Genomic DNA, 57671 nt, shown 5'->3' with positions numbered 1-57671 from the left:
TTCGTTTTTTTGTATCAAAGCAGACAAAGTATAAATATAAAGTTATAATGACTCTCGTATTTAAAAATAATTTCAAAAGTTAAAAGTTTTTGAGGATAAGTATGAAAAAAACTACTCTTTTAGTAATCTTAGATGGTTGGGGCTATAGCGAAAGTGATTACTTTAATGCTATCAAAAATGCAAACACTCCTACTTGGGATAGCATCTGGCAAGACTTTCCTAGAACATTAATTAGCGCATCTAGCTTAGAAGTTGGTTTACCTAGAGGTCAAATGGGAAACTCTGAGGTCGGACATGTAAATATCGGTTGTGGTAGAGTAGTCTATCAAGAGCTTACACAAATTGATAAAGCGATCGAAGAAAAAACTTTTGGTAATAATAAAGCCATCTGTGATGCTATTGATAATGTTATTCAAAAAGACTCAAATCTTCTCTTAATGGGCCTACTCTCTCCTGGAGGAGTTCACTCTCACGAAGAACATATTTTTGAAATGATAAAAATTGCTAAACAAAAAGGTGTCAAAAGAGTATATCTACATGCTTTCTTAGATGGTAGAGATACTCCTCCACGCTCAGCTGAAAGCTCAATCAAAAAAACAGATAATCTACTCCAAAAACTGAATCTTGGCTATATTGCTAGTGTTAGTGGTAGATATTATGCGATGGATAGAGATAATCGTTGGGATAGAGTTGAAAAAGCATACAATGCTATAGTAAATGCTGATGCTGAGTTTGTTTGTAATTCTGCGCTTGAAGCTCTAGAAGAGTCTTATGCTCGTGATCAATCTGATGAATTTGTCATTCCAACCTGTATCCAAAAAGATGGAAAGCTAATAAAAGTTGGAGATAATGATAGTGTTATTTTTATGAATTTTAGAGCTGATAGAGCTAGAGAAATATCTCATGCTTTCACGGATGAAAACTTTGATCATTTCCCGAAAGATAGACATTTAAACATAAACTTCACGACTCTCACAGAGTATGATTCAAAACTTAAATGTAATGTAGCATTCCCACCAGAACAACCAGTTAACACTCTTGGTGAAGTGCTAATGAAAAATCATAAGACTCAACTAAGAATAGCTGAAACTGAAAAGTATCCTCATGTAACTTTCTTTTTTAATGGTGGTAAGGAGGATCAATTTGAAGGTGAAGATAGAATATTAATTCCTTCTCCAAAAGTTGCCACTTATGATCTACAGCCAGAGATGTCAGCTCAGGAAGTTACTGACAAACTAGTTGATGCTATCAATAATGGTAAATATGATTGTATAGTTTGCAACTATGCAAACTCAGATATGGTTGGTCATACTGGCAACTATGAAGCAGCAATGCAAGCGATTGAATATCTTGATAAATGTTTAGCAAGATTGAAAGACGCAGTACTTGAACATGATGGTAATATGTTTATTACCGCAGATCATGGTAATGCTGATATGATGGTTAATCCTAAAACACAAAAGCCTCATACTGCTCACACTACCAATCTGGTACCATTTGTATATGTTGGGCATAAAAAAGCTCAAGTAGCTTTAGAGCATGGCAAGTTATCTGATATTTCTCCAACTATACTTAATGTAATGAATATTGCTCAGCCTCAAGAAATGACAGGCAAAACTATATTTAAATTTGAAAAATAAGGATTTCAGACAAAATGCTTGATGCTAAATATATTAAAGATAATTTAGAAGAAGTGGCTGAGAAACTCGCAACTAGAGGTTATCAGTTTGATATAGCAGAATTCAAAGCTCAAGAAGCAAAAAGAAAAGACCTTCAAGAGAGAACCCAAGAGCTTCAATCTCAACGTAATACTATCTCCAAAGAAATAGGTAAAAGAAAGTCTAAAGGTGAAGATGCTAGTGACATTTTTGCCAAAGTTAATGATATCAACGATGAGCTAAAAGTAATCGAAAAAGAGCTTAAAGATCTTCAAGACTATATAAATAGTACTCTTCTATCAATGCCAAATCTTCCAGCTGATGATGTACCCGTTGGTAAGGATGAGAGTGAAAATGTCAAGATAAAAAAATGGGGAACTCCTCGTGAATTTCACTCTGAAGCTCAAGCTAAAGATCATGCAGATATTGGTGAAATACTTAATATGATTGACTTCAAAGCTGCAGCAAAAATTACAGGTAGTCGCTTTGTGGTTCTAAAAAATAAATTTGCTAAGCTTCATCGTGCATTGACACAATTTATGTTAGATATGCATACGGAGAAGCATGGTTATGAAGAACTATATGTACCATATATGGTAAATAATGATAGTTTGTATGGGACAGGCCAGTTACCTAAATTCTCTGAAAATTTATTTAAATTAGAAGGTGACTTTGAATATAGCCTGATACCAACAGCAGAAGTACCTATCACAAATCTAGTAAGAGATGAAATCTTAGATACAGAATCTCTGCCTAGATACTACACAGCACACACACCATGCTTTAGAAGTGAAGCTGGTTCTTATGGACGTGATACTAAAGGATTAATTCGTCAACATCAGTTTGAGAAAGTTGAATTAGTACATATCACTATAGCTGATAAAGGTGAAGAATCTTTAGAGCTATTAACGTCTCATGCAGAAAAAGTACTACAAAAACTAAACCTACCATACAGAGTAGTCAAATTATGTACGGGAGATATGGGTTTTAGTGCGAAAAAAACCTATGATCTAGAAGTATGGATACCTTCTCAAAATACTTATAGAGAAATATCATCATGTAGTTGGTGTGGAGACTTCCAAGCACGTCGCATGAAAGCTAGACACAAAAACCCAAGTATGAAAAAACCTGAATTGGTACATACTTTAAATGGTTCTGGTTTAGCAGTTGGTAGAACATTACTAGCTATTATTGAGAATTACCAACAAGAAGATGGATCTATAATGATTCCTGAAGCACTTATTAACTATATGGGTGGAATTTCTGTTATTAAATAATGAAATAATAAGTATACTTGTGACACTTATAGTTACAATAATACCTCTGATTATTGCAATTATTTTGAGATTGACTTATTTTAAAGAAAAATTTGATAAACATAGCTTTGATAAATATAAATATGATGAGCTTGAAGCTATATTTGAATATTGTCTAAATAAAAATAATCCAAGTTCAGTCAAAAAAAATAAAAGCTTATAAATATAAACTTTTATTTGATATTGCCGATATTCAAAAAATCTTTGTACGTATTTATCTTATTAATTTTCTTACTATAATGAAATTAATTCATTATTATTTATTAGATCTTATAAAATTTGGTAAGGAAAAGTGGATTATATTGCCTATTATAAGAAAGTCAGGTGTAATTAAACTGATAAAAATAACAGTTATTTTAGCTGGAATAACTATTTATATAATATTGATGGCTTATTTGCAATATATGTTTATTAACTCTCTTAATATTAACTATTATATTTTTATAGTGGCTTTAGCCGTTTATTTTTTAACTACATTAACTTTAATATCATCATTAATATTTTTATATTTTGAGATTATAAAGTATGTTTTAATATCCTTATATATTGTTTATAAAGTTAAAAGAAAATCATTAGTTTTCAAAAGAAGATTTTATGAGAAAAATGATTATAAAGAACTTCAAAAATATTTTTAATAGGTGTTCTTAATGTCAAAGATTTTTAAAATTATAAAGCGTCAGATTTATGTATTGAAAAGTAAACTTTGGTTTAAACCCACAGCTTATTGTGTTGTAGCAACTTTAGCAATATATTTTTATTATCTATTTCAGAAAATAGGTATAAATTTCCATTCTACAACTATTAATAAAGATACTGTTACTACTTCTATTATCTATAATTACAAATAGTATGATTGCAGCAATGTTTTTTGCTGTAGGTGCTATAGTTACAGCTTATACATCAGCTAGTCTATCCGGAACACCTAGAGTACTATCCATACTTCTAAAAGACAGCACCTCTCATAAAGCCACATCAACCTTTATCGGTGCTTTTATATATGGGGTTGTTGCTACTATTGGTCTTAAATCTAGAATTTTTAATCAAACAGGAATCTTTTTAATATTTATTATTACCATACTCGTATTTATATGGATTATTCTTACGTTTATTGTATGGATTGACAATATTGCAAAACTTGGTCAAATAAAAACTATCTTGCAAAAAACAGAGAAACAAGCTTTTTATACAGTTAAACAATATACAAAAAATCCGTACATGTACTGTAATAAGCTTGATAAAGATAGAATACCAGAAGAGACACTACCAATTTACTCTGATGAGTATGGATTTCTTAATGAAATTCCTCTAAAATTTCTAAATAGCTATTGTGAAAAACTAAATGCAAAACTATACATTGTAAAATACAAAGGAGAACACTTAGCTAGCTCTGAGATTATAGCTTATATCAAATCTCCCAAATATTTATCTAAAGAGATGCTTCGCAAAATTACTGATAATTTTATGATCTTTAATGAAAAAAACTTTATTGAAGATCCAATATTTGGTGTAGAAACTCTCAGTGAAATCGCAGCTAAAGCTTTAAGTCCTGGAACAAATGATCCTGGAACTGCTATTAGTGTTATTGATTCTCTTAATCGTTGTTTGAAGTATCTAATTGATCATACAGACTCTACTACCAAAGTTATTTATAAGAATATTTATGTGGAGGGTATTAAGATAGATCCTTTATAAAAAGTGGATTTGAATATATAAGAATTTATGGAAGCAATAATCTTTAGGTAGCAAAACGCATCCAAAAAAGTCTTCTTCATATTTCTAGACAACTTGAGAATGATAATAGCATTAATTTTATAAAAGGATATCTATCAAACTATCTAGCTCAAGCTAATAATGAATTAAAATATGACTTTGAAAAAAAGATCTGAAAATATTTACTGATAAATTAGAAAACCAAAAATAAATTTCTCAAAAACTTAGTAAACATTCAATCAAATAATTCTAAACTAAGCTTATCAGTGATAATATTTAAAATATTATATACATTATAATTAAGTCAATAGATATGCATTTACTAGGTATAGAAGCTGGTGGAACCAAGTTTTTTACAACTATTGGTGATTTTGATGGAAATATAATAGAACGTCACCGTACTGATACTACTACTCCAGAAGAAACAATGTCTGAGGTTCTTGGGATAATAAGAAATTATCAGAACAATTATGAGATCAAAGCTCTAGGTTTGGCATGTTTTGGGCCTATCGATATTAATACTAAATCTAAAACTTACGGATACATTACAAACACTCCTAAGATAGCATGGCAAAACTTTGATATCGTTGGAGCTATAAAATCAGTATATAAAGGACCGATTGATTTTAATACTGATGTAAATGCTGCGGCAGTTTGCGAACAACTTTGGGGTTGTGCCCAAGATCTAGAAAATCTTTTATATCTAACAGTTGGTACTGGTGTTGGTGGCGGTGTCATATGTAATAATAGATTAGTTCAAGGAGCTATGCATCCTGAAATTGGCCATCTTTTTATCCCAAAGAATCCTGAAGATAAGTTCGAGGGCTGTTGTCCTTTTCATAGCACATGCATAGAGGGTTTAGCTTCTGGTACAGCTATAAATAAAAGATGGCAAATTGCTCATGCTGGAGCGCTTAACGATGATCATATCGCATGGGTATTTGAAGCGGAGTATCTAGCAAAAGCATTAGTAAACTATATATGCGCATTTTCTCCAGAAAAGATTATTCTTGGAGGTGGTGTAATGCACAAAACAATCTTGTTTGATATGATTCGTAAAAATGTGAAACAATACTTAAATAACTACTTTGACTATCCTGCATTAAAAAACATGGATAACTTTATAGTACCCGCTTCTTTTGGTGATAACACAGGCGTCAAAGGCTCTCTTGCTCTTGCGCTAGAAACTTTCCATACACAAACTAAGTAATCTAGTCAAAATTATCCTTATATTATTTGCTCTTTACTGTTAAAATCTCCTTAAATTTAATTGATAAATAAACTATTAGCTAACTTGATAAAAAAAATACTTTCTAACCATATACTATCTAAATCTTTACAAACAATGGTAGTCCAAGCTTTAGGACAAGCATGCGCATTTATTACAGCTATCCTTTTAGCTCGTCACTTAAATATGAAAGATTATGGTTTTTATATCTTTGATGTTACTGTTGCTACTATCATAGCAGTAGTTGCAACTATGGGAGCTGGAGGTATATTAGCTAGGACTTGGGGAAAATCTGACCTAAAAAGCAATTTTGAGCGCCATAAAGAAACATTTAGAGTTCATAATTGGTACTTCAAACGAGGTTTCGCCATAGTAGTTATCGTAATTGCTCTTATAATTTTTTATAACCGTTCTGAACATAGTGATAATTCAATAGAGAATTTTGCACTGTTGTTTGCTGTACCATTTTTTATGGCAAATATATTTCAATCATTCTTTGTTGCAAGAAGAGTAGTTATTTTTGCTAATTTAATACAACTAGGTTTAAGACTTATTATGCTATTTTTAACTCTAGCTTTTATAGTCTTATATATCAATGACACTGCAATGCTTATTGGTACAATGATGATTTTTATGACTATATATGTCACATCTATATGGCTTATCCAAACATCAAAATATAGCTTTGAAAGTGCTAAACCTGTTGGTAGCAACTTATCTTTTGCTTTAATGCAGTGGGGATTATTACTTTTATCACAGATTGATATTATCATTTTAAAAGGACTATCAGATCCTAGTAATGTAGCACTATTCGGTGTTGCACTACAACTCAGTGCTCTAGTAAGCTTTGTTTTAAATGCGGTAAACTCTAATGTTTTGTCACAGATAGCTGATGACTACAAAAATAACTCTAGAGAGATATTTCAACAGAAGATAACAGCATATACGAGAATAATATTTGTTCTATCTATTATCGCTATTTTAGGACTTATTATTTGTGGTTATCCAATAACTTTGATGTATGGAGAACAATACACAACATCATACTTTATTTTCTGTATTCTAATGATTGGGCAAATTGTTAATGTACTTTCTGGTTGTGTAGCGACAATTCTTAATATGGCAGGTTTTGAGAAAAATACTTGTATTGCATTCTATATTGCTTTAGTTCTAAATATCGTATTAGGAAGTATTTTTACATTGTATTGGGGTGTATACGGACTAGCAGTTGCTTCAAGCATTTCAATGATATACTGGAACATTCACTTACTATATAAAGTAGTTACGAAAATAAAAATTAATCCTACTATATTTATCTTCAGATAATCTTATGAATCTATTGGGCTACTATTAGTCTTAGCTGCACTGTTAAGTGATTTAGAAACGTTATCAACGGCGTTATTTACTTTTTCTTTGACTTCCTTTACAGGTTCACTTTTTATATTTGCAACAAGCAATAAGCCACATACAAGAGCCAAGAAAACTATTAACGGTATATTTATTTTTCCAAGAATTTTTTTAAAATTTTCATACTGTATCTACTTAATTATTTAAAAAACCATTGTTGCTCCGCTACTTGCTTCATCTGTACCATCATCATCAAATCCTTTTTTAAAATTTTGAACTTTTGTTTGGGCACTATTAGCCATATCATTCAAAGCATCTGAGGCATCACTTGCCTTTGCTTTTATAACTTCTTGGCTCTTATTTGCTTGATCTACTATTTGATTAGCTGTTTCAGAAAATTTATTCTTAACATTATTATATGTTTGATTCATAGATTGTGAAGCATTATTAGTCTTCTCGATAATATCCTGTTTTGCTTGAGTAACAGATTCTCCAAATTCCTTACCTGCTTGATAAGAATCTCCTTGCGAATAATCAAAATCATCAGCATATACTGATAAAGAAGATAATCCCAAAGCTGTCGCTATAATTGCTATTTTAATTTTTTTCATAAGAGAATCTCCTAGTAATTATCCATATCCAATTTTATAAAATTAGCTAACTAGTCAAACCATTAGCCGCATCATCAATATTGCTAATTTCTTCTTTCATAGTTTGAGTTTTACTAGAGTTATCAATAGTTGCTTGATTATTTTCAGATTCAACATCTGCTAAAGTCTTAACTGATTGTGGTTGCTGCTGAGTTGTACTACTATCGCTAGTTATATTTTGAGCTGGAGTATCCATAGAAGTAGCTTCAGGAATAGCTTCACAGAACATTGGTAATATCATCAAATTTAATACCGACAAACTTAGATATCTTTTTTTCATCGTATTAACCTTCACTATAAAGCGAATAAACTACTATAGAAATTACCACAAAACTCCTTTTTTTACTATATTTCAGCACTACTTTGATATCATAAACAAGTTTGTAATTCTATTGTGCTATAATTTAAAACAAAATAAAAACTAATGAATTTCTAATGCTTTCAGATGCATCTAAAGAAGATAAAAAACTAGCAAGGAATTGGCTCAAAGATATTTCATCTCCTGCTAAAAAATGGATTAAATTAACTGTATTAATAGCTTTCATAAGTGGCCTACTACTAATAGGTCAACTATATTTACTTGCTCATATCTCTTATGAAGCATATCTACAAAATTCAACCTTAGGTCAGCTAAGCACTTATTTTGTTTTGATTATTGTGATTGTATTAATTAGAGCTGCTCTAAGTTGGATCCGAGAAATAGTAAGCTACAAAGCCGCAATATTAGTGAAAAAACAAATTCGTGAAGATATTTTAGCTCATGTTAATAGTCTAGGTCCTATTGAGCTTAATAAAATCTCTAATGCCAACATAATAACTAGTGCGATGGAGCAGGTCGAAGGATTGACAGGTTTCTTGACTAAGTTTTTACCTCAAATAACTTTATCTGGACTAATGCCACTGGCTATTCTAGTGTTCATATTTCCGCAAAGTATAGTATGTGGGATTCTACTACTAATATGTGCCCCTCTTATACCATTATTTATGATCTTGGTAGGTTTAGGTGCGGAATCTGAGAGTCAAAAACATTTTAAAACACTTGCAAGAATGAGTATGACTTTTTTAGATACTCTAAAAGGACTTACGACTCTAAAACTTTTTAATAAAAGCAAATCTCATAGCGAAACTATTTATGAAGCATCTGATAATTATAGAATCCGCACAATGAAAGTTCTTAAAATTGCCTTTTTATCTTCGGCTGTGTTAGAGCTTTTTGCTGCTACTTCTATCGCTCTTGTTGCGATATATCTTGGTATAGGCTTTATCAATGCTGGTGCAGGTAATGATATTTGGTGGTCATTAAACAATATCACTTTGCAAGGTGGATTATTTATCCTGCTTTTGGCTCCTGAGTTTTTTATGCCTCTTAGAGAGCTTAGCACTCATTATCATGCCAAAGCTGAAGCAGTTGGTGCAGCTCTAGAAATTTCCAAAATATTTGAGATGCAACCGTCTCATCAAGAAAGAAATGAAATATTTAACAATAAAGTAAACTCTATAAACATCAAAGATCTGATAGTTAAGTATGATGATAAAACAACTCTTGATAATGTTTCTTTAGAGATTAATCACAAACAGAAAATAGCTATAGTTGGAGCTAGTGGCGCAGGTAAAACCACTCTAATAAATACACTACTTGGTTTTATAAAATATCAAGGCAATATCTTAATTAATAACAATGTTGAGCTAAAAAATCTTGAAGAAAAATCTTGGCTTAGAAATATCTCGTGGCTAGGACAAAACTTATCATTATTTAAAGGTTCTATCAAAGATAATCTACTACTAGCAAATGCTAGTGCTACAGATGAGCAAATAAATCAAGCTTTACAAAATACTGATTTAAATGACTTTGTAAGCTCTCTTGCAAATGGTTTAGATACAGAAGTTGGCGAACAGAATATAGGAGTATCTGGAGGTCAAGCACAAAGATTAGCTTTAGCTCGTGCATATCTAAAACCTCATGATATCCTAATTCTCGATGAACCTACAGCAAGTCTAGATAAAGATAGTGAAGAAAAAATCATCAACTCATTAAAATCAAATTGGAATGATAAAACTGTGATTATGCTAACTCACAAACTAAGTTTTCTAGAATGTGTTGACAAAATTGTAGTCTTAGCAGATGGAAAAATAGTTGAAACAGGAACATTTGAAAAGCTAGTTAGCGATCAAAATAGTGAGTTCTATAACTTCTATAGAAATGAGGTAACAGCATGAGAAATTTAATAACATTTATAAAGCTGTTTAAAAATCAAACTCAATGGATGCTCTTAGGTACTCTACTTGCATGGTCAGCGATACTTATGGGTATAGGCCTGATGTCGCTATCTGGTTGGTTTATATCATACACGGGTTACTTGGCTACTACTACCTATGCTATTGCAACTTCATTTAACTATTTTTACCCTTCTGCTGGTGTACGCTCTTTCTCACTTGGTAGGATACTAAGTAGATATGGTGAAAGAATACTAACACACGAGGCAACTTTTAGAATAATCACAGATATTCGTGTATGGTTCTATCAAAAGCTTGAACCACTTGCGCCTTCTCATTTATACAAATATAAAAGTGGCGACTTACTTACACGTCTAGTCAATGATATTGGTGCATTAGATAATCTATATATTCGTATAATTTCCCCAACCGTTGTATTTGTCTTAGCAAGTATAACTATAGCTATATTATTTAGTTTCTTTAGTTTAAGCCTTGCACTACTGACATTTATAGCATTGCTGTTAATAGGTTTTGTAATACCGTTGGTTAGTAGTCTATTAGCCATGAAGAAAACTCGAGATCTTAACCACACTAGTGCTGAATTAAAAACAAATATCACTGAACATGTTAACTCTCTAGCAGAACTTAAAATCTTTGACTTAGAAGGTAAGCATATTGAAAATATTAAAAAGCAAAATTCTGAACTACTAAACCAAGAAGAGAAAATCAGCTTTATAAGTGGTTTTGGTAGTGCTTTAATGACTTTAGCATTAGGATTAACTGTAGTTATGGTAACAGTTTTTGCAGTTAAACTAACTCAGAGTGGCTATATAAGTGGCGCATTTATTGCTTTGTTATTTTTGGCAATAATGGCGATGTTTGAGTCAATTATGCCATTACCACTAGCGTACCAGTATATAGGTAAAACAATTTCTGCATCAAACAGGATATTAAATATTACTGATGCCAAAGCAGAAGTTGAGTATCCAACAAACTCTGATATTAGCTTGGATAACTATAGTATCAGCTTCAATAATGTTGATTTTGGCTATAATGCAGAGCAATCAGTGCTTAAAGATTTTTATTTAGAAATCAAACAAAATGAAAAAATAGCACTATTTGCACCAACGGGAAAAGGTAAATCTACAATTATTAATCTGCTTGCTAGATTCTGGGATGTTAATAGTGGCAAAATCACTATTGGCGGTAGAAATATCAAGGAATTTAACGAAGATCAACTTAGAAACTTAATGACTGTGATTAATCAGTCTCCACATATCTTTAACACAACTATTAGAGAGAATCTAAAGATTGCTAAGGATAATGCTACTGAAGAAGAGCTCTTAGAAGCTTTAGAAAAAGTTGAATTAAGAAAACATGTTGAATCATTACCAAAAGGACTTGATACTTGGACTGGTGAGCTTGGTAGGCAATTATCAGGCGGTCAACAAAAACGCTTAGCTTTAGCGCGTGCATTTTTACAAGATAAGCCTATACTTATCCTAGATGAGCCAACTGAAGGACTTGATAAAGAAACTGAAAGATTAGTTTTTGAAAACTTAGTTGAGCTTATGCAAAATAAAACTGTAATATTTATTACTCATAATGCTAAGCTTTTGGAAAAATTTGACAGGGTTGTTAGGCTTTAGTTTCTCTTACGCAAATTTTGATATTATTTAATCAGCCAACAATATATTTTATCTTAAATTCAAGTTACAACACTTCTTAAATTTTTTACCACTACCACAAGGACAACCATCATTTCTTCTTATTTTGATCTTTTTATTTGCCATAATTCACATACTAATATTTTCACCTTGATCTTTTGAATATGACCACTCTTTATTTATCATCACTCCAAATTTAAATTCTTTAGTAAATGGATCTAAACATAATCCAAACCAATTATCAGCTTTTTCTAAGTATTTTCTGGTATTACAATGCTCAATGAGTTTTTCATAAGCTAAATCTTTTTCATCTGTGTTTGTATGAATAGTTAAGCCCAAAGATGGCTTAATAAGTCCAATAGAAAAATCATGGCATTTATTATCTTTTAAGAATAAATCTATAGTTTTTTCAATACCATCATTAAGTGTAAATATTGTTTCTTCAGATAGAGTCAATAAGAAAAATCCAATTTCTATACTATACTCATCTTTACAAAATTTGATTTTATCTAGAAAATTGCCTATTAATGTTCTTTGATACCTAGTTAAAATACCATCTGGCGTATCATTACCAGGATATCATTTTTTCTAACATATAAAGCTGAATCCAAGTCATAGACAATACTTTCATCAAGAGCTACTAGATTAATATCATCTTCCAAATATAGATTATTTTTTAGATGAAACGATAATATAGTAATTTCACTAGATGATAAAAACTCTTCAATATAGCTTGTTCTTTTATTTATATAACTAAGAAAATATAATGGATTAGCTAACATCTCTGCCATAACATCCAATAAAAAAACATCCATTACAAACGGAGGTCTTATAACACTTGATTTTTCATAATTTAAAAACTGGCGTGATTGAAAAATTAAAGATGGGTAATGCTCTGACAATACACAAAAAATATATATTTCTTTAAAATCTTTTCTTAAAGATATTTCAAGCCCTTTTGATGAGATAAGTTTGTATTTATCATCTTAAATAAAATTAGCACATTCATAACCTTGATTATATGAATCTTGTATAGCCTTCTTAAAATCATCAGCTAATAATTTATCATTACCTTTTCTTGCTTCTAAAGTTAGTTTTTTAGATTTAGCTTGCAAAACTATAGCTCTATTAAAGAAAACAACTAAAACATCAACTTTATCCTTTCCATTGTAAATATTAATATTCTGGTAAACATTATTTTCACCAAAAATCTTAGCAAGTATTTCTGCTGAAATATTCTCAGTAAATAATCCTCTATTTTTTTGTTGCTATTGGCAAATACTCTTTATCTTGATTAAACCAGTAAAATGGAGATTCATACAAAGCTTCTAAAAGTGAATTAATTTGTAAGAGATAATAACTACCATTTTCTTTTATTAATGGGTGAGAATTTGCAACATTATAATCACCAACACTAATGAAATATTTTTTACTATCTCCTATAAATAAATCTAAAATATCACTTATATTTTTAGACTCAATATTTAATTGAAAATAAAACTGTATTACCTCTAAAATTTCATAAACAGAGAATTTAAATATATCTAATTCTATATATTGATTGCATGACTTATTATTGTTGAATGAGTCGCTTTGCTAATCTGTATTAATATGATTGAATTCACTACTAGAACAATGTTATGAATATCAATCCGTTTATTATCTATAAGCCACTGGTTATCTTTTTCGTACTTTTTCAAAAACAATTCTAAATACTGAAAATCATATGCTGATTCAGCACTATAAAATATAGGCTCTCTTAAGCATTCACCTTTTATAAAAGGATTGTCTTTTTTACCATTTTTAATACTATCTATTAGTATGTCTGTAGAAGGTTTAAGCATCGCTTGATGAATTTCTTTAAGAAGTGAATCTGTTTTGCAAATATAGTTCTCAAGCATTTTTGGGGTAGGAATTGAATAATCTATCTTTTGACTTATTAAGAGCCCATGCAATGTAGACATTTCAGACCGAATCAACCTATCATGAGAATATAGTTTTGCCACATCTAAGTTTTCAACAACCTTATAATTTTTATCAACTCCTATGGTATGAAATAAGTCTTTAAAACATATATATGCAAAAGCGTGAATATAACCTGAGGAGGTACATAATTCTTTTAATTCCTCAAAACTTCCTGCTCACTTCGCACTACTCTTACCCCTCCACAGTTACAATTCTTGAAAGTAATACTTTTTCAAATCGAAGAAATATCTACAACTCAGACTTTTATTAGCAAATAAATTATTTATAAGTCTTAAAAACACCAATCTCAAAATTTGCTTTTTTGACTTGGGTTTAGACTTAACTATTTAGATAAAATTATTTTAAGATCTATACAAAGATTATATTTAATTGGTTTTATGATTGCTAGAAGTATTAATTTCTAGAATAGAATCTAGCAGATATATCAATAAAATTCTTTTCAAATTTATAGAAAAATAAAATGTTATAATTTATAACAATTAAATTACTTACATAAAGTACGAGATAAAATATAAGCCACCATACACTATTACATCTAAAATTGTTTCTTTAGTATCTGAAATAAGCCGAATGGTTGGTGAGATAAATGCTTCATCAAAAATTCAAAGAGATCTTAGACTACGCAAAGTAAATAAAGTTAAAACTATACGCGGAACTCTAGCAATAGAGAGTAATACGCTAGATGAGTCTATTATTATAGCAATAATTGAAGGTAAAAAGTATTAGCACCTCAGAAAGAAATCCTAGAGATTAGAAATGCTATCAAAGTTTATGATACTTTTAACACACTAAACTATAAGAGTGAAGAAGACTTTATTAAAACTCATTTGCTTCTAATGACTGGCTTGGTTGATGAGATCGGTTGCTATCGCTCTGGATCTGTTGATGTTATGTTTGGTAGTGATGTAATTCATGTTGCACCTCTAAGTAAGAAACTTCCTCATTTAATGTCTGATCTATTTAATTGGATATCTAATATAGATGAACATCCCTTGATAAGTAGTTGTATTTTTCATTATGAATTTGAATTTATACATCCATTTGCTGATGGTAATGGTCGTATGGGCAGATTATGGCAATCTCTAATTTTAAGCTAATGGAATGAAATCTTTAGTTATTTACCAGTTGAAAGCATCATATATGACAATCAACAAGCATATCATAAAGCTTTCAAAGATAGTATAGATAATACTGATTACTCTGTATTTATAGAGTTTATGCTTGAGATACTTCTAATTTGAATCAAAGATATTACCCCCAAGTCACACAGCATGTCACTCCCCAAGTCAAAGAACTTCTTAAGGTTTTAGGAACTTGGGAGCTATCAAGACAAGAAATACAAGATAAATTAGGCTTAAAAGATAGAAAATCATTTGCTGAAAGGTATCTTAATCCAGCTTTAGAGCAAGGATTAATAGAGATGACTATTCCTGATAAACCTAAAAGTAGACTGCAAAAGTATCGAAAAAAATAGGATAGTTTTGTTTATCCTCTCAACTTGCTATTTAATTTATCAATATCTAATTTCTTCTGCCATTTGGATATTATAATTGTCCCAATAGTATTACCGATCATATTTGTAATAGCACGCCCTTCTGACATAAATCTATCTATACCCAAGATAATCACAATACCTGCAACTGGCACAACACCCAAGGCACTCAAAGTACTCGTTAATATAATAAATCCACTGCCCGTAACACCAGCAGCTCCTTTTGAACTAATAACCATAATTAGTAGCATAAAAACCTGCTGACTCAAAGTAAGCTCAATCCCTAATGCCTGTGCTATAAATATCGCAGCTAGTGATAAATATATAGCTGTACCATCTAAATTAAATGAGTATCCCGTCGGAATAACTAAGCCAACTATAGATTTATCACAGCCTAAACTCTCAAGTTTCTCCATCAAATTTGGTAGGACTGTTTCTGATGATGAAGTACCTAATACAATAAGTATTTCTGTCTTGATATATCCAAGTAGTTTAAATATATTTATGCCACAATATAGCTTTATAATTAATCCTAAAAATACCAAGATGAATATCAAACATGTAATATAAAAGCATAGTAACAACCCCAACAACCCAAGCAGTGTACCTGCTCCATACATACCTATTGTATAACCAATCGCAGCACAAGCAGCTATTGGTGAATAGTGCATTATCACATGAATTATCTTAAAAAATACTTTTGATAAGCTCTGGATACCATCTAGTATTGGCTTGCCCGATTCTCCATACATCACTAGTCCAACAGCAAATAATATTGATACAAAAAGTACCTGCAAAATATCGCTATCTGTAAAAGCTCCTACAAATGTATGAGGAATAATATTCATAAAAAAGTCTTGCATATTTGCCACATGCTCAACATTTCCCATATACGCTTTTGCAGCACTAGCATCTAGAGTATTTGGATCAATATTCAATCCCAAACCAGGTTTTAGTAGATTTGCTGTAAGCATCCCAATTATTAGAGCAACTATTGTCATTGAGAAAAAATACAATAATGCCACTCCACCTATCTTACCCACTGCTTTTAAATCTTTCATTGCAGCAATACCAGATACCAAAGTGAGGAAAATAATCGGCGCTATCATCAGCTTGATTAATTTAACAAAGACATCTGCAAAAGGCTTCAGAGCTACAGCAAAATGAGGAGTAATAATTCCAAGTAAAACACCTATAAATATACCCAGTAAAACCTGTGCATATAAATGACGAAATATTTTCATATTGATTTCAAAATTAAGAAGTCATAATTTTAATATATCTTATAAAGATATCCTAAGTAAATTGTTTTTATTAAAGTTTGCAAGTTATCATTTAAGAAATCGTAATACTCCCTAGAGATAAAAATATAGGATTAGATATATGACCAATGAACAAAAAGGCGTTTTACAGGGATTATTAATTAGAATAATTCTATCTGTTTTGATAGTTGCTATAGGATCAACATGTGATGTTTTTAATTTGGAAAAAATAGATAATAAAGTTGCTATAGCTTTTAATAGTTTAATAATTCCCGGAGTATTTCTTATAATTGCTGTAGCAATATTAGCAAAACATCGCTTCTTTAGTGATACTGATATAAATGGTAGTGGGTTGACACAAGAACCACAGCAAGCTAGAATCCTACAGTCTCTGATACAAAATACTCTAGAACAATTATGTATAGCTTTTGTAGCTTACACTGCTTGGTCTGTAACTATGCCAGCTCAAAGTATGTCAACTATCATTTTCGCAGCTTTCACTTTTGCTTTAGGAAGAATATTATTCTTTGTCAATTATAGAAAAGGTGCAGGTGCTAGAGCTTTAGGATTTACTTTAACATTCTACCCTTCTGTAGTGATGATAATTACTGTCTTAGGCTTTAAACTGTATAATCTCTTCTACTAAGAGATAGTATATTTAAAATTATTACTTTGCTAAAGCCACCACTTCTATTTCAACCTTAACATCTCTTGGTAATCTAGCTACCTCTACACATGAACGAGCTGGGAAATTACCATTAAAGAAAGAACCATAAACTTCATCAATTAGCTTAAACTCTGTCATATCTTTGATAAAGATAGTTGCCTTGATTACTTTATCTAGACCTGAGCCTGCTGCCTCTAATACTGCTTTTAAATTCTGCATGACTTGAGTAGTTTGCTCCTTTACACACTCTCCAGACATAGTGCCATCTGCTTTTAGTGGTATTTGACCAGAAGTATACACAAAGTTTTCTACTCTTATAGCTTGCTCATACGAACCAATAGCTTGTGGTGCATTAGTAGTATTTATTTTAATTTTTTCCATTAGACATCCCTCGTGACTTTATAAGTTGGATCTATTTCTTCAAAAACACAGTATGGACCTGCTCTTTTGAGTATTTTACGACAATCTTCACTTAGATGTTTAAGTGTAACTTTCTTACCTAAATCTAAGTATTTCTTAGTAATATCATCTATTGCCTCAGCTCCGGAGATATCCATAACTCTAGAGTTAGCAAAATCTAATATAACATTTTCTGGATCATAGTTTACATCAAATAAGCTCTTAAACGAAGATGTTTAACCAAAAAATAACGGACAAAAAACTCATACACTTTTGTATTTTGATCTTCTCTATGAGTATGGCTATGTACTTGTGAACTCTTCCAAGCAAAAACTAAAGCTGATATAATCACACCTGAGATAACAGCAATTGCTAAATCTGAAAATACAGTAATAACTGTGACTGCTACTAAAACAACCTTATCTGAATTTGGCATATAACGAATACGATTAACACTCTCCCACTCAAAAGTATTAATACACACCTTAAACATAATACCAGCCAATACCGCGACAGGAATATAAGATATATACCCTGACAGAGCAACTACAAAAGATATAAGTAGCAATGCCGCAGTCAATAATGATAAACGCCCACGTCCACCATTTGTGAAGTTAATTATTGACCGACCTATCATGGTACAACCAGCCATACCACCAAAGAAACCACAAACAATATTACCAGTACCTTGAGCTATACATTCTTGATTACCATTACCACGCTTATTATCCATTTCATCAAGCACTAATAATGTCAGCAGTGATTCAATCAAACCTACTAATGCAACAATCACAGCATAAGGTAATACTATAAGAAATGACTACATAGTCAAATGAATATTAGGCAATGCAAAACTTGGAAATGCTCTAGAGATCATACCAGGTTTACCACCTATAAGGGCTGTTATCAAACCTAATATAAATGCTGTATATAAACCAACTGTAGGAGATACTCCCGCGATAAATGAAAAGCCTATAGCTTCAGGGATAAGAGCAACTGCAACTACAAAACTAGATAATACATCTGATTTGATGTTCCTGCCAATAAAATTCTCTTTATAATTTAACAAACTTATTTCCTAATTGTTTAGATTCTAATTTTTAAGCCTTAAAGATACCATAAAAGAAATTTGTATTTAAATAGAATTAAAGTTCGTCTAAATAATCTAAATAGTATTTTTTAATACATATTATCGAAACCATAATCATAAAAATCAATAATGGGTAAATACTATTTAGAATATCAAAGAACCCTCCTCCTTTGAGAAGAACTTCTCGGACAATATTTAGATAATGAGTTATGGTAAAATATTACCTATGACTTGTGCCCACTCTGGTATACCATCAAATAGAAACATAAAACCTGACAACAATATCGATGGTAAGAAAAAGAAAAATGTCATTTGCATTGCTTGTAATTGTGTATCAGCAATAGTTGAAAATGTAATACCCACCAAGAGATTTGCAATAATAAAAGGAAAAGTTGTGATAAGTAATAGTAAAATACTACCAACTATGGTAATTCCAAATATTACCTTAGCAAATATAATAATAAATAATAACTGAATATAACCAACAACAATCTATGGAGTAATCTTACCGAAAATAATCTCAAGAGATGTGACAGGTGTCGCAAGTAGAGATTCCATAGTTCTATACTCTTTCTCACGTGTGATTGTCAAAGATGTAACCATAACCATAGTCATAGTCAAAATCACACCTGCTAATGCCGGCACAATGTTATTTTGTGTTTTACTCTCTGGATTATATTTATTATGGATTACAAAATTGAAAGGCTGTGGCTGAGGTATTTGTTTATTAGAAAAGTATTGACTGTATATTTCTTTGACCTTATCAACAGCTTGTAAAGCACCTGCGTTTGAAGTTGCATTTGCTTCATCTGCTATTATTAGAGTATTCGGAGATTCACCACGATAAACTTGTTTAGTAAAGTTAGGCGGTATATCTATGATAAACTGTACCTTACCTTTACGCATTAGTGTTGTCGCATCATCTATTGAGATGTTTTGATATTTGATATCAAAATAACCGGTATTATTAATTTTCTCGATTAGATAGTTTGTTTGTAATGTCTTATCAGCATTAACTATTGCTGTACTTAGATGCTTTGGATTCATATTTATAGCAAAGCCAAATAGTATTAGCTGAATAAGTGGTATACCAATCACTAATCTAATTGTGACTTTATCTCTAAGCATATGAATAACTTCTTTGAGAAAAATAGCATAGTATCTATTAATATCAAAATACTTCATGCAAAGTTATCCTTTTGGCTACTCATTAGATATATAAAAGCATCTTCAAGTGATGTTTCTATTGATTACCATTCAAATTGATTATACTTTGTTTGAATGTGTGTAATATCAACATCATTTTTAACACTAAGATGTACACTACTGCCAAACATTGACACTTGCTCAATTTCTGCATTATCTTGAAGCTCTAACACAAGGCTATAAACATTTTTACCTGAAATATTGTATGTTTTGATACCACAGCTATCAATAATATCTTTTTGAGTACCACTAGATAATAGCTTTCCATAAGCGATATATGGCAACTTATTGCATCTTTCAGATTCATCCATATAGTGAGTTGATACCAATGTTGTGATGCCTTTACTTGATAGTGTAGATATATAATCCCAAAACTCTCTTCGTGCTTTTGGATCTACTCCAGCTGTAGGCTCATCTAATAGTAATAATTTAGGATCATGAATCGTAGCCACACCCAAGGCTAATCGTTGTTTCCAACCACCTGATAACTCATAAGCCTTTTGATTTGCTCTAGCTTTACCTATTTGCAGATTATCTATTGTTTTTTCAACAGCTTCTCGGATATTTTTTAAGCTATGTAAACGCGCAAAAATCTTGAGATCCTCTCTAACTGTAAGATCGGGATAGAGTGTAAATTTCTGAGCCATATAACCAACTTGCTGTTTGATAATACTCGCGTGAGTACCTATATCATAACCAAGACAAGTACCCTCACCTTTTGTAATTGGAAGTAGACCACATACCATTCTTATAGAAGCTGTCTTACCTGAACCATTAGGTCCTAAAAAGCCATAAATATCTCCTTGCTTAACTTGAAGCGAGATATTATCAACTACAATTTTATCACTATAGACTTTGGTAAGATTTTTAACATCTATTATTAGTTGATCCTCTTTGTCACTTATCATCTTAACTCTACCTTTATAGGCTCTCCGATATGAATCTAAGAGCTATTTGTGGAGTAATCAACCTTAGCATGCACTTCAAAAGAAATCTCTGAATCAGAGTTTATGCCATACAATAATGGTGGTGTATATTCAGCCTTTTGTGAGATATAACTAACTTTAGCCTCTAAACTCTTATTATTAGGTGTAATAAAATCAATAGTTTGTCCAACATGTAGTCTAGCAAGATCATCTTTTGATAAATAAAATAAAATATATACTTCTTCAGGATTTATAATAGTCATTACTGGACTATATGCTCGTACATCTTCACCTTTGTGATAAAAAATCTGATAAACATAACCACTTTCTAATGACTTAATATCTGCTGAACTGATTTTTTGTTGTAAATATGTAGAATTACTATTGATAAATTTTGACATAAAGTCTACTGCATTTCGCAAATCCTCTCGAGCAGGTAAATTATTAATAATTTGCATTACCTCTAATGCTTCAACTTGATTATTTTCTTGGATATATTTACTTTATGCCTGTTCAAATTATTTTTGAGAAGTACTATCATCTTTTAATAACATTTGTTGACGCTGATACTCTTTAGATGCAACAGCTAAATTTGCTTTAGCATTAGATATATCGATGGCTGTCTTTTCTAGATATGGTTGTCTTTTACCTTTAGACATATTTTCTGATACTGCTTGAGATGCACTATATAAAAACTTATTTGAATCTAATAAAGTCTGATTTTTTGATGAATCAATTAAAAATAATTCCTGTCCCTCTTTGACAAACTCTCCCTGACTTACATCTAATCTAAGAAGCCTACCACTTTCCTGTGAAGATACATATCTAATATCAGTACTTACATATCCAGGGATCTGTTTAGCATTAGAACCACTAATATAATAGATAAAGCCACAAAATAATAGAACTAGTAAAGCCACTAGAATTATAATTTTCTTTTTAACAGACATCACTCATCTTGAATAAAGTTACTACAGTGATCATAAAGTAAACAACTATCATAAAAAACTATTTTTCTGATATAAAAATATTGCTATTTAATAATAAAAAAGTAATTATATTTCTGCTTTTAACCAAATCATGTAGGTCAAAATGTTCAAAAAAATTACCGCAACAGCTATTGTTGCATGTAGCATAAGTGTTGCTACTGCAGATGTTATCAATATCTACGCTCATAGAGGTCTTAGACCTATCGCGCCAGAAAACACACTACCAGCATACACAGAGGCTATGCGTGTTGGTGTCGACGTTATTGACATGGATATAAATATGACTAAAGACAAAGTTTTAGTTGTAACACATGATTTAACACTAAACCCAGATCTTACAAAAGATGAAAATGGTAATTGGGTAACAGAAAAAACTCCAATAAAAGATCTTACTTTAGATCAAGTTAAAAAATACACAGTTGGATATATAAAACCTGACTCTGCAACAGCTAAAATGTATCCTAATCATATTGGTATGGATAATGTTCACATGCCAACACTTGAAGAAGTTATCAACTATGTCAAATCTAATGTTGGTAGTAGAGTTCGTCTACAAATTGAGATAAAAACCAACCCTTATGGCCCAAATGCAAGCTGGACTGCTGAAGAAATGGCTAAAGCTTTAAACAAAGTTTTGGTTAAAACAGATATGACTGATAATGTTGAAGTACAATCTTTTGAATGGCAAGCTTTAGTAGATTTACAGAAATTAAATCCAAAAGTTAAAACAGCATATTTAACAGATCATACAACAGAGCCAATGGATGCTGAACAAGCAAAGCAGATGACAGATTATCAAAAATGGACAGCTCCACTTGATCCTAAAGACTATAATTACAACTATCCATTGATGGTCAAAAAATTAGGTGGTACATTCTGGGAGCCTTATGAAAAAGATCTAACTAAAAAAGATGTTGAAGAGGCTCATAAACTAGGTGTCAAAGTCGTAACTTGGGGTTGGACAGAAGATGAAGGTAGCGATTTCAACTATGAAGTTATCAATAATTTAATCAATTGGAAAGTCGACGGTATCATAACTGATAGACCAGATATACTAAGAGGTGTTGAAGCAGCAAAAGGTTTAGATTTACCGCCTGCTTATCCTAATATCCCTTTCCCAAAAAAATTCTAATTTTCATATAAAACATCAAGATTAAACACTTAATTTATATTGCTGAATACCAAAAATTAAACTAAACTACCAAATTACTAGTGTTTAATATTTACTAATTAAAAATGAATTTTCTTAAACCTGCGAAAGCTTTGCCTTTATTAGCTAGAGAGCAAATTCAAAAAGCATATCCTCATTGGCGCCTAAGAATGTTCTTAGTGGCTTATATAGGTTATTTTACATACTATTTCGGTCGTAGTAGTTTCGATGTCTCAAAACAATATATTACAACCTTAACTCCGGATGAACTTGGACTAATTGGAGCTGGGCTAGGTATAGCTTATGGTATAAGTAAATTTTTGATGGGAAATATCTCAGATAGAAGTAATGCAAAGATATTTTTAGCTATTGGATTATTTATCACGGGACTTATAAACCTAATATTACCTAGCTTATTATCATTAGGTGTACTTGTGCTATTCATTGCTATGCTTATCAATGGTTGGGTGCAAGGTATGGGTTGGCCCGCATGTGCACGTATCATGACACATTGGTTCTGTGCTAATGAGCGCGGCACAAAAATGGGAATCTGGAATACTGCTCATAATGTCGGAGCAGGATTTTTAGCTATTGCGGTTGTACCTATTGGTCTACTAATATTCAATGATAACTGGCACGGTCTTTTTTATGTTGCTGGTGCAATGTGTATATTCGTATCTATATTGGTTCTACTTTTTGGTGCAGATACTCCTCAATCAGTCGGTTTGCCAGCTATAGAAGTGTACAAAGGTTATACAACTTCAGAAGCTCATCATGAACAAGAGTTTTCAGCTAAAGAAATCTTCTTTAAATATGTCCTAAACAATAAATGGGTTTGGCTAACTGCATTTGCAAATGCTTTTGTTTATTGTGCTAGATATGGTCTTTTAAGCTGGTCAACATATTATCTTGTTCATATTAAACACATGTCAACAACAACAGGACTTTTGGGATTTGCATTGTTTGAATTACCTGCAATCCCTGGAACTATAATAATTGGTTGGATTACAGATAAGTATTTTGGTAGTCGTAGAGCTCCTATGAGTGTGATATGTATGCTTTTATTCATCGGTGCTTTGTTTGTATACTGGTATAGCGACACTGCTTGGATATTACTACTTTCATTATCTGCTATGGGTGTACTTATCTACGGACCTGTTGCTTTGATAGGAATATTAGCTTTGGACTTAGTACCTAAAAAAGCTGGTGGTACTGCAGCTGGATTTACAGGATTATTTGGCTATTTCTTAGGTACAGTTGGAGCTCAAGCAGTAATTGGTATTATCGCGACTATGCTGGGTTGGGATGCTGTATTTATATTCTTATTAGGCTCTTGTGTGATTGCTACTGCACTATTAGCTATCTGCTGGAATCTAAGTGCAAAAAAACACTAAAAATGTATTTATGAAAAATATTTTAATAACTGGCGCTAACGGTGGGATTGGATCTGCCATAGCATTAGCTGCAGCAAAAGCTGGTTATAATGTTGGTTTACATTATAATAAAAATCATAAGAATATTGATAAACTAAAAATTCAGCTATCTGAATATAACATCAATATTTCTACTCATTGTGCTAACATAGCAAATGAAGAAGATATCAAAATAATGTTTGATGAATTTATTTCTCAGCATGGTTCTATATATGCTCTTATAAATAATGCTAATACAATTTTTCAGACCTGTCGGCTAGAGGATATGAGTGCTGATCGTCTACAAAAAGTATTCCAAGTAAATGCTATTGGAAATATTCTATGTGCAAAGCATGCGATAAAAAAAGATGTCACAAAAACATGGCTACAGTGGTGGTAAGATTATTAATATATCATCTGGTACATCTCGCTCAGGTTCACCTAATGAGTATATAGATTATGCTTGTACCAAAGGTGCGATTGATACTCTTACAAAAGGCTTATCAAAAGAATTAACTGATGAAGGAATTCTTGTAAATTGTATTAGACCTGGTTATACTTATACAGATATCCATAAGCTATCTGGTGATGCTGCTAGAGTTGATAAAATCAAACATAAAATCCCGCTTAAAAGAGGTGGTTATCCTGAAGAGATTGCTAGTGGAGTTATATGGCTATTATCAGATGGTGCAAATTACTGCACAGGAACTATTCTCGATATCACTGGTGGACTGTGAATAAATCAAAATAAATTTTTAAATTAACGAATATATAAGAAATTTTTATAGGGCTTATAACCATATACTATTTGACTAGACTTTTTCATTTTCATATAATCACTTGTAGACCTTAATATTTATTTTAAAGATAAGATTCGGTTCAGTTTAGAAAATATAAGAAGAATCTTGTATTATAAGTTAACTTTATAGCGAGGAAATCACCATGCTAAAGAAAATTGTAACAGCATTAGGAATGTCTGGAATGCTACTGGCAACTAATAGTGCTATAGCCGATGACAAAAGTACAGAAATGGCTACGCCTCAAAGTGTAGATTTATCGCCATTACGTAATCTGAATAAGCTTGATAGTCCTATGGGGAAAAACTATAACTATCACCAGTCTTTCAAGAAGCTAAATACTGAAGAACTTAAAAAAGATATGCAAGATCTTTTGACTCAATCTCAAGACTGGTGGCCTGCTGATTTTGGTAATTATGGTCCTTTCTTTATTAGATTATCTTGGCATGATGCTGGTACTTACAGATTAGCAGATGGTCGTGGTGGCGCTAATCGTGGTCAGCAAAGATTCTCTCCGCTAAATAGTTGGCCAGATAATGTTAACCTTGATAAAGCAAGACAGCTTTTATGGCCAATCAAGCAGAAATATGGTGATGCCGTATCATGGTCTGATTTGATTGTTTTAGCTGGTACTGTTTCTCTTGAATCAATGGGTATGAAGCCGATTGGTTTTGCCTTTGGTAGAGAAGATGATTGGCAAGGCGATGATACAAACTGGGGTATATCTCCTGAACAGCTAATGTCTAGCAATGTCAAAGATGGCAAGCTTGCTCCAGCTTATGCAGCAACTCAAATGGGTCTGATATATGTAAACCCTGAAGGTCCAGATGGCAAACCTGATATAAAAGGTGCTGCTAGTGAAATTCGTCAAACTTTTAGAGCCATGGGTATGACTGATAAAGAAACTGTAGCTCTTATTGCTGGTGGTCACACATTTGGTAAAACTCATGGTGCAGTTCCAGAGAAAGATATTAAAAAAGATATTGGTCCTGCTCCGGATAAAGCACCTATCGAGCAACAAGGACTAGGATGGCATAATAGCTACGGTACTGGCGTGAGTGATGATACTATGGGTAGTGGTCTTGAAGGCTCTTGGACTTCTACACCAACTTTTTGGAACCATGATTTCTTACATAACCTATATAACTTAAACTGGGAAAAAACTCTTAGCCCTTCTGGAGCTCACCAATGGACTCCTACAAATGCTAAGCCAGAAAATATGGTTCCTGATGCTCATAAGCCAGGCGTAAAACATAAACCTATAATGTTTACAACAGACTTAGCCTTAAAAGAAGACCATGGATTTAATAAATATACTCAAGAATTCTACAATAACCCTGAAGAGTTTAAAGAAGAGTTTGCTAAAGCATGGTTTAAATTAACACATAGAGATATGGGTCCAAAATCTAGATATATAGGTCCTTGGATTCCTAAGCAAAACTTTATATGGCAAGATCCTGTACCTGTAGCTAACTACAAGCAAGTATCAGCTCAAGATATCTCTCAACTTAAGCAAGATATCATAAACTCTGGATTAATGAATCAACAACTTATAAGAACTGCTTGGGATTCAGCTTCTACTTATCGTAAAACCGACTATAGAGGTGGATCAAATGGTGCAAGAATTGCTTTAGCTCCTGAAAAAGATTGGCAAATGAATGAACCTGCTAAACTTGAAGTTGTTCTTGCTAAGCTTAAAGAGATTCAAACCAACTTTAACAATAGCAAAACAGATGGCACTAAAGTATCATTAGCTGACTTAATAGTACTAGGTGGTAATGTAGGTGTTGAGCAAGCAGCTAAAGAAGCTGGTTATACTCTAGAAATACCATTTGTACCTGGTAGAACAGACGCTACTCAAGCTCAAACTGATATAGAGTCTTTCAACTATCTAAAAACAAAAGCTGATGGCTTTGTAAACTATAGCGATGGTAGTTTAGCGTCTAACAAGCTACCTCAAGCATTAGTTGAAAAAGCAAGTATGCTTAATTTAAATATCCCTGAAATGGCAGTATTAGTTGGTGGTATGCGCGCACTAAATGTAAACTACGATGACTCTCAAGAAGGTGTATTTACCAAAACTCCAGGTCAGTTAAATAACAACTTCTTTGTAAACTTACTTGATATGTCTACAAAATGGGAAAAATCTGACACAAACAATGGTGAGTATATAGGTATAGATAGAAAAACTGGTGAGCAAAAATGGACTGCTTCTTCTGTAGATCTCATCTTTGGTTCAAACTCTGAACTTAAAGCTGTAGCTCAAGTTTATGCTGAAAATGGTAATGAGCAGAAATTTGTAAATGGCTTTGCAAAAGCTTGGCATAAGGTTATGATGCTTGGCAGATTTGATGTTCAAGAATAATTATTCTTAGTCTCTTTATCTTTCTTACTACTAAAATATTGCATATCTAATCATTTACGTCTAATATTTAAAGTATAATTACAAATTATATTAGGGTGTATATGGCAATAAGTCTTTATCATGAAAATGATTATCTAAGACAAAATAATGATATATCAAAAAAGAATAACTTTTCTCCTTTCAGAAGGGATTATGCACGGGTTGTTCATTCTTCATCATTTAGAAGACTTCAAGCAAAAACACAAATTTTCCCTAGTTTTGAAAATGACTTTTTTAGAAATAGGCTTACTCACTCTCTAGAGGTGGCGCAAATAGCCAAATCTATAGCTGTTAAACTTAACGCAGAATATGGACTAAATTTAGATTATGATCTAATTGAAACAGCAGCACTCTGCCATGATATTGGACACCCTCCTTTTGGTCATAACGGTGAAGTGGCCCTAAATAAAAAAATGAATAATTTTGGTGGTTTTGAAAGTAATGCTCAGACGCTACGACTGATATCACATACTGCCAAAAAAGATATTGATCAAAAGCAAACTTTTGGTTTAAATCTAACATATAGAACTCTTGCAGCAACTATAAAATATGATCAGCACATTCCACCAATTAGTGATCTAGGCAAGCTTACAAAGGGCTATTATCATGAAGAGTCAGGGCTAGTTGAAGATATTAAACAAAAACTCCTTGAGCCTTATGGTATAACTACTATAGAAAACTTCAAAACTATAGAATGTTATATTATGGATGTAGCGGATGATATTGCTTATTCAACTTATGATGTCGAAGATGCTCTTAAAGGTGGATTTATAGATCCACTATCTATGGCAAGTATTGATAACAAGCTTCTAGATAAAATTTATAATGCAATGCCTAACGATTTAGAGATTACTAAGGATGAAATTCAAAATATTCTCAAAGATATATTTTCAGATTATATTAATTTCCATGCCGATAGCAGAGGGATATACAGAATATCAAAAAATATTGCTAACAATAGCTTATTACGCACAAAATTAACTTCAAAACTAGTTAATAGTTGTATTCAAAATATTGGGCTAGACTTAAACCTAGAAGTTCCAATTATTTCAAGGGTATATTTAAATAATGAGATTAGAAAACAAGTCGAAGTACTGAAAAAATATATTTTGTTTAAAATAATAAAATCACCTAAACTCAATGTCCTAAGATATCGTGGTCGAGAAATAATTTCAGAGATTTTTGATATTTTGATTAGCTCAACTCCAGATGAAAGCCTATTACCAGATGATATTGGTGCTATATTTTATAATACGCAAAACACTCACGAGAAAGCTAGAATCATAAGCGACTACATATCCTCAATGACTGATAGATATATAATTGAACTATATAATCAATTCAAATCAGACCCTTCGGCGATGATTTTTAAGCCTTTCTCATAAACCGGTTAGCTGCTGCAATCCCAAAAAATGATGCCGCTCCAGCAAATACAATTAAATATACTGGTACCAGAAGATTATTAGTTGTAGCTATAAGTGATATTGTCAAGGCTGGTATACCTGCAGAGAATATCAAATATCCTAGATTATAAGCGATACCATAACCACGGCATTTATATTCTAACCTAAAGAAGTTTGTAATAATTACATTATATGTTGGAGCAAAAAAACCGTAGATTATAGATAACAATATGAAATAACTGTATATACTCTCTCCAGCTATTATGTTCTTATAAAAAACAGGTGTTAAAGCTATACTCAATATTATCAATAGAGACATCATTTTTGTTTTAGAAACATAATCACTAATAAATCCCCCAACCAAGCAACTAATAGCTGAAACTATAGATCCTGTTAACAATATACTAGAAACATCAAAATCTGAAATAATATACATTTGTTTATACGCAGGTAAAAACATATATAGTTGAGTAGTTAACATAGCAATACAAGCAACTAAGGCTATACCAACAATTACTTTCACAATAAACAAAGAGTTTTCGGAGCGAGGTTTATCTAGCGCTTCAACAACTCTAGGAACATCAACAATATTTTTTCTGAGGAAAAATAATATAAATGTAAAACAAGCACCTATGAAAAATCCAATCCGCCAACCATAATTTTCTATAAAGCTTTGGCTAGTAAAATGATTTAATATAAACAGTACAAGTGATGTCATCATAATCCCAATACTCAAACAACAAAATACTATACTCGTCATAAAGCCTTGTCTTTGAGGGTAGTTCTCGACAATATATACTACTGATACTGGTATCTCAGCTCCTACCGCCAATGATTGTATACAGCGTAATCCAACAAACAAAATAGTAGCAAAAACACCAATACTTTCTATCGTGGGTAAAAAAGCCAGTGCTAGAGTCGCAAAAAATAGTAAGAACATATTGAGCCTCAAGACAAATGCTCTACCCTTCTTATCAGCAAGATATCCGAAACCCCAAGCACCAATAGGACGCACAAGATAGCCAACGATATAAACTAAAAAAACTAATAAAGTATTACTTATAGAACTACTTTTATCAAAAAACTTACTACCAATTACTACAGCAAATACTGAGTATATTGCAAAATCATAGAACTCAAAAGCAGCTCCTAATGATGAAAATAGTAATCTATTATAGCTTTTCATTAATTTTCTAATATCTAAGTTTGATGAAGATTTTAGTATATACTAGTGAAATAATAATGATAATCAAATATTAATTAGCATAAGCAGTAGATAGCTCCATCAATTCTAAAGTTATACTATAACTGTCTAGATTAACTTCTGGATTTAATAATTCGCAAATTTTAGCTTTCAATTGTTGTGAGATTTCTTCTAGATGCTCAGGCTTTCTTCCTTTTAGAACTTTAATCTGTACATGGATTACATCTAATCTATCATCTCCGGCTACACTACTAAAACTGTATCTATAAATTCTACTTTTAAAGGTTTCTAATTTAGTTGGTAACTTCTCTACCCAAAATTGCTGTGCTAAATTTATTACCTTCTTCGCTAATTCTATGTCAAATTGTTGAGGTACTTCTAAAATTATATGCGGCATTTAAACTCCTTTTTTAATATACTGATTTAATGGAAGCATCAAAAACACTATTCTAGCTATATAGAATAATATTAGTGCAATCCATAAACCATAATTTTCATAGGGTTGTAATAAAAAAACAAAAGTAATATACACTCCTGCTGATAAAATCATCGCATTTCTCATTGCTACAGTCTTTAGGAGACCTACAAACACACCATCTACCCAAAAGCTAATACTTGCAAATAAAGGCATAAGAAACGAAAAAATAATATATTTATTTATCTGAATCTTAACATCTACAATATCGGTAAAGATTGATACGATATAACCACTAAAAGAAAAATAAACTAAAGATAAAACCATAGTTAGTATCATACTTTGCACAAATGTTTTGTAGATAATTTCTCTTAATAAGCTTGTATTTTTATCAACATAAGCTTGAGCAACTAACGATTCAGTTGTATTAGCAAGAGCATCCAAAAACATCGCAAAAAACATACCTATTTCTACAAGTATAGTATTTGTAGCTAAAATAGTTTTTCCGTAATTCGAAGAAAATATATAAAAAGAATTAAATGCTAATAATAAACATAAAGAACGTACAAAAATATTTATATTAAGTTGAAGAAAAGGCATATAGCTATCCAAACTTAAGAGCTTATAATCTGCTAACTTTTTAATATTAAAACTACTTAATTTATAGAAATATCTAAATATTTTTATACTCAGATAAGTGCTACAACTAGCAGAGGCTATAACTAAAGAAATTGCTACGCCGACAACATTATAATTGAGAATAACAACAAATATTATGCTCAAGCCTATTGCTACACCCATATAGATAATTGAACTATAAAGTACTACTCTAGGATTTCCAATGCCAATAAAGAAACCAATAAAAATATAATTTAGTAATGAAAAAAACAAAATATAAATAGCGACATTATAAAAATTTGCTAGTAAAGTTTTTATATTCAACGAAGTATTTACTATCTTTAGTACAGCAATCAGAATTACACTTTTAAAACTAAAAACAATTATTGATATTAATAATGCAATTAATACCGCCTTTATAACTATTTCCATCATCTTTTCGAGATTATTTAGTGATTGAGCTATCAACCCTGTCAAACTCATTCTAAAAAATGAAAACATAAAGCAAATAACATTTATTATTGAAACTCCTAATCCTATAGCTGCAAGATAGTTACTATCATTGAGATGACCAGTTAATGCAGTATTGACAATACCAACCATTGGTAAAACCAAATTAGATAATATAAGAGGTAAAGATAATAAAAATATTTTTTTGTGCATCTAAAGAATCAAACATCTATGTATAAACAAGATTATAACATTTTAAAATCTATTTATTACGATTTGCATAAATAAATATTAATTTTTCTTTAAAGATCCTGCTAAATTTTTATTGAAACACAATATAACATATAGCTAAAAATAAATAATTATCAAAAACTAATAGCCAGACTTACTACAATGCAATTAACTTCATAACCATTACTGTAAATATAGAGTAATAATTTACTAATGTTCTAAACAGCTTTTTTTCATCAAATATACAACTTATGAGCTAGCAAAATATTTACCAAAGAAAAAATAATATTTATTCTTAATATAATTTGATATCAAATAGTTTTAAAAAGTATCTTTATTAGCTAATATTCTAAAGTCGAATATAACTTAAACTCTATTTTTGAGAGGAGCTCAAATATGAATAATAATTTCTATGCTAATATTCAGAATAAAATACAAGAAATAAAAGAGGCTGGTACATACAAAAGCGAAAGAATAATAGCAACCCCACAAGAACCTGTCATTAATCTAGAAAATGGTGAAACACTAATTAACTTCTGTGCAAACAACTATCTTGGCTTTGCAAATAATCCGGAAATAGTTTCTTATGCAAAAAACCATATTGAAGAATGTGGCTATGGTATGGCATCAGTCAGATTTATCTGTGGCACAAATACTGTACATAAACAATTAGAAAAAGAATTAAGCGATTTTTTCGAGTTTGAAGATACAATCCTATATCCTTCATGTTTTGATGCCAATGCGGGGCTTTTTGAGACGCTTCTTACAAAAGAAGACGCTATCATAAGTGATTCCCTTAATCATGCTAGTATTATTGATGGTGTTAGATTGTGCAAGGCAATGCGTTTTAGATATAACAACAATGATATGCAAGACCTTGAGGCAAAACTTATAGAAGCTGATCAAGCTGGAGCAAGATTTAAAATGATTGCCACAGATGGTGTCTTCTCAATGGATGGTATTATTGCTAACTTGAAATCTATCTGTGACTTAGCTGATAAATATAATGCTATTGTTATGGTTGATGATTCTCACGCATCAGGTTTTGTTGGCAAAAATGGTAAAGGTTCAATTGAGCATTGTGATGTTATGGGTAGAGTTGATATCCTAACTGGCACTCTAGGCAAAGGATTAGGCGGAGCTTCAGGTGGATATATTTGTGCTAAAAAAGAAGTAGTAGATTTACTTAAAAATCTTTCTAGACCATATCTTTTCTCAAATGCTTTAGCACCGATAATAGCTAAAACATCTATTAAAGCTTTAGAAATAACTAAAAATTCAAATGAATTAAGAGAGCAGTTACAGGCTAATCAACAGAGATTTAGATCAAAAATGACTGCTGCAGGTTTTGATTTAATACCTGGAGAACACCCTATTATTCCTGTCATGATATACGATGAAAAAAAAGCAGCTGAATTTGCTGATAAGCTACTAGATTATGGTATATATGTAATCGCTTTTTCATATCCAGTGGTACCTAAGGGTAAAGCTAGAATTAGAACACAAATGTCTGCTGCTCATACTTTTGAGCAAATTGACAAAGCTGTTGATGGCTTTACAAAAGCTGCTAAAGAATTAGGTATTATATAGTTAATAGGAATCAAACTATGAAAGCACTTGCTAAATTAAAAAAAGAACCAGGTATTTGGATGATTGATGATGCTCCTATGCCAGAATATGGCTACAATGATGTTTTGATTAAAATTAAAAAAACAGCAATTTGTGGCACTGATTTACATATTTATAATTGGGATAAGTGGTCTCAAGCTACCATACCTGTACCAATGATTACCGGACATGAGTTTGCTGGTGAAGTTGTAGCTAAGGGAAATGGTGTCACAAGTGTAGATGTTGGCGATAGAGTATCTGGTGAAGGTCATCTTGTATGCGGACAATGTCGTAATTGTAGAGCAGGTAAACGCCATCTTTGTAGAAAAACCATAGGCATAGGTGTAAATGTACAGGGAGCTTTTGCTGAATATTTAGTAATGCCAGCTGCCAATGTTTTTAAGATCCCTAATTCTATCAGTGATGATATAGCTAGTACATTCGATCCTATGGGTAATGCTATTCATACAGCACTTTCATTTAACCTAACTGGTGAGGATGTGCTTATAACTGGAGCTGGTCCTATTGGACTTATGGCAGTCAAGATAGCAAGATTCTGCGGTGCTCGTAGAATAGTTATCACAGATATTAATGAATATCGTCTACAGATGGCTAGAGACTTCGGAGCTACTGTTGCAGTAAATGTATTAGAGTTTAAAAATCAACAACAATTGACAGCACAAATGCGCAATGTTATGTCAGAAATTGGCATGACAGAAGGGTTTGATGTAGGTCTAGAAATGTCTGGGATTAACTCAGCAATATCTATGATGCTTGATGTTATGAATCATGGTGGTAAGCTGTCACTTTTGGGCATATCAGCTGGCGATATCTCTGTTGACTGGGGAGCTATCTTGTTCAAAGGTCTTACTCTTAAAGGTATTTACGGCAGAGAGATGTTTGAGACATGGTATCTAATGACTAGTATGCTTCAAGCAGGTATGGATATGGAACCAATCATCACACACAGACTTTATATCGATGATTATCAAAAAGGATTTGAAATAATGAAAAGTGGTCAATGTGGTAAAGTGATATTGGATTGGAGTAGGTAAGTGGAAAATTCAAATCACACAAAGACAACTAAAGTTGATATACAATGGATTTTTACACTGTTTGGTACTGCTGTCGGAGCAGGATTATTATATCTTCCTGTTCAAGCTGGACATAGTGGATTATGGGCTTTAGTAACAGTTCTTATTTTTGCGCTACCATTGACTTATTATTCACATAAGAATATGGCAAATATAGTTTTATATACAGATAATGGTGGCATCACAGATGTTTTCACACACAATCTTGGTAAGTTATTCGGACTAATTTGTGTAGTACTCTATTTTTTTGCTATATTTTTAAATATGCCTATGTACTCGATTGGTTTAAATAATGAATTAAGTAACTTTTTGTTAAATTACCATATTGCTAACACAAATCTTTCGACTAATATTTGGTTTAGTTTTAGTATTCTTGCTGGACTATTAGTTATCGTTTCTTTAGGGATCAATTTAATCCTTAAATTTATGCAATTAATAGTAATATTTCTAATAATATTAGTAATTACATTGTCACTATATATAATTCCATATTGGAATTTTGAATTCATAACTGATAGTCATTTTGATACTATTGGTTATATTACAGGTGTACTAATGGTTTTGCCAATTTTGATATTATCAATGAATCATTCACCAGTTATTTCTAGTCTAGTAATATTCTATCGTGATTATGTAAAAGTAGAACATTCGCAAGAGAAGTACAAAGTATATAAGATCCTTCAGATTAATGCATTGATTCTTTTTATATTTGTACTATTATTCGTAACATCTTGCCTACTTAGTACTACAATACATGACCTTGATAGAGCGAATATAAATAACCTCTCAATAGTTACTCTAATACAAGAACAACATCCGGGAACATTACTAAACATTCTAGCTCCAATGATAGTTTTTACAGCTATTATAAGCTCATTTATCGGTTGTTATATTGGTTCTAAAGAAGCATTAAAATACTTATTCAAATACTTTTTTAGAAACATCTATAAAATCAATATCACAGATGTAGTCATAAATAGAATTTGTGTCGGTCTAATATTTATAATCTTATGGATATGTACAATCTGCAACCTCAAGATACTTAACATTATAGGAATATTAGTCGCTCCTACTGTGGCTTTCTTATTGTATGTATTACCAGTGATAATAATCTACAAAAACATACAATACAAAAACTACAGACGTGTAGTACTTGATTGTATTTTATTTATAATGGGATTAGTAATAATATTTGGGTATGTGATAGGCTTACTACTAAAATAGATAACTAGCTAATCTGCCTGTTAGCAAACTCTAAATCATCTTGTGTTGTGATCTTAATATTCTTCCTAGAACCTTCAACGACTATTGGGTTTATACCATACAACTCCAAAGCCGATGCTTCGTCTGTTATTTTATCTATGAGATTATTTGTATAACAAAAATCAAATGCTGTTTCTAACTGCCTAAGTCTTGATAGTTGTGGAGTCTGTGCAAGCCAAATATCTTGTCGATCAATAGTCTTAGCTACAATCATCTTTATCGCTACTTTTTTAACCGTTTCAAATGCTCTAATAGCCAAGATACCAGCTTGAGTATGAGATTTTTGAGTTTGATTATAAAGAGCTATAACATCTTCTATATTCACACAAGGTCTAGCTGCATCATGTACAAATATCCAATCATCACCTTTACGATCATTGATAATTTTAAGCGCATTATAAACACTATGAAACCTTGTGGCTCCACCTATACAAGATTGTACCTTTGGATGATTAAAATACTCAGAATTACTCCAAAGATTATCATTATCACTAACAGCTACAATTACTTTATCAAAAAAGGAATCTTTGACAAACTTTTCTAAAGTATTATCAAGTATAGTCTTACTATTAATGAGTTTGTAATATTGCTTAGGAATATCTAATCCCATTCTCGAGCCTATCCCAGCAGCTGGAATTATTACATATTTATTTAACACTATAAAAAACCTCTCCCTGCTTTATGAAGCCCATATTTTCACGAGCCAAACTCTCAAGCACTTCGCTATTTTTACGCAGTGAAACTACTTCGGAATACAGCTGCGCATTAGTCTGAGATTTATGCTTAATTTCTTTTGTTTGAGTAGCAATTGATTTTTTTAGCACATCATACTTTAACAAACCTGTGTTACTAAACCAAAGCTGATATTGTAACAAGATAATTAGTAATAAAACTGCTAAAATAAAAATATAAAAAAAAGAATTAGATTTAATATCCATGAAACTATTATTCTTCTACTTGCACTACAACTTTTTTAGTCTTACTTTCTTCAACAATAATCTCTTGGACTTCATTATCAGCTTTTTCTGAGCTAAATACAAATGCTTTGATACCTGGATAGATAGCATTTTCACCTAACTCTTCTTCTATTCTAATTAGCTGGTTATATTTAGCGATACGGTCAGCTCTTGATAATGAACCTGTCTTGATTTGCCCTAAGCATGTTGCTACTGCTAAATCAGCAATAATAGTATCAGATGTTTCGCCTGAACGATGCGATACTACACATGTGTAGCCTGCTTGACCAGCCATTGCCATAGCTTCAAAAGTTTCTGTTAGAGTACCAATCTGATTAAGCTTGATCAAAATTGAATTAGCAACTCCTTTTTCGATACCTTCAGCAAGGATTTTTGGATTAGTTACGAATAAATCATCTCCAACTAATTGAACTTTCTTACCTAGTCTTTCAGTCATTAACTTCCAACCATTCCAATCTTGCTCAGCCATACCATCTTCGATAGATACGATTGGGTATTTTTCAACCCACTTAGCAAAGTACTCTACCATCTCTTCAGAAGTCAGTGACTTGCCTTCAGATGCTAATTCATATTTGCCATCTTTATAGTATTCACTACTAGCAGGATCTAACGCTATAAACACATGCTTACCAGGCTCATATCCAGCTTCTTTAACTGCTTTAAGAATTGCTTCAATAGCAGACTCATTTGATGGAAGATCTGGAGCATAACCACCCTCATCACCAACACCAGCTACACTATAACCATCAGCGATTAAAACTTTTTTAAGTGTATGGAAAACTTCAGAACCACATCTTAGAGCTTCTGAGAAAGTATCAAACCCAGCTGGTACAATCATGAACTCTTGCATATCCACATTATTATCAGCATGTGATCCACCATTGATCACATTCATCATTGGTACAGGCATTAAATATTCTTTAACATCCATTAGATAACGATAGAAAGGCTTTCTCAAATGAGATGCCGCTGCTCTAGCTGTTGCTAATGAAACACCTAAAATAGCATTCGCGCCAAGATTGCCTTTATTATCTGAACCATCAAATTCTATCATAGTCTTGTCAATTAATCTTTGATCAAGAGCATCTAAACCTTTAACTGCTTGAGCTATTTTAGTATTAGCATTCTCAACAGCCTTATAGACACTTTTACCTAAGAAAAGAGACTTATTACCATCTCTTAACTCTAATGCTTCTCTAATACCAGTAGAAGCTCCTGAAGGAACAGCAGCACGACCAAAAGCACCACTTTCTAAAATTACATCTACTTCAACAGTAGGATTACCACGTGAATCTAATATTTGTCTAGCAAAAACTTGCTTGATTTGTGATGACATAACTATAATCTCCTTTAGATAAATTAAGTCTTGTTATGAATTTTAAAAAACCTTATCAATTATAAGCTAGCGATGTATGCTTTGCAATTTAATATACTTAGATTATTTCTCCGAAACTATCTCTTGCGCTTCGCTAAAATTAAGACTCTCTGGTGTTGCTATGGTGAATGAAGAAGTATCAACTGCTGATTTTCTAATAAAAATCCTATACGTTGAGTACACACATAAAATAGCGCTAAGTATCGCTGTTATAATAAAAAATCCAAATGGACCAAATACTGACATAACACTGGATATTATAACAGGACTAACAACTGACCCCACACCGTAAGCAATTGTCAAAACTCCTATAGCTCCCAATACTTCATTCTCTTCCAAAAAGTCACTAGCATGAGATATCGATAATGGATATATGACAAAAGCACAACCACCAAATACAAATATCACTACTCCAAATATCAGATATGAAGTATGAAAAATAGCAATAAGCAATGATGCAATAAATATACCAGCTCCAGCTAACAATATTACCTTTCGTCTATCAATAAGATCCGAGATTTTTCCAATAGGTACTTGCAGCAACATTCCTCCAAGAATAGTTGTCATCATTAGCACAGAGACCATATCATGCTCAATGTTTACTCTTACCATAAATATTGGTAATAAAGTATAAATGGAACCTAAAAGTGATCCTCCTATAACACTAGCAGCCATAGCAAGAGGTACTTTTTTAATAATTCTTATTGGTGAGCAAACTTCTTCAGAATGTGGTACTGGAGCTACTGTTTTTGTAAATGCCATCAAAACAATAGCAACACTACAAAGTGAAGATATAAAACAATATGCTAGTAATCCATTGCTAAAATGAACATTAATCACTAACTGTGATAATGCTTGGGTTCCATAGTAAACAAATAGATATATAGAAAACACTAATCCACGATTTTTTCTCTCTGCAGATAAAATACACCAACTTTCTATAACAATAAATAATGCTGCGAGAGAGTATCCGCAAACAAATCTAAAGAAGACCCAAACCGGTACACTCTTATTAATACCAACTATCAAAGCACTAATTGCCATGAGAGATGCAAATAAAACAAAAGCTCGAATATAGCCTACTCTAACTATCGTAAATTGTGAAAAATAAGATCCTGCTGTCATTCCCAAAAAATAGGCTGCTGATATTATACCTATCATTAGGTTAGAACGACCAAGACTATTTATCTCTATTGATGAGTAAGTTGTGAAATAACCATTACCAAATGATAATACACACATTGCAATTATAGGAGTAAGAATAAGAAATAGAGTTTGTCTAACAGTCACTGTTCTACCCTCCGTAAGATATATAATCAATACTGCAAATTATATAGAAATGGACTAAGTAAGTTAAGCTAATTATAGGAAAGTTTTTTCGGAGCTTTTTTATACATCTTTTTTTAGCTTTAGCCAGTTTACATATCCATATATTGCATTAAATAAATAAACCAACCACATCGCTAAAAATGCAACACCATCACCTGAACCAGAAAAGTATTGTTGTAACCATATAACTGTTGAAAGAGTATTAATAACTATCCACAACACTCATTGTTCAATATATGCTTTAACCATCAAGATAATCGCCACAACAGATACCACATCGGTTAATGAGTCAGCAACTAAACATATCTGTTGATGAAAGTATCCTTTTAGAATAAAAAAACCATACAAAAATGCAGCAATAACAATTCCACTAATAAGATAAATCCTATATTTGTTGGACAGTATTTTGTGATAATATCACTATTTTATGTTATATTATGTGGCTTAGTCCAAGTATACAATCCATAAAATTGCATCGTAAAAAAGAAAAATGCAAAAAGTAGAAACTGTCCATAAATACCCTGAGTATAACAAAATATACGCATAAGTAAGATTATTTACAAAAGCAAAAAAATAGTTAAGTATTTTTCCTTTAGCGACTAACAACAGATTTAGCATTCCTGTGACTGTAGCGATAACTGTAAGCACTAAATAATTATCTGTAGTCAAAAATACTTATGATAGCTAGAATACTTACAGAAGCTATAAGCCAAACTATCTCAAAAATATTCCAATCATTAAAAATTTGCGTCAAACTTATATTTCTAAAACCTTTAAAATAAGCAGACAATTGAGAAAAAAACTCATTTATAATACGAGTCATAGTAATACAATCCTAACTAGATTAACCAGCAACTAACTCCATAGCTCCATAAATCCCAGCCTGATCGCCGAGTTTTGCTAATTTAAATTGACATTCTGCATAAATATCAGCAAATGAATTTCTCATGGCAGCTCGTTTAATTTGTGACAAATATTGCTCACCAATAGCTTCCATCACGCCACCACCTAATATCACCATCTAAGGATTTATCATATTTAAAACACTACCTAATCCAGTACCTAGATACTCCATTGCTTCACTGAGAATATCCATAGCAATCTCATCATTTGTTTCAAGTGCTTTTTTAATATGACTACTCTTTAGCTTACCATCATTTTCAGTTACTAATTCGATTAGTGTACTTTTAACTTTCTTTTTAGCTAAGTTTTCAATTTTCTTTTCTATACCTACTTTACCAGCATACTCTTCTAAACAACCTTGAGACCCACATCCAGGACAGTAAGCCCCACCTTGTTTTATGATTGTATGCCCTAGCTTAGCTGCCAAACCACTATTACCTCCATAGAGTTTGCCATTTAGAACCAATCCCCCCACCAATACCAGTACCTACAAAAGCACCAACGATATCATCATGACCGACACCAGCTCCATATTTTGCTTCACCTAAAACACCAACGTTAACATCATTATCTATCTCAGATTTAACTTTGTATTTATCTTCAACGACTTCTTTCAAATTTACGTCATTTAGATTGATGTTGACACTTCTACGTACAATCGATGTTCTTTTATCTATAAGACCTGCTACACCAATACCTATACCTTCAAGCTTCTTATCCGAAGGAATTTCTGAGATTAGCTTATCAATAACTTTAAATAGCTGCCCTATGACGATATCAGTTTTTTCTTTTGCTTTTGATTTAACTTTTGCAGTAGTTATTAACTTTTTATTTTCATCAAATAATCCAGCGGCCATATTTGAACCGCCAATATCTACACCTATAAACATTACCAATTTCCTTCTAATCTATTTGCTATATCCATAACCCCATAAACACCTGAGTTGTCGCCTAATGTCGCGATATTCAATTCACATGCCTCTAACATTGTTTTAAAGGCATACTTTGAACATGAATTATAAATAGTATCCAAATACTTATGTCCAATAGCTTCCATAACACCACCACCTAACAATACCAATGATAGATTCAAAAGGTTTATATAATTAGCTATAGCAACACCCAAATTGGTCATTGCCAAATTGACAATATCTTCTGCCACAGAATCTTTAGCATCTAGTACTTTTTTCAAATGTGATCCCTTAAGCTTATTATTGTTTTCTAACACCAAATCTATAAGTAAGCTTTTGACACCTTTTTTATGTAGGTTTAGAATCCTATTTTCCATACCTACTTTACCAGCATAAGTCTCAACACAGCCCTATGAACCACAACTTTGACAATAAGCTCCTTGAGTATTGATACTAACATGTCCTACAGCTCCGGCACCACCTGTAACTCCATATAAAAACTGATTATTTATGACTAGACCACCACCAATCCCTGTGCCTGCAAATATACCAACGATATTTTCATGGCCTTGCCCAACTCCATATTTCCATTCACCAATAACACCTACATTGACATCATTTTCAATAAATACTGGTACATTATCAAATTTTTGACTAACTTCTTTAGCTATATTTATACCGTTGAGATTGATATTCGCACTAAAATTTAAAATACCATTTTTTGAATCGACAAAGCCTGCTATACCAATACCTATAGCCTTTATTTTGCCTCTTGTTGAATCATCAAGTAATTTATTAATAACTTTAAAAATCTGACCTGAAACTGTATTAGGATCACTTTTCCCTTTTGATTTTACCTTAGCTGTCTTGAGTAGGTTTTTATGTTCATCAAAAATTCCTGCTAATATATTACTACCACCAATATCTAAACCTACATACATAATTAAACCTTTTCAAAAACAGCTATTGACTCAACATGCATTGTATGAGGGAACATATCCATAACACCTGCACTAACTAATTTATAACCCTTATCATTCACTAAAATGCCAGCGTCTCTTGCCAAAGTAGCAGTATCGCATGATACATAAACAATACGCTCAACATCAAACTTTTCGATATTACTACAAACTTCTTGAGCCCCAGCTCTCGGCGGATCCAATAGCATTTTGTTATATTCAAAATTATTAAACCATTCTTTATCTTCAAAGCTTTCAAAAAGGTTAGCCGCATAAAACTTAATATTGCTGATATTATTATTATCCGCTGTTTCTTTAGCTCTACTAACCATTGTCTGCTCTCCCTCTACACCAATTACAGTTTTTGCATACTGAGAAATTGGCAACGTAAAGTTTCCTAAACCACAAAACAAATCAATAATAGAATCATTTTCTGATATTTCTAAAAGATCAATAGCTCTTTTAATCATCTTTTTATTAATATCATTATTAACTTGAGTAAAATCATTAGGTTCAAAACCAATATTTATCCCAGCAACTGGCTGATAACTTAACTTTTTAGGTTTAATATCTTCTTGTGGATACAGTCTAAAGATAGTATCAGGGCCTTTTGATTGTAGGTATATCCAATAATTATTCTGCTTACCAAAAGCTTTTAGCTTTTCAAGATCTTCATTCACAAACGGTTCAAGGTGGCGCACGATAAGTGCTGGTCTAGTATCATCAATTGCAATCTCTAATTGTGCTATATGCTGATATATAGAAAGTGTCTCTATAAAGGAGGCTATTTCTGTTAGTTTTTCTCCTATTAGAGGATTTAGTACTATACATTTATCTATATCAGCTAAAAATCTACCATTACGCTCTCTAAAGCCTACTAAAATTTTTTCTTTTTTATTAACATATCTAACACCTAAACGTGCTTTATTACGATATCCTTCGGTTTTAGCCATATGTAATGGTTCTAGAATACTCTGAGGTTCCACTCCTTGGCCAATGTACTTCAGTTGATTCAGTAAGGTTTGTTGCTTATGCTCAATCTGTGCATCTGTAGACATATGTTGTAAGCTACAACCTCCACAAATTTCGAAATACTCGCAAGGAGCATTAACTCTATTAGATGATTTCTTAATATATTCAACTACTTTTGCTTCATCAAACTTAGCCTTTGTAAATGTATACTCAAACTTGACTACTTCCCCTGATAATGTAAATGGAATAAAAGTCGTTTTACCATTAACTTTTGCTATTCCTCTACCATCATGACTAAGTGCTATAATTTCAGCTTCAAAAACACCCTCTTGAGGTTTCTTATGTCTTCTAGATCTTCCCATAAAAAATTCTAACAAAATATATTATGACAATTGTATTTAATTAAAATTGTAAATACAACAAAGGATTTATTTCAGATTCATTGCTTTATCATCATATGCAGCAATATGTCCTGGAGCAAATTTATACACTCTAGCTTTTGAGTGAGAAAAAATCATATCAATTTTGCCACTATTTGATAATCCTGATATTCTCTGAGGATAAATAGCAAATTCAACCTTACCTAAAGATGATAATAAAAGCTTTATTTGTCCAGTAGTCGGCTTTGTATCCAAAGGCTTCGTTGGACCATATGCTCCACCAATATTTGCATAGACATCATATTTAATACCTTCTTGCAGTTTTTCTGGTACAAATATAAACATATTCGAACCCTTCATGGTTTCTGCACCAAATCCAGCTGCAAACCATCCACTACCATCTTTTTGCCAATCACTATTCTTGCTAATATCTATACTCAAAACTGCACAGATATGGTCTTTATATTGTGAATATTCAAAAGCCATATCTCTCATATTAATAGTTTGATATTTCAAGTCAGCTGGACATACTGAAGTGTCTGTATTATCAGCATAAGACAATGAACAAACGCCTAACGATAAAAATAACGAACTTAATAATACTTTTTTCATAAAATCTCCTAACAAAGCTTTTAGAGAGATTTTAACATATAAAAGCAAAATATTCTTAAAGATAAATTATGTTATTAGATATAAAAAAAGCGACTAAAGTCGCTTTTAAAATCGTGGTGGGTGCTGAGGGGTTCGAACCCCCGGCCCTCGCCTTGTAAGGGCGATGCTCTCCCAGCTGAGCTAAGCACCCGATAAAAGAGAATCATACAGCCTTATAAAAATAAGTCAAACATTTTTTGAAATTTTTATTAACCTTCTATTTCATTTCTCAAAATTTGATCTGGTGTAATTTCAGATTCTGCTATTTCTCTTAGAGCTACTACTGTAGCTTTTTCTCTTTTTTCATTATCTACAGACTCTGCATAGCCTTTCTTAAGTATACTATTTGCTCTCATAGAAGCTAAAACTACTAAATCAAATCTTGTTTCTACCTTATCAAGGCAATCTTCAACTGTTACTCTAGCCATTTTTTACTCCATTTTTTTTCAATAATTGTTTTACTTTGTTATATATTATATCAATCACAGTTTTATTTTGAGCTCCGTCAGGAACTATAATGTCAGCTTTTCTCTTTGATGGCTCAATAAACTTTATATGCATTGGTCTTACTGTTTCTAGGTACTGATTTATAACACTTTCGACACTACGACCTCTTTCATTCTGGTCACGCATAAGTCTTCTGATGAAACACAAGTCTGATGGCGTGTCCATATATACCTTAAAGTCCATCATCTTTAATAACTTACGATCATTAAACAACATGATTCCTTCAAGGATAATTACACTTACTCCACCAGTAATTTTTTCGGATTTCTCTTTAATTCTGGAATGAGTAGTATAATCATAATGAGGCACATAAATATCATTACCCTCAATCAAATCTGCTAAGTCTTTTCTTAATAGTTTATGATCAAAAGCATCTGGATGATCATAATTGATCTTATTAGCCTCTTCAAAACCAACCATTTCTCCCCAGTTTTTATAATATCTATCTTCAGAAATTACAGCAATTTTATTTAAATGTTTTGATTTTAATTTTTTGATAATCTCATTTGAAAATAAAGTTTTACCAGAGCCAGATCCACCAACAATACCAATTATAAAAACATCGCCTTTACCAGCCATTACTTTATACCTTATAACTCTATTTTTGGTTGACTCTTGACTAAATGATCTAGTTCTTTTAGTAAACTTAAAAACTCTTTTATTTTATACATAGGAAATGAGTTAGGTCCATCACTTAATGCTTCGGCTGGCTTTGGATGAGTCTCCATAAAAAGACCATCAATACCTACTGCCATAGCTGCCTTTGATAGAACTGGTACAAATTCTCTTTGACCACCAGATGAGCTACCCTGACCACCTGGTAACTGTACTGAATGAGTAGCATCAAACACTACCGGACAACCTGTAGATTTCATTATTTCAAGAGAGCGCATATCTGAAACCAGATTATTATAACCAAAGCTCACGCCTCTCTCACAAACCATGATTTGCTCATTACCAGTAGATTTTGCCTTAGCAACCACATGTTGCATATCCCAAGGTGCTAAGAATTGACCTTTTTTAATATTTACAGGTTTACCTTGTTTACATACATCTAATATAAAGTTTGTCTGACGGCATAAAAAAGCAGGAGTCTGCATCACATCAACAACTTCTGCAACCTCAGCAAACGGAGTATCTTCATGCACATCTGTAACAACCGGGACATTGTATGTCTTTTTAACTTTAGCTAAAATCTCTAGTCCTTTATCAACACCAAGACCTCTAAAGCTATTAATAGAAGAACGATTTGCTTTATCAAAAGACGATTTATAAACAAAATTGATACCTAAATCTTTTGTAACTTCTGCCAAATATCCAGTAGTATCCATAGCCATTTGCTCTGACTCTATTACACATGGTCCAGACATTAAGAAAAATGGTTTACCATTTCCTACTTCAAAATTAGCAATTTTCATAAAAATACTTCTACTTTAAATAAGTTAATTACGATTAAATATTATACAGAAAAAGATGAACCACAACCACAAGTAGTTTTGGCATTTGGATTTCTTATTACAAAATAGGCACCTTCAACATCATCCTTGTAGTCAACATCAGCTCCAACTAAATATTGAAAGCTCATAGAATCTACTAAAAGACGAACACCATTTTTTGTAATAACCATATCATCTTCTTTTATCTCATTATCAAATGCAAAAGCATACTGAAATCCAGAGCATCCGCCACCTGTTATATAAACTCTAAGACTCAGAGAATTATCACCTTCTTCTTCAATTAGCTCTTTGACCTTTAAAGAAGCTGATTCTGTAAAGTTGATTGGATCAACACTTTGAACTACTTCACTCATAATAATTACCTCGCCACAAGAGAAAGTTTAACTCTACCACCTCTATCAATATTTTGGACTAGAACCTCTAAACCTTGGCCTTCTACTAATGAATTAGTTTTCATCCCAGCCTGCTCAATTTCAGAGAATGGTAAATATCCATCTTGACTACCAAGAAGATTAACAAATGCTCCAGAATCTAAAAGCTTAACAATTTTACCTTTGTAAATTTGTCCTTCTTCAACTTCTGCAACAATCTCTTCAACCATAGATTTAGCTAGATCTAATAATCTTTTATCTTTAGCAAAAATTTTAACTTCACCAGAGTCACTAGTATCAATCTGAGCACCAGTTTTTTCTACAATACCTTTTACTACCGAGCCACCACGACCAACAACATCTTTTATCTTAGCCGGATTTATATTCATAACGTGAATTTGAGGAGCAACATCAGAAACAGATTCTTTATGCTCTCTAATAACTTCATTCATAATACCCAGTATATGTAGTCTCCCAGTCCTAGCCTGCTCAAGAGCTTGCTCAAGAATTTCTCTAGAGATACCTTTAATTTTAATATCCATTTGAAGAGCTGTAACACCATATCTAGTACCAGCAACTTTAAAATCCATATCCCCTAAGTGATCCTCATCACCTAATATGTCTGATAAAACTGCATATTTTGTACCATCTTTGATAAGACCCATAGCAATACCTGCTACAGGCTCAGCTATTGGCACACCAGCATCCATCATAGATAAAGATGAGCCACAGACAGTTGCCATAGAACTAGAACCATTTGACTCTAATATCTCAGAGACTATTCTTACAACATATGGGTATGCTTCTTCATTAGGGAAAACTGCTTGAGTAGCACGTTTAGCTAAGTTTGCATGGCCGATTTCACGACGCTTTGGAGCCATGCCTACCATACCACACTCACCTACAGAATAAGGAGGAAAATTATAGTGAAGCATATAGCGAGATTTTTCAATACCATCTAGTGACTCAACAAGTTGAGCATCTCTATCGCTACCAAGAGTTGTAATCACTAAAGCTTGCGTCTCGCCTCTTGTAAACAATGCTGAACCATGCACACCAGGCAATACACCTATTTTAACATTTATTGGTCTGATAGTTTCTGTGCATCTACCATCAATTCTTGGTTTACCTTCTAAGATATTTGATCTAACAAGATCTTTTTCTATATCATGAAAAGCCTCTAAAACTTCTTTCTCAGAGTACTCTCCATCAACATCACTTGAGAATATATGCTCTAAAACATTTTTTCTTAGTTCATTAAGCTTAATGTTTCTTTCTTGCTTAGATGGTATTGTATAAGCATTTTTAATCTCACCAAAAAAATGTGATTTAATTTGAGATTTTAATAACTTATTAATTTGATAAATTGTATATTCTATACGACGCTTAGATGCTACTTTAGCAAGTTTACCAATAGAGTTGATAATAGTCTTAAGATGCTTATGCGCATATAAGATACCACCAAGTATTACAGATTCCGGCAAGCTATTAGCCTCTGATTCAACCATTAATATTGCATCATCCGTACCAGAAACAACCAAGTCTAAATCAGACTCTTTTAGCTCTTCTTTATTAGGATTAAGAATATACTTACCATTGATATAACCGACTCTTACACCTGCAATAATATCATCATAAGGAGCCCCTGATATTGCCAAAGAAGTAGATGCTCCTATTAAAGCTAACATATCCGGAGAAAACGATCCGTCATAAGACAAGACTGTAGCTATAATTTGAATCTCATTAAAAAAACCGTCAGGGAACGATGGTCTTATAGATCTATCTATTAATCTAGAAATAAGAGTTTGCTCTTCAGATGGTCTTCCTTCTCTTCTTAAGAAACCTCCCGGTATCTTACCAGCAGCATATGTTTTTTCTAAATAGTGTACTGACAATGGAAAGAAATCAGCGCCAGCAGCTACTGATTTTTTAACTACTGTAGTTACTAACACAACATTATTACCACAACTTACAGTCACAGACCCATCTGCTTGACGAGCCATACCACCAGTTTCTAGAACTATTTCTTTGTTACCTAGTTCAAAGACTTCTCTAAATATCTTCACAGTTTAACCTTATATAATTATTTGATTCAATGATGTAAGAACGATTAAGATGAAATTATTATCTACGTATATTTAGTTTCTTGATTAGTGCACGGTATCTTTCTACATCTTTACCATGCAAATAATCCAATAATTTACGACGTTGACTTACTAGTTTTAAAAGACCTCTTCTTGAATGATTGTCTTTTTTATGAGTTGCAAAATGACCTTGTAGATCATTAATTCTAGCAGTTAAAAGAGCAACTTGTACTTCAGGTGAACCAGTATCACCTTCAGACTGTTGATTTTCTTTAATAATATTTTGTTTATCTTGAGTTGTTAACATAACATTCTCCATTTGTTTTCTATTAATTGATGTACACAATAAACCGCACAAAGGAACAGTTTACCAGTTGGAGATTATATACTATTAAACCGAAAAAAACAAAAGTTTAGTTATCAATCTTATCTGGTTTGATACCTAATATTTGTAAACTATTAAGCGCCACATCTGCAAAAACTGGAGCTGCAACAGAACCGCCTCCATACTTATCACCTTTAGGATCTTTGATTGTAACAACTATCGCCAACTGCGGATCACTAGCTGGCACAACACCAACAAAGCTTGCTAGATATTTTGCACCATATGTTCCTCCAGCAAGCATCCTTGCTGTACCTGTTTTACCTGCAACATGATACAAAGGTATTCTTGCATTAGTTCCTGTTCCACCAGAATCTTCAACAACAGACTGCGTCATGCTAATTATCTCCTCAGAAACTTTCTTAGATGCCACCACTCTTGAGTCAATCTCCTCTCCAGGTTTTCTTTTAAGAATTGTAGGTTTAATGTACTTGCCATCATTAGCAATAGCTGATACTCCAGCAACTAACTGAAGATCTGTAGCATTCATACCATATCCAAAAGATAGGGTAGCTAATTGGAAATCTCCCCACTTATCTTTAACCGGAACAAATCCATCACGCTCACCTGGTAGCTGTATACCTGTTTTATCTCCAAAACCAAAGTTTCTTAGTGATGGCTCAAGTATTATAGGATCAGTCAAACCTAATATCATTTTAGATATACCTACGTTACTAGATTTCATAAGAATATATCGTAAATCTTCTTCACCATAATCCCTCTCATCTCTGACAGTATTTTTACCAATACGATAAAAACCCGGATGCGAATTAATTACAGGTTCTTCTGGAGTTACATTATCACCATAAATAAGCGCAGTAACTGCTGCAAACACTTTCATTACAGAACCCAACTCATACACATCTGTGATAGCTCTATTTCTACGCCTATCCGGATAAGCATCTGCCATACTGTTAGGATTATACGACGGATAATTAGCCATAGCCAATATTTCACCTGTATGAATATTTTCAATAATGACTGATCCAGCTTCAGAGTTCGTTTTAATAACTCCTTTTTTTAAATACTTATATGCAACATACTGCAATCTAGAATCTATACTTATCTGAAGGTTATGTCCATTTTTAGGTAATATAAAATTATCTTCAACCTTAGCAACACCACCATGTAAATCTTTTTTATACTCAAAGTAACCATCTTGACCTGTAAGGAATTGATTAAATTCAAGTTCCAAACCTTCCTGACCTTCGCCATCTACATTAGTAAAACCAACAATATGAGAAGCAACTTCTGCCATTGGGTAATATCTCTTAAACTCTCGAATAACATGAATGCCCGCAATATCAAGATCTTTAACTTTTTGAGATAAGTACGGCTGAACTTTTCTTTCGATATAAACAAAGCCACTCCTACTCTCTCTAACCTTAACTTGTCTTTCTATCTTTTCTCTTTTTTCTTTAGATAGGTTTAGAATACTCATGACTTCTTTAAGCTCAGGACTATCTGCACTAACATAATATGGATCTACCCAAATAGTATCTACTGGAGTACTTATAGCCAAAGGATTACCATTTCTATCAAGGATTATACCTCTATAAGACTTTATATCTATACTTCTGTCACTACGATTATCACCTTCTTGCTTAAGTTTAGGATACTGAACTGTTTCCATATAAATCAACTTAGCAAATAAAACTATAAAACTTGATAAGAGTAGTAATATAACAACTAAATGTCTCAACTTTGGTCTATAGCTACTCATCTGTAGAGTTCTCCTTTTGATCACTCAAAGTACCTATACTTTTTTGTGTAGGTAACGACATTTTTTCTTTTTCAGCGAATTTTTCTACAGCTGTAGGTGTTGCCAATGAGCTATACTCCAAAACAATCTGACTCCACTGCTCATCTAACTGAGTTTGTTCAACGATCAAGTCCTTACGCTCATTCAATAAAAGCTTAAATTCAAAACGAGTTACGATTAGAGCAAAAGCTGTAAGCAGCAGCACAAATAAAAGTACAAAGACAATGCCCACAGTCTTTTTTAGGAAACTATTTTTTAATGACTCAAATAATCTTATCCGTATTTGACGGTTTGTTAACATCATAACTTTTCAACAACCCTTAAAATAGCACTTCTAGAACGAACGTTTTGGCTAAGCTCATCTTGATTTGCTTTAACTTTTTTTGTGATCCATTTCATTTTTACTTGACCATTGTCTTGTGGTAGCATTTTTGTAATTCTATTAGTTTCTTGCTTTGGATTAATTAAAGAGGTAAATTTCTGTTTAACAATTCTATCCTCTAATGAGTGAAAAGAAATAGCCGCAACTCTACCACCTTTTTTGACAACATCTAGAATATTCTCCAAAAGAATTTCTAAGTCTTTAAGCTCATCATTAACATATATACGTAATGCTTGAAAACACCTTGTTGCAGGATTCTTTTTCTCTCTTTTGCCAATAGTCGCTCGAATAAGTTCAGCTAACTGATGGGTAGTAGTTATGCTCCCATTTTCATCTATATAGTCTTTAATTCTTAGAGCAATTTTTTTTGCAAAACGCTCTTCACCATAAAACTTAAAAATATAAGTCAACTCATCTACTAATAACTCTTCTAGAGCTTGACTAGCTGTTAGACCTTTCGATATATCCATTCGCATATCTAATGGACCATCATGAGTAAAGCTAAAACCTCTATTAGCATTATCCAATTGAGGAGAAGAAACACCCAAATCCATAATGATACCATCAACTTTACCCAAAAGATTATGCTGCAAGCAATAATCATAAATATAAGTAAAACTTGCATGAACTATTTCAAAATTATCATTCTGAAAATTATTTGTTGCGTAATATATCGCATCTAAATCCTTGTCAAAAGCTATCAACCTTCCGGATGTTAATTTATTTAATATAGCTTTTGAATGACCTCCTCGGCCAAATGTCGCATCTATATAAATACCTTCTGGATTAATATTTAGATCAGCAATAGACTCTTGAAGTAAAACTGAAAAATGCATACAAATTATGCCCTAACTAGTTCGTTTGCAAGTTTTTTAGCCTTAGAGAAATCGGTCTTCCCAAAGCCTAGTTTAGGTATAGAAATAACTTTAAAATAATTGGTTGGTTTATAAAGATTCTCTATCCCGGAGTGTCTTACAATCTCCTTCAAATCATTTGGCTCCAAATCTTCTAGAGTATATAGTAGATTAATAATCTCACCTCTTTTGGTATCTGATGTAGCCACTGCTAGAACCTCAAAATCAATTTTATGAGAATCATACTCCTTTTCTCTCAAAGTATCACAAACCTTTTGCTCTAAAAGTCCTAAACTCACCATTTCACCGGCGACTTTTGCAAATCTAGAATATCTATCTACTACCGTTAAATAACCTTCGCCATCAATTTTGCCTTTATCTCCAGTTATGTACCACTTATGACCACACTTTTCTATCATTACATCATTCGTCTTTTCAGGATCATTAAGATAGTAGTCCATCTTATTAACTCCACGGTATATAATCATACCCTCAACACCAATAGGTAGTTCTTCATGAGAATCTGGGTGAATAATTTTGAACTGACCTCCAGGAACTGTTAAGCCTACAGTACCTATTTTATTTGGTGACTTAGTTGGTCTATTAACCGCAGCAACTGGCGAAAGTTCTGTTGTCCCATAACCTTCATTAATAACCTTATCAAACTTATCTTCAAACATCGTACGTACTTCTTTAGAAAGTTTTTCAGCACCTGTAATAATAAGTCTAAGAGTTTCAAAATCTTCTTTTTTAACTGCTTTATTTTTGGTATAAATTCTTAAAAATGTTGGTGTTGCACACAACACTGTGGTCTTATTCTTCTTAATTAAATTAGCAACTTCTTTAGCATCTGTTGGATCAGGATGACATGCTATGTATCCACCCTGAAATAAAGATACTAAAGATATAGTAAGACCGAAAGCATGAAATATTGGTAAAATTCCAGCCACAGAATCATTCTCTTGGCACTCGATAACATTTGTACTTTGATAAACATTTGCAAGAAGATTTTTATGCTTGATAGCAATACCTTTAGGTACTCCTTCGCTACCACTACTAAATATTATACAGGCCAAGTCATCTAGCTTAGTTGGTTTAAGATATTTCTTGACCGACCATGACGTAGGTAAGATTTTAATCTGTAAAAATGTTTTTATTGATTCAGCTTTAGTTATTTTTGCTTTGATATCTTCTAGATAAACAATCTTACACATCGAGAAAATCTCTTCAACAAAAAAACCTTTGTGAGTTAGCTTCTCGACAAATGCTCTAGAAGTAATTATTGTTTTAATTCCTGCATTATTAATAGCATGTTTTAATGCTTCTTCTGAAGCCGTATAATTTAGATTAACTATTGCCTTTGCGCTAATCATCAAGGCTAATATTACCAAATACCCACCAGCACTAGTAGGCAAACAAACTCCAACATTATCTTCTTGCTTAGTGATTTCCTGAAGCTTTTTAGACATCAATGCTGCACCTGTTGCAAACTTATAACCATCTAAAGCAACACCTGTAGTATCAGTTAATACTAAATTTTTTTTAGCATTTAACATTTGTCTAAACCAAATTTCAGCTGGAGCTTTGAGCAAGGTTAAGTACCCTTCCCATGCCCTAACAGAAAGATCTTCCATTTCCTCATTTAGACTTTTCAAATTCTTAAGTTTAGCAATATCAAAAAATACTTGCCTATCGAGGTTCTTACGATCTGAAAAATATGGCATTTCAGGCCCACATATAAACAACAAGAATCTATTATCATTTTGCTCAACCTGAGAAATGTTGCTCTTATCTACCACAAGTATATATTGATGATTCCAAAAACTAATATCGTCAATATAATTTATACCAGTATCAATTACAGCTTTTTCAAGACCTTTTATTCTATCATCAAAACTTCCTAGTACAGTGATGGATTCATCCTTTAAATACTCCTTTAATGCTAACAGTGTAATTATAGAGGTATCATTAGCAATAATTATGGGACCATTTACAAAAATCTTAAAGTCAGTTTCTTTATTGCAGTCATAGATATAAGATTGATTTAATTTTTTATGTATAGCAGATTTAAGCTGTTTTAGGCGCATTTTTATACCAGTATTAATTGTAATATAAGCTTATAGATAATCTATTATGTTATCATATAGTAACCTTAATTTTTATAGTAATATTAAATTTATGCCTGAACTTCCTGAAGTAGAGACTGTCAAAAGAGGTTTAACCAAAAATATTATTAGCAAAAAGATTAAAAGTGTACAGATAAATACTGATAAGCTTCGCTATCCCATAGATAAAGCTCAACTTCTATTACTAAAAAACAAAGTTATAAAGGATATCCAAAGAAGAGGTAAGCATTTAATTATTATTCTAGAAGATAACTTACAGTTAATTATTCATCTAGGTATGTCAGGTGTCGTTAAAATTGTAAATACTTTTGAATACAACAAGATAAAACATGACCACATTATTTTAGAATTTTCTAACAACTTAAATCTAGTTTATAATGACCCGCGTAAATTTGGATACTGGTTAGTCAATACTAATAAGATGCCACTAGAACACAAAGTTTTAGCCGCTCATGGAGTTGAACCTTTAACAGATGATTTCAATGCTGAATATTTGATATCTAAATTAAAGAAAACGACTAGAAAGATCAAACAAACTATAATGGATAATAGCATAGTTGTTGGCGTAGGAAATATATATGCTAGTGAAGCATTATTTGATAGTAATATCTTACCCACAAGAGCTTCTAACTCCATCACAAAAAAAGAAGCTGAGAGGCTTGTAACTTCAATTAAGAAAATACTTGATAAAGCAATTGCCGAAGGTGGTACAACACTCAAGGACTATAAAAATATAGAAGGTAAACCCGGTTATTTCACTCAACAACTCAATGTTTATGGTAGAGCTAATCAAAACTGTCTCATCTGTAGTACTAAAATTGAAAGCTTGGTGATAGCCCAAAGAAACACATTTTTTTGTAAAAAGTGTCAGAAATAAAACTACATATTTAGAAAGTACTTATGTACTGAATAATCTTCAGTCAATTCAGGATGAAAACTACTTACTAAAATATTATCCTGCCTAACTAGTACAGGAGAATTATCAATTTTAGCTAATATCTCAACATTATCGCCCACTCCAGTAAATTTTGGGGCTCTAATAAATATAGCTTTGATAGAATTATTCATAAAACTTAAGTTTGTCACAAAACTATCAACTTGACGACCATAACTATTTCTCTCTACCTCAATATCTATAAGACTTAAATACTCAGAACCTTTTGATAAAATTATACTACCTGCACAAGTTCCAAAAACTGGATTTCGTAAGCAAAAATCTTGTAATTTATCAAAAATTTGATGCTTATTTAAAAGATTTAATAATGTCGTACTCTCCCCCCCAGGAATGACAAGCCTATCAATTTCATCAAAATCATTTGCAAATTTGACCAACTTAACTTCTGCACATAAAGATTCAAGCATCTCAGCATGTTTGTGGAATCCTCCTTGAATCGCTAGTACGCCTACGCTCACAGACATCTTTTACCAACCTCTTTGTGAGAATTTCTCAAAATCACAATTAATACCAGTCATAGGCTCACCAAGATCTTCAGAAACTTCAGCTAAAATTTTTGGATCATTATAGTATGTAACAGCACTAACTATAGCTTTAGCTCTCTTTAGAGGATCTGCTGATTTAAATATTCCAGAACCTACAAATACTGACTCAGCTCCTAGTTGCATCATAAGAGCTGCATCAGATGGAGTTGCCACACCTCCCGCAGAAAAGTTTGGTACTGGTAACTTACCATTTTTGTATATATACTTAACCAGATCATAGGGGGCTTGCATATTTTTTGCTATAGCCATAAGCTCTGACTGATCAGCACCTTTAATGTAATTAATATCTTTGTTAACTTGTCTTAACTGTCTAACAGCTTCAACAATATTACCAGTCCCAGCTTCACCTTTTGTTCTAATTAAGGCAGCACCTTCACCAATCCTTCTTAGAGCTTCACCCAAATTTGTACAACCACATACGAAAGGAACTTTAAAGCTATCTTTAGCTATATGATTAAGATCATCCGCAGGACTTAAGACCTCACTTTCATCAATAAAATCAACACCTAAGGACTCAAGAATCTGTGCCTCAACAAAATGTCCTATACGAGCTTTTGCCATCACAGGTATTGAAGTTACTGACATAATTTCTTTAATCAGTTTCGGATCTGACATTCTAGCGATGCCACCATCTTTGCGGATATCTGCCGGCACTCTTTCTAAGGCCATCACAGCCACTGCACCTGCCTGTTGAGCTATCTCTGCCTGCTCGGCATTGACGACATCCATGATAACACCACCTTTTAACATCTCAGCTAAACCAATCTTTAAATTAATATCTAACATCTATAAACTCCACTAAGTTTTTTGCGCTTTAAAATTTACGAAAGATTATAGTTTTTTAATTTGCTGTAGATAAATTAATTTTTGTTAAAATTTAAAAAAATGTAGAAGCAAAAGAAGAGTTAGAATTAAACGTCCAAATTAACAACATTAAGCGCGTTAGACTCAATAAAATTCCTACGAGGCTCAACTTCATCACCCATAAGAGTAGTAAACAAAGCATCTGCTTCAACAGCATCTTTGATTGATACTTGAAGTAGGACTCTATTATCAGGATCCATAGTTGTCTCCCAAAGCTGACCAGGGTTCATTTCTCCTAAACCTTTGTAGCGCTGTACATCATTACCTCTTCTTGCTTCTTTAAGTAACCCATCAATTGCTGATTCAAAGTCATCAACATATTCTTTTTTAGCGCCCCTTTCTACATAAGCACCTTTGAAAGAAATATCAGATAACACATCACCATAAGTAACAAGATCTTCATAATCTTTAGTAGTAAAGAAACTATTTTTAACAATATAGTCAGTATCATAACCATTTATATAATGATTAACACCATAAGAAATAGTTTCTTGACCATCCTCATCTACGTCTTTAGTTTCTATAAGTTTAAATCTTTCGTAAGATAGTGCCTTCTGATTACACTTCTCAACAATAGTTTCCCACCATTGCTTAATATCTGCACTTTCATCTACATACTTAGCACCATATGCCATCACTCTGAGTAATTTTTCAGGATATGTTTTTGCATACTTTTTAATTACTTTTTCTGACTTCTGATAGAGCTCATAATAATTAGTCAAAACTTGACCAGAAATAGCATTACCCCCTTCAAGGAAAATAATAGCACCCTCTAGACCAATATTACCAAGATATACTGCTAAAGCATCTTCATCTTTTAAGTATGTTTCTTGCTTACCTTTTTTAACCTTATATAAAGGTGGTTGTGCAATATATAAGTACCCTCTCTCAACGAGTTCAGGCATTTGTCTATAAAAAAATGTTAAAAGAAGAGTTCTAATGTGAGATCCATCAACATCGGCATCCGTCATCAAAATAATTTTATGATATCTAGTTTTATCAGGATTATAGTCTTCTGCACCAATACCACAACCTAGTGCTTTGATAAGAGTAGCAACCTCTTGAGAAC

At 32.3% G+C, this 57671-nt stretch carries 55 protein-coding genes, 1 tRNA gene and 7 pseudogenes (1 of these 63 cut by a window edge); 21 read left to right on the top strand and 42 right to left on the bottom strand.

Going from position 1 to position 57671, the window contains the following annotated elements:
* The first annotated feature begins 101 nt into the window (after positions 1-101).
* From gpmI to FNO12_RS03280, 6 genes are all read left to right on the top strand, one after another.
* Positions 102-1640, top strand: coding sequence for a 2,3-bisphosphoglycerate-independent phosphoglycerate mutase (gene gpmI / locus FNO12_RS03310; protein ID WP_014715188.1), 1539 nt, complete (start codon positions 102-104; stop codon positions 1638-1640).
* Between the two features lie 14 nt (positions 1641-1654).
* Positions 1655-2935, top strand: a complete 1281-nt coding sequence (serS, locus tag FNO12_RS03305; RefSeq protein WP_014715187.1) for a serine--tRNA ligase — start codon at positions 1655-1657, stop codon at positions 2933-2935.
* Positions 2913-3137 carry a hypothetical protein gene (locus FNO12_RS03300; protein WP_030003410.1) on the top strand — a complete coding sequence of 75 codons (225 nt, stop codon included), beginning with the start codon at positions 2913-2915 and terminating at the stop codon, positions 3135-3137. Before serS ends, FNO12_RS03300 begins: the two co-directional genes overlap by 23 nt.
* 686 nt (positions 3138-3823) lie before the next feature.
* Positions 3824-4666, top strand: coding sequence for a DUF2254 family protein (locus FNO12_RS03290; RefSeq protein WP_231138820.1), 843 nt, complete (start codon positions 3824-3826; stop codon positions 4664-4666).
* Between the two features lie 331 nt (positions 4667-4997).
* The gene (locus tag FNO12_RS03285) at positions 4998-5894 is read left to right on the top strand and encodes an ROK family protein (RefSeq protein WP_014715184.1); all 897 of its coding nucleotides are present in this window, start codon (positions 4998-5000) and stop codon (positions 5892-5894) included.
* 84 nt (positions 5895-5978) lie between these two features.
* On the top strand, positions 5979-7238 hold the full coding sequence (locus FNO12_RS03280; RefSeq protein WP_014715183.1) for a lipopolysaccharide biosynthesis protein: 1260 nt from the start codon (positions 5979-5981) through the stop codon (positions 7236-7238).
* Between the two features lie 2 nt (positions 7239-7240).
* Here the strand turns inward: FNO12_RS03280 and FNO12_RS03275 are convergent, their stop codons facing one another.
* Genes FNO12_RS03275 through FNO12_RS03265 form a run of 3 tightly spaced genes read right to left on the bottom strand, consistent with a single transcriptional unit; the run spans position 7241 to position 8189 of the window.
* Positions 7241-7450 carry a hypothetical protein gene (locus FNO12_RS03275; RefSeq protein WP_014715182.1) on the bottom strand — a complete coding sequence of 70 codons (210 nt, stop codon included), beginning with the start codon at positions 7448-7450 and terminating at the stop codon, positions 7241-7243.
* 12 nt (positions 7451-7462) lie between these two features.
* Positions 7463-7870, bottom strand: a complete 408-nt coding sequence (locus FNO12_RS03270; protein WP_014715181.1) for a hypothetical protein — start codon at positions 7868-7870, stop codon at positions 7463-7465.
* A 46-nt stretch (positions 7871-7916) separates the two neighbouring features.
* Positions 7917-8189 carry a hypothetical protein gene (locus FNO12_RS03265; RefSeq protein ID WP_014715180.1) on the bottom strand — a complete coding sequence of 91 codons (273 nt, stop codon included), beginning with the start codon at positions 8187-8189 and terminating at the stop codon, positions 7917-7919.
* Positions 8190-8344: 155 nt separating this feature from the next.
* Between FNO12_RS03265 and cydD the strand changes: the two genes are divergently transcribed.
* Both cydD and cydC read left to right on the top strand, forming a co-directional pair.
* Positions 8345-10126, top strand: a complete 1782-nt coding sequence (cydD, locus tag FNO12_RS03260; protein WP_014715179.1) for a heme ABC transporter permease/ATP-binding protein CydD — start codon at positions 8345-8347, stop codon at positions 10124-10126.
* On the top strand, positions 10123-11772 hold the full coding sequence (cydC, locus tag FNO12_RS03255) for a heme ABC transporter ATP-binding protein/permease CydC (RefSeq protein ID WP_014715178.1): 1650 nt from the start codon (positions 10123-10125) through the stop codon (positions 11770-11772). Before cydD ends, cydC begins: the two co-directional genes overlap by 4 nt.
* 48 nt (positions 11773-11820) lie before the next feature.
* Here the strand turns inward: cydC and FNO12_RS11720 are convergent, their stop codons facing one another.
* From FNO12_RS11720 to FNO12_RS03235, 5 genes are all read right to left on the bottom strand, one after another.
* Positions 11821-11916: an SEC-C metal-binding domain-containing protein gene (locus tag FNO12_RS11720; RefSeq protein ID WP_080574389.1), complete on the bottom strand. Its 96-nt coding sequence runs from the start codon at positions 11914-11916 to the stop codon at positions 11821-11823.
* A 3-nt stretch (positions 11917-11919) separates the two neighbouring features.
* A complete protein-coding gene (locus FNO12_RS03245; protein WP_014715177.1) occupies positions 11920-12246 on the bottom strand; it encodes a hypothetical protein in 327 nt (108 codons plus the stop codon).
* 89 nt (positions 12247-12335) lie between these two features.
* On the bottom strand, positions 12336-12692 hold the full coding sequence (locus FNO12_RS03240; RefSeq protein WP_148663979.1) for a hypothetical protein: 357 nt from the start codon (positions 12690-12692) through the stop codon (positions 12336-12338).
* An 84-nt stretch (positions 12693-12776) separates the two neighbouring features.
* A complete protein-coding gene (locus FNO12_RS10345; RefSeq protein ID WP_030003407.1) occupies positions 12777-12905 on the bottom strand; it encodes a hypothetical protein in 129 nt (42 codons plus the stop codon).
* Between the two features lie 435 nt (positions 12906-13340).
* Entirely contained in the window at positions 13341-13796 is a 456-nt protein-coding gene (locus FNO12_RS03235; protein ID WP_030003406.1) for a hypothetical protein, read from the bottom strand.
* 550 nt (positions 13797-14346) lie between these two features.
* On the opposite strand from FNO12_RS03235, the gene FNO12_RS09790 reads away from it, so the two are divergent.
* The 3 genes from FNO12_RS09790 (at position 14347) to FNO12_RS09780 (ending at position 15250) form a co-directional block, all read left to right on the top strand.
* Entirely contained in the window at positions 14347-14502 is a 156-nt protein-coding gene (locus tag FNO12_RS09790) for a hypothetical protein (protein ID WP_030003405.1), read from the top strand.
* Positions 14503-14612: 110 nt separating this feature from the next.
* Positions 14613-14873, top strand: coding sequence for a Fic family protein (locus tag FNO12_RS09785; protein ID WP_030003404.1), 261 nt, complete (start codon positions 14613-14615; stop codon positions 14871-14873).
* A 140-nt stretch (positions 14874-15013) separates the two neighbouring features.
* Positions 15014-15250: a Fic family protein gene (locus tag FNO12_RS09780; RefSeq protein ID WP_014715174.1), complete on the top strand. Its 237-nt coding sequence runs from the start codon at positions 15014-15016 to the stop codon at positions 15248-15250.
* An 11-nt stretch (positions 15251-15261) separates the two neighbouring features.
* Here FNO12_RS09780 and dctA read toward each other — a convergent pair whose 3' ends face one another.
* Positions 15262-16512, bottom strand: a complete 1251-nt coding sequence (gene dctA, locus FNO12_RS03225) for a C4-dicarboxylate transporter DctA (RefSeq protein ID WP_014715173.1) — start codon at positions 16510-16512, stop codon at positions 15262-15264.
* 139 nt (positions 16513-16651) lie between these two features.
* On the opposite strand from dctA, the gene FNO12_RS03220 reads away from it, so the two are divergent.
* Complete coding sequence (locus tag FNO12_RS03220) at positions 16652-17176, top strand: MAPEG family protein (RefSeq protein ID WP_014715172.1); 525 nt, start codon at positions 16652-16654, stop codon at positions 17174-17176.
* Between the two features lie 21 nt (positions 17177-17197).
* Here the strand turns inward: FNO12_RS03220 and FNO12_RS03215 are convergent, their stop codons facing one another.
* The 6 genes and pseudogenes from FNO12_RS03215 to FNO12_RS10335 all read right to left on the bottom strand — a co-directional run bounded on the left by FNO12_RS03215 (position 17198) and on the right by FNO12_RS10335 (position 21768).
* Positions 17198-17578, bottom strand: a complete 381-nt coding sequence (locus FNO12_RS03215) for a RidA family protein (RefSeq protein ID WP_014715171.1) — start codon at positions 17576-17578, stop codon at positions 17198-17200.
* Positions 17578-18665: pseudogene (locus FNO12_RS03210) on the bottom strand (SulP family inorganic anion transporter). The gene FNO12_RS03215 and the pseudogene FNO12_RS03210 overlap by 1 nt, the downstream one beginning before the upstream one ends.
* 76 nt (positions 18666-18741) lie before the next feature.
* Positions 18742-19871 (bottom strand): annotated as a pseudogene (locus FNO12_RS03205) (ABC transporter permease).
* Positions 19868-20800: pseudogene (locus FNO12_RS03200) on the bottom strand (ABC transporter ATP-binding protein). Before FNO12_RS03200 ends, FNO12_RS03205 begins: the two co-directional pseudogenes overlap by 4 nt.
* Positions 20801-20835: 35 nt before the next feature.
* Positions 20836-21276 carry an HlyD family secretion protein gene (locus FNO12_RS10340; protein ID WP_014715166.1) on the bottom strand — a complete coding sequence of 147 codons (441 nt, stop codon included), beginning with the start codon at positions 21274-21276 and terminating at the stop codon, positions 20836-20838.
* A gap of 60 nt (positions 21277-21336) precedes the next feature.
* Positions 21337-21768: an HlyD family secretion protein gene (locus FNO12_RS10335; RefSeq protein WP_014715165.1), complete on the bottom strand. Its 432-nt coding sequence runs from the start codon at positions 21766-21768 to the stop codon at positions 21337-21339.
* A 142-nt stretch (positions 21769-21910) separates the two neighbouring features.
* Between FNO12_RS10335 and FNO12_RS03190 the strand changes: the two genes are divergently transcribed.
* The 5 genes and pseudogenes from FNO12_RS03190 to dgt all read left to right on the top strand — a co-directional run bounded on the left by FNO12_RS03190 (position 21911) and on the right by dgt (position 28955).
* Complete coding sequence (locus tag FNO12_RS03190) at positions 21911-22939, top strand: glycerophosphodiester phosphodiesterase (RefSeq protein ID WP_014715164.1); 1029 nt, start codon at positions 21911-21913, stop codon at positions 22937-22939.
* Positions 22940-23043: 104 nt separating this feature from the next.
* A complete protein-coding gene (locus tag FNO12_RS03185) occupies positions 23044-24351 on the top strand; it encodes an MFS transporter (protein WP_014715163.1) in 1308 nt (435 codons plus the stop codon).
* A gap of 10 nt (positions 24352-24361) precedes the next feature.
* A pseudogene (locus tag FNO12_RS03180) lies at positions 24362-25106 on the top strand (SDR family oxidoreductase).
* Positions 25107-25311: 205 nt separating this feature from the next.
* Entirely contained in the window at positions 25312-27531 is a 2220-nt protein-coding gene (gene katG, locus FNO12_RS03175) for a catalase/peroxidase HPI (RefSeq protein ID WP_014715162.1), read from the top strand.
* Positions 27532-27632: 101 nt separating this feature from the next.
* Positions 27633-28955 carry a dGTP triphosphohydrolase gene (dgt, locus tag FNO12_RS03170; protein WP_014715161.1) on the top strand — a complete coding sequence of 441 codons (1323 nt, stop codon included), beginning with the start codon at positions 27633-27635 and terminating at the stop codon, positions 28953-28955.
* Here dgt and FNO12_RS03165 read toward each other — a convergent pair.
* The 3 genes from FNO12_RS03165 to FNO12_RS03155 form a co-directional block, all read right to left on the bottom strand.
* On the bottom strand, positions 28939-30159 hold the full coding sequence (locus FNO12_RS03165; RefSeq protein WP_014715160.1) for an MFS transporter: 1221 nt from the start codon (positions 30157-30159) through the stop codon (positions 28939-28941). The genes dgt and FNO12_RS03165 overlap by 17 nt on opposite strands.
* A 70-nt stretch (positions 30160-30229) precedes the next feature.
* Positions 30230-30574 carry a tautomerase family protein gene (locus FNO12_RS03160; protein WP_014715159.1) on the bottom strand — a complete coding sequence of 115 codons (345 nt, stop codon included), beginning with the start codon at positions 30572-30574 and terminating at the stop codon, positions 30230-30232.
* Positions 30575-31873, bottom strand: coding sequence for an MATE family efflux transporter (locus tag FNO12_RS03155; protein WP_014715158.1), 1299 nt, complete (start codon positions 31871-31873; stop codon positions 30575-30577). It abuts the gene before it with no gap.
* A gap of 414 nt (positions 31874-32287) precedes the next feature.
* Here FNO12_RS03155 and FNO12_RS03150 point away from each other — a divergent pair, with 414 nt between their 5' ends.
* The 3 genes from FNO12_RS03150 to FNO12_RS03140 are packed head-to-tail and all read left to right on the top strand — an operon-like array spanning position 32288 to position 35817.
* A complete protein-coding gene (locus tag FNO12_RS03150; protein ID WP_014715157.1) occupies positions 32288-33481 on the top strand; it encodes a glycine C-acetyltransferase in 1194 nt (397 codons plus the stop codon).
* Between the two features lie 17 nt (positions 33482-33498).
* Positions 33499-34554 carry an L-threonine 3-dehydrogenase gene (gene tdh, locus FNO12_RS03145; RefSeq protein ID WP_030003403.1) on the top strand — a complete coding sequence of 352 codons (1056 nt, stop codon included), beginning with the start codon at positions 33499-33501 and terminating at the stop codon, positions 34552-34554.
* Positions 34555-35817 (top strand): amino acid permease, encoded by a 1263-nt coding sequence (locus FNO12_RS03140; protein WP_014715155.1) that lies wholly within the window; start codon positions 34555-34557, stop codon positions 35815-35817.
* Between the two features lie 4 nt (positions 35818-35821).
* Here FNO12_RS03140 and ispD read toward each other — a convergent pair whose 3' ends face one another.
* The 21 genes and pseudogenes from ispD to migR form a co-directional block, all read right to left on the bottom strand.
* Positions 35822-36514 (bottom strand): 2-C-methyl-D-erythritol 4-phosphate cytidylyltransferase, encoded by a 693-nt coding sequence (gene ispD, locus FNO12_RS03135; protein WP_014715154.1) that lies wholly within the window; start codon positions 36512-36514, stop codon positions 35822-35824.
* Entirely contained in the window at positions 36504-36794 is a 291-nt protein-coding gene (locus FNO12_RS03130) for an FtsB family cell division protein (protein ID WP_030003402.1), read from the bottom strand. Before FNO12_RS03130 ends, ispD begins: the two co-directional genes overlap by 11 nt.
* 7 nt (positions 36795-36801) lie before the next feature.
* Positions 36802-38169, bottom strand: coding sequence for a phosphopyruvate hydratase (gene eno, locus FNO12_RS03125; protein WP_014715152.1), 1368 nt, complete (start codon positions 38167-38169; stop codon positions 36802-36804).
* A gap of 102 nt (positions 38170-38271) precedes the next feature.
* Positions 38272-39450, bottom strand: a complete 1179-nt coding sequence (locus tag FNO12_RS03120) for an MFS transporter (RefSeq protein ID WP_168711779.1) — start codon at positions 39448-39450, stop codon at positions 38272-38274.
* Between the two features lie 147 nt (positions 39451-39597).
* A pseudogene (pnuC, locus tag FNO12_RS10325) lies at positions 39598-40155 on the bottom strand (nicotinamide riboside transporter PnuC).
* A gap of 37 nt (positions 40156-40192) precedes the next feature.
* Positions 40193-40360, bottom strand: a complete 168-nt coding sequence (locus FNO12_RS10320; RefSeq protein WP_030003401.1) for a hypothetical protein — start codon at positions 40358-40360, stop codon at positions 40193-40195.
* Positions 40361-40381: 21 nt separating this feature from the next.
* Positions 40382-41330 (bottom strand): annotated as a pseudogene (locus FNO12_RS03105) (ROK family protein).
* Positions 41330-42292, bottom strand: a pseudogene (locus FNO12_RS03100) (ROK family protein). The pseudogenes FNO12_RS03105 and FNO12_RS03100 overlap by 1 nt, the downstream one beginning before the upstream one ends.
* A 2-nt stretch (positions 42293-42294) precedes the next feature.
* A complete protein-coding gene (gene rlmD / locus FNO12_RS03095) occupies positions 42295-43644 on the bottom strand; it encodes a 23S rRNA (uracil(1939)-C(5))-methyltransferase RlmD (RefSeq protein WP_014715150.1) in 1350 nt (449 codons plus the stop codon).
* A 66-nt stretch (positions 43645-43710) separates the two neighbouring features.
* The gene (locus FNO12_RS03090) at positions 43711-44274 is read right to left on the bottom strand and encodes a hypothetical protein (RefSeq protein WP_014715149.1); all 564 of its coding nucleotides are present in this window, start codon (positions 44272-44274) and stop codon (positions 43711-43713) included.
* A gap of 114 nt (positions 44275-44388) precedes the next feature.
* A tRNA-Val gene (locus FNO12_RS03085) sits at positions 44389-44464 on the bottom strand.
* A 58-nt stretch (positions 44465-44522) separates the two neighbouring features.
* Positions 44523-44741, bottom strand: a complete 219-nt coding sequence (gene rpoZ / locus FNO12_RS03080; RefSeq protein WP_014715148.1) for a DNA-directed RNA polymerase subunit omega — start codon at positions 44739-44741, stop codon at positions 44523-44525.
* Positions 44734-45399: a uridine kinase gene (udk, locus tag FNO12_RS03075; RefSeq protein WP_014715147.1), complete on the bottom strand. Its 666-nt coding sequence runs from the start codon at positions 45397-45399 to the stop codon at positions 44734-44736. The genes rpoZ and udk overlap by 8 nt, the downstream gene beginning before the upstream one ends.
* Before the next feature lie 11 nt (positions 45400-45410).
* Entirely contained in the window at positions 45411-46238 is an 828-nt protein-coding gene (gene kdsA / locus FNO12_RS03070; RefSeq protein ID WP_014715146.1) for a 3-deoxy-8-phosphooctulonate synthase, read from the bottom strand.
* Positions 46239-46279: 41 nt separating this feature from the next.
* Entirely contained in the window at positions 46280-46630 is a 351-nt protein-coding gene (gene erpA, locus FNO12_RS03065; protein ID WP_004288128.1) for an iron-sulfur cluster insertion protein ErpA, read from the bottom strand.
* A gap of 5 nt (positions 46631-46635) precedes the next feature.
* Entirely contained in the window at positions 46636-48714 is a 2079-nt protein-coding gene (gene pnp, locus FNO12_RS03060) for a polyribonucleotide nucleotidyltransferase (protein WP_014715145.1), read from the bottom strand.
* Positions 48715-48772: 58 nt separating this feature from the next.
* Positions 48773-49039 carry a 30S ribosomal protein S15 gene (gene rpsO / locus FNO12_RS03055; protein ID WP_014715144.1) on the bottom strand — a complete coding sequence of 89 codons (267 nt, stop codon included), beginning with the start codon at positions 49037-49039 and terminating at the stop codon, positions 48773-48775.
* Positions 49040-49145: 106 nt separating this feature from the next.
* Positions 49146-50837 carry a peptidoglycan D,D-transpeptidase FtsI family protein gene (locus FNO12_RS03050; RefSeq protein WP_041257355.1) on the bottom strand — a complete coding sequence of 564 codons (1692 nt, stop codon included), beginning with the start codon at positions 50835-50837 and terminating at the stop codon, positions 49146-49148.
* Entirely contained in the window at positions 50830-51180 is a 351-nt protein-coding gene (gene ftsL, locus FNO12_RS03045) for a cell division protein FtsL (protein WP_030003398.1), read from the bottom strand. The genes FNO12_RS03050 and ftsL overlap by 8 nt, the downstream gene beginning before the upstream one ends.
* Positions 51177-52094 (bottom strand): 16S rRNA (cytosine(1402)-N(4))-methyltransferase RsmH, encoded by a 918-nt coding sequence (gene rsmH, locus FNO12_RS03040; protein WP_014715141.1) that lies wholly within the window; start codon positions 52092-52094, stop codon positions 51177-51179. Before rsmH ends, ftsL begins: the two co-directional genes overlap by 4 nt.
* Positions 52095-52099: 5 nt before the next feature.
* Positions 52100-54199 carry an iglABCD operon regulator MigR gene (migR, locus tag FNO12_RS03035; RefSeq protein WP_014715140.1) on the bottom strand — a complete coding sequence of 700 codons (2100 nt, stop codon included), beginning with the start codon at positions 54197-54199 and terminating at the stop codon, positions 52100-52102.
* A gap of 91 nt (positions 54200-54290) precedes the next feature.
* Here migR and mutM point away from each other — a divergent pair, with 91 nt between their 5' ends.
* Positions 54291-55115, top strand: a complete 825-nt coding sequence (gene mutM / locus FNO12_RS03030; RefSeq protein ID WP_174805274.1) for a bifunctional DNA-formamidopyrimidine glycosylase/DNA-(apurinic or apyrimidinic site) lyase — start codon at positions 54291-54293, stop codon at positions 55113-55115.
* A gap of 2 nt (positions 55116-55117) precedes the next feature.
* On the opposite strand, the gene pdxT is transcribed toward mutM, so the two are convergent.
* The 3 genes from pdxT to gyrB all read right to left on the bottom strand — a co-directional run.
* The gene (gene pdxT, locus FNO12_RS03025) at positions 55118-55657 is read right to left on the bottom strand and encodes a pyridoxal 5'-phosphate synthase glutaminase subunit PdxT (RefSeq protein WP_014715138.1); all 540 of its coding nucleotides are present in this window, start codon (positions 55655-55657) and stop codon (positions 55118-55120) included.
* Positions 55658-55660: 3 nt separating this feature from the next.
* Positions 55661-56524 carry a pyridoxal 5'-phosphate synthase lyase subunit PdxS gene (gene pdxS, locus FNO12_RS03020; RefSeq protein ID WP_014715137.1) on the bottom strand — a complete coding sequence of 288 codons (864 nt, stop codon included), beginning with the start codon at positions 56522-56524 and terminating at the stop codon, positions 55661-55663.
* Between the two features lie 125 nt (positions 56525-56649).
* A protein-coding gene (gene gyrB, locus FNO12_RS03015) for a DNA topoisomerase (ATP-hydrolyzing) subunit B (protein WP_014715136.1) crosses the window boundary here: on the bottom strand, positions 56650-57671 show its 3' portion. 1390 nt of this gene lie beyond the right edge of the window; only the last 1022 of its 2412 coding nucleotides appear in the window; the start codon falls outside the window, past its right edge — the gene reads right to left on this strand; its stop codon occupies positions 56650-56652.

Source organism: Francisella orientalis FNO12 (assembly GCF_001042525.2).
Lineage (GTDB): Bacteria > Pseudomonadota > Gammaproteobacteria > Francisellales > Francisellaceae > Francisella > Francisella orientalis.
The sequence above is the reverse complement of the archived record's forward strand: the minus strand, read 5'-3'. Positions and strand labels throughout refer to the sequence as shown.

What these genes read in the sequence shown, in the direction of transcription:
- gpmI (WP_014715188.1), top strand. Translation starts at nt 102, where the DNA reads ATGAAAAAAACTACTCTTTTAGTAATCTTAGATGGTTGGGGCTATAGC.
- serS (WP_014715187.1), top strand. Translation starts at nt 1,655, where the DNA reads ATGCTTGATGCTAAATATATTAAAGATAATTTAGAAGAAGTGGCTGAG.
- FNO12_RS03290 (WP_231138820.1), top strand. Translation starts at nt 3,824, where the DNA reads ATGATTGCAGCAATGTTTTTTGCTGTAGGTGCTATAGTTACAGCTTAT.
- FNO12_RS03285 (WP_014715184.1), top strand. Translation starts at nt 4,998, where the DNA reads ATGCATTTACTAGGTATAGAAGCTGGTGGAACCAAGTTTTTTACAACT.
- FNO12_RS03270 (WP_014715181.1), bottom strand. Translation starts at nt 7,870, where the DNA reads ATGAAAAAAATTAAAATAGCAATTATAGCGACAGCTTTGGGATTATCT.
- FNO12_RS03265 (WP_014715180.1), bottom strand. Translation starts at nt 8,189, where the DNA reads ATGAAAAAAAGATATCTAAGTTTGTCGGTATTAAATTTGATGATATTA.
- cydD (WP_014715179.1), top strand. Translation starts at nt 8,345, where the DNA reads ATGCTTTCAGATGCATCTAAAGAAGATAAAAAACTAGCAAGGAATTGG.
- cydC (WP_014715178.1), top strand. Translation starts at nt 10,123, where the DNA reads ATGAGAAATTTAATAACATTTATAAAGCTGTTTAAAAATCAAACTCAA.
- FNO12_RS11720 (WP_080574389.1), bottom strand. Translation starts at nt 11,916, where the DNA reads ATGGCAAATAAAAAGATCAAAATAAGAAGAAATGATGGTTGTCCTTGT.
- FNO12_RS09790 (WP_030003405.1), top strand. Translation starts at nt 14,347, where the DNA reads ATGGTTGGTGAGATAAATGCTTCATCAAAAATTCAAAGAGATCTTAGA.
- FNO12_RS09785 (WP_030003404.1), top strand. Translation starts at nt 14,613, where the DNA reads ATGACTGGCTTGGTTGATGAGATCGGTTGCTATCGCTCTGGATCTGTT.
- dctA (WP_014715173.1), bottom strand. Translation starts at nt 16,512, where the DNA reads ATGAAAATATTTCGTCATTTATATGCACAGGTTTTACTGGGTATATTT.
- FNO12_RS03220 (WP_014715172.1), top strand. Translation starts at nt 16,652, where the DNA reads ATGACCAATGAACAAAAAGGCGTTTTACAGGGATTATTAATTAGAATA.
- FNO12_RS03215 (WP_014715171.1), bottom strand. Translation starts at nt 17,578, where the DNA reads ATGGAAAAAATTAAAATAAATACTACTAATGCACCACAAGCTATTGGT.
- FNO12_RS10340 (WP_014715166.1), bottom strand. Translation starts at nt 21,276, where the DNA reads ATGCAAATTATTAATAATTTACCTGCTCGAGAGGATTTGCGAAATGCA.
- FNO12_RS10335 (WP_014715165.1), bottom strand. Translation starts at nt 21,768, where the DNA reads ATGTCTGTTAAAAAGAAAATTATAATTCTAGTGGCTTTACTAGTTCTA.
- FNO12_RS03190 (WP_014715164.1), top strand. Translation starts at nt 21,911, where the DNA reads ATGTTCAAAAAAATTACCGCAACAGCTATTGTTGCATGTAGCATAAGT.
- FNO12_RS03185 (WP_014715163.1), top strand. Translation starts at nt 23,044, where the DNA reads ATGAATTTTCTTAAACCTGCGAAAGCTTTGCCTTTATTAGCTAGAGAG.
- katG (WP_014715162.1), top strand. Translation starts at nt 25,312, where the DNA reads ATGCTAAAGAAAATTGTAACAGCATTAGGAATGTCTGGAATGCTACTG.
- dgt (WP_014715161.1), top strand. Translation starts at nt 27,633, where the DNA reads ATGGCAATAAGTCTTTATCATGAAAATGATTATCTAAGACAAAATAAT.
- FNO12_RS03165 (WP_014715160.1), bottom strand. Translation starts at nt 30,159, where the DNA reads ATGAAAAGCTATAATAGATTACTATTTTCATCATTAGGAGCTGCTTTT.
- FNO12_RS03160 (WP_014715159.1), bottom strand. Translation starts at nt 30,574, where the DNA reads ATGCCGCATATAATTTTAGAAGTACCTCAACAATTTGACATAGAATTA.
- FNO12_RS03155 (WP_014715158.1), bottom strand. Translation starts at nt 31,873, where the DNA reads ATGCACAAAAAAATATTTTTATTATCTTTACCTCTTATATTATCTAAT.
- FNO12_RS03150 (WP_014715157.1), top strand. Translation starts at nt 32,288, where the DNA reads ATGAATAATAATTTCTATGCTAATATTCAGAATAAAATACAAGAAATA.
- tdh (WP_030003403.1), top strand. Translation starts at nt 33,499, where the DNA reads ATGAAAGCACTTGCTAAATTAAAAAAAGAACCAGGTATTTGGATGATT.
- FNO12_RS03130 (WP_030003402.1), bottom strand. Translation starts at nt 36,794, where the DNA reads ATGGATATTAAATCTAATTCTTTTTTTTATATTTTTATTTTAGCAGTT.
- eno (WP_014715152.1), bottom strand. Translation starts at nt 38,169, where the DNA reads ATGTCATCACAAATCAAGCAAGTTTTTGCTAGACAAATATTAGATTCA.
- FNO12_RS03120 (WP_168711779.1), bottom strand. Translation starts at nt 39,450, where the DNA reads ATGTGTGTATTATCATTTGGTAATGGTTATTTCACAACTTACTCATCA.
- FNO12_RS10320 (WP_030003401.1), bottom strand. Translation starts at nt 40,360, where the DNA reads ATGACTCGTATTATAAATGAGTTTTTTTCTCAATTGTCTGCTTATTTT.
- rlmD (WP_014715150.1), bottom strand. Translation starts at nt 43,644, where the DNA reads ATGGGAAGATCTAGAAGACATAAGAAACCTCAAGAGGGTGTTTTTGAA.
- FNO12_RS03090 (WP_014715149.1), bottom strand. Translation starts at nt 44,274, where the DNA reads ATGAAAAAAGTATTATTAAGTTCGTTATTTTTATCGTTAGGCGTTTGT.
- rpoZ (WP_014715148.1), bottom strand. Translation starts at nt 44,741, where the DNA reads ATGGCTAGAGTAACAGTTGAAGATTGCCTTGATAAGGTAGAAACAAGA.
- udk (WP_014715147.1), bottom strand. Translation starts at nt 45,399, where the DNA reads ATGGCTGGTAAAGGCGATGTTTTTATAATTGGTATTGTTGGTGGATCT.
- kdsA (WP_014715146.1), bottom strand. Translation starts at nt 46,238, where the DNA reads ATGAAAATTGCTAATTTTGAAGTAGGAAATGGTAAACCATTTTTCTTA.
- erpA (WP_004288128.1), bottom strand. Translation starts at nt 46,630, where the DNA reads ATGAGTGAAGTAGTTCAAAGTGTTGATCCAATCAACTTTACAGAATCA.
- rpsO (WP_014715144.1), bottom strand. Translation starts at nt 49,039, where the DNA reads ATGTTAACAACTCAAGATAAACAAAATATTATTAAAGAAAATCAACAG.
- FNO12_RS03050 (WP_041257355.1), bottom strand. Translation starts at nt 50,837, where the DNA reads ATGAGTAGCTATAGACCAAAGTTGAGACATTTAGTTGTTATATTACTA.
- ftsL (WP_030003398.1), bottom strand. Translation starts at nt 51,180, where the DNA reads ATGATGTTAACAAACCGTCAAATACGGATAAGATTATTTGAGTCATTA.
- rsmH (WP_014715141.1), bottom strand. Translation starts at nt 52,094, where the DNA reads ATGCATTTTTCAGTTTTACTTCAAGAGTCTATTGCTGATCTAAATATT.
- migR (WP_014715140.1), bottom strand. Translation starts at nt 54,199, where the DNA reads ATGCGCCTAAAACAGCTTAAATCTGCTATACATAAAAAATTAAATCAA.
- mutM (WP_174805274.1), top strand. Translation starts at nt 54,291, where the DNA reads ATGCCTGAACTTCCTGAAGTAGAGACTGTCAAAAGAGGTTTAACCAAA.
- pdxT (WP_014715138.1), bottom strand. Translation starts at nt 55,657, where the DNA reads ATGTCTGTGAGCGTAGGCGTACTAGCGATTCAAGGAGGATTCCACAAA.
- pdxS (WP_014715137.1), bottom strand. Translation starts at nt 56,524, where the DNA reads ATGTTAGATATTAATTTAAAGATTGGTTTAGCTGAGATGTTAAAAGGT.